General features: G+C 40.0%; 51 protein-coding genes, 3 rRNA genes and 2 riboswitches (2 of these 56 only partly in view). Of the genes, 40 read left to right on the plus strand and 14 right to left on the minus strand.

Going from position 1 to position 57671, the window contains the following annotated elements:
- Nucleotides 1–614 carry the 5' portion of a cation diffusion facilitator family transporter gene (locus LG329_RS12930; protein ID WP_404451225.1) on the minus strand. The gene continues 331 nt to the left of window position 1, outside the view, so 614 of the gene's 945 nt are visible here — the first part of the coding sequence; its start codon is at nucleotides 612–614; its stop codon lies beyond the left edge, outside the window.
- 97 nt (nucleotides 615–711) lie between these two features.
- Complete coding sequence (locus tag LG329_RS12935; protein ID WP_404451226.1) at nucleotides 712–1038, minus strand: ArsR/SmtB family transcription factor; 327 nt, start codon at nucleotides 1036–1038, stop codon at nucleotides 712–714.
- 607 nt (nucleotides 1039–1645) lie between these two features.
- Between LG329_RS12935 and LG329_RS12940 the strand changes: the two genes are divergently transcribed.
- Entirely contained in the window at nucleotides 1646–2371 is a 726-nt protein-coding gene (locus tag LG329_RS12940; RefSeq protein WP_404451227.1) for a ZIP family metal transporter, read from the plus strand.
- Between the two features lie 541 nt (nucleotides 2372–2912).
- Here the strand turns inward: LG329_RS12940 and LG329_RS12945 are convergent.
- Nucleotides 2913–3467, minus strand: coding sequence for a hypothetical protein (locus LG329_RS12945; RefSeq protein WP_404451228.1), 555 nt, complete (start codon nucleotides 3465–3467; stop codon nucleotides 2913–2915).
- 167 nt (nucleotides 3468–3634) lie between these two features.
- Between LG329_RS12945 and LG329_RS12950 the strand changes: the two genes are divergently transcribed.
- Nucleotides 3635–4657 (plus strand): hypothetical protein, encoded by a 1023-nt coding sequence (locus LG329_RS12950; protein ID WP_404451229.1) that lies wholly within the window; start codon nucleotides 3635–3637, stop codon nucleotides 4655–4657.
- Nucleotides 4658–4682: 25 nt separating this feature from the next.
- On the opposite strand, the gene LG329_RS12955 is transcribed toward LG329_RS12950, so the two are convergent.
- Nucleotides 4683–4880 carry a YdiK family protein gene (locus tag LG329_RS12955; protein ID WP_404451230.1) on the minus strand — a complete coding sequence of 66 codons (198 nt, stop codon included), beginning with the start codon at nucleotides 4878–4880 and terminating at the stop codon, nucleotides 4683–4685.
- Nucleotides 4881–4887: 7 nt separating this feature from the next.
- Nucleotides 4888–5601 (minus strand): lysostaphin resistance A-like protein, encoded by a 714-nt coding sequence (locus LG329_RS12960; RefSeq protein ID WP_404451231.1) that lies wholly within the window; start codon nucleotides 5599–5601, stop codon nucleotides 4888–4890.
- 444 nt (nucleotides 5602–6045) lie between these two features.
- Between LG329_RS12960 and groES the strand changes: the two genes are divergently transcribed.
- The 37 genes from groES to LG329_RS13145 all read left to right on the plus strand — a co-directional run bounded on the left by groES (nucleotide 6046) and on the right by LG329_RS13145 (nucleotide 46277).
- Nucleotides 6046–6330 carry a co-chaperone GroES gene (gene groES / locus LG329_RS12965; RefSeq protein WP_404451232.1) on the plus strand — a complete coding sequence of 95 codons (285 nt, stop codon included), beginning with the start codon at nucleotides 6046–6048 and terminating at the stop codon, nucleotides 6328–6330.
- A gap of 50 nt (nucleotides 6331–6380) precedes the next feature.
- A complete protein-coding gene (groL, locus tag LG329_RS12970) occupies nucleotides 6381–8021 on the plus strand; it encodes a chaperonin GroEL (protein WP_404451233.1) in 1641 nt (546 codons plus the stop codon).
- 477 nt (nucleotides 8022–8498) lie between these two features.
- Nucleotides 8499–8683: riboswitch (cobalamin riboswitch) on the plus strand.
- Nucleotides 8684–9363: 680 nt separating this feature from the next.
- Nucleotides 9364–10353: an ABC transporter substrate-binding protein gene (locus LG329_RS12975; RefSeq protein ID WP_404451234.1), complete on the plus strand. Its 990-nt coding sequence runs from the start codon at nucleotides 9364–9366 to the stop codon at nucleotides 10351–10353.
- The gene (locus LG329_RS12980) at nucleotides 10346–11371 is read left to right on the plus strand and encodes a FecCD family ABC transporter permease (RefSeq protein WP_404451235.1); all 1026 of its coding nucleotides are present in this window, start codon (nucleotides 10346–10348) and stop codon (nucleotides 11369–11371) included. Before LG329_RS12975 ends, LG329_RS12980 begins: the two co-directional genes overlap by 8 nt.
- Nucleotides 11368–12837 (plus strand): adenosylcobinamide amidohydrolase, encoded by a 1470-nt coding sequence (locus LG329_RS12985; RefSeq protein ID WP_404451236.1) that lies wholly within the window; start codon nucleotides 11368–11370, stop codon nucleotides 12835–12837. Before LG329_RS12980 ends, LG329_RS12985 begins: the two co-directional genes overlap by 4 nt.
- Nucleotides 12837–13796: an adenosylcobinamide-phosphate synthase CbiB gene (cbiB, locus tag LG329_RS12990; protein ID WP_404456660.1), complete on the plus strand. Its 960-nt coding sequence runs from the start codon at nucleotides 12837–12839 to the stop codon at nucleotides 13794–13796. Before LG329_RS12985 ends, cbiB begins: the two co-directional genes overlap by 1 nt.
- On the plus strand, nucleotides 13771–14838 hold the full coding sequence (cobD, locus tag LG329_RS12995; RefSeq protein ID WP_404451237.1) for a threonine-phosphate decarboxylase CobD: 1068 nt from the start codon (nucleotides 13771–13773) through the stop codon (nucleotides 14836–14838). The genes cbiB and cobD overlap by 26 nt, the downstream gene beginning before the upstream one ends.
- A gap of 56 nt (nucleotides 14839–14894) precedes the next feature.
- Nucleotides 14895–15368: a bifunctional adenosylcobinamide kinase/adenosylcobinamide-phosphate guanylyltransferase gene (locus LG329_RS13000; RefSeq protein ID WP_404456663.1), complete on the plus strand. Its 474-nt coding sequence runs from the start codon at nucleotides 14895–14897 to the stop codon at nucleotides 15366–15368.
- Nucleotides 15365–16834: a cobyric acid synthase gene (locus tag LG329_RS13005; RefSeq protein ID WP_404451238.1), complete on the plus strand. Its 1470-nt coding sequence runs from the start codon at nucleotides 15365–15367 to the stop codon at nucleotides 16832–16834. The genes LG329_RS13000 and LG329_RS13005 overlap by 4 nt, the downstream gene beginning before the upstream one ends.
- On the plus strand, nucleotides 16831–17607 hold the full coding sequence (gene cobS / locus LG329_RS13010; RefSeq protein WP_404451239.1) for an adenosylcobinamide-GDP ribazoletransferase: 777 nt from the start codon (nucleotides 16831–16833) through the stop codon (nucleotides 17605–17607). The genes LG329_RS13005 and cobS overlap by 4 nt, the downstream gene beginning before the upstream one ends.
- On the plus strand, nucleotides 17580–18176 hold the full coding sequence (locus LG329_RS13015) for a histidine phosphatase family protein (protein WP_404451240.1): 597 nt from the start codon (nucleotides 17580–17582) through the stop codon (nucleotides 18174–18176). Before cobS ends, LG329_RS13015 begins: the two co-directional genes overlap by 28 nt.
- Nucleotides 18137–18541 carry a bifunctional adenosylcobinamide kinase/adenosylcobinamide-phosphate guanylyltransferase gene (locus LG329_RS13020; RefSeq protein WP_404451241.1) on the plus strand — a complete coding sequence of 135 codons (405 nt, stop codon included), beginning with the start codon at nucleotides 18137–18139 and terminating at the stop codon, nucleotides 18539–18541. Before LG329_RS13015 ends, LG329_RS13020 begins: the two co-directional genes overlap by 40 nt.
- 12 nt (nucleotides 18542–18553) lie before the next feature.
- Complete coding sequence (locus LG329_RS13025) at nucleotides 18554–19138, plus strand: cob(I)yrinic acid a,c-diamide adenosyltransferase (protein WP_404451242.1); 585 nt, start codon at nucleotides 18554–18556, stop codon at nucleotides 19136–19138.
- A 3-nt stretch (nucleotides 19139–19141) separates the two neighbouring features.
- Nucleotides 19142–19630, plus strand: coding sequence for an ECF transporter S component (locus LG329_RS13030; protein ID WP_404451243.1), 489 nt, complete (start codon nucleotides 19142–19144; stop codon nucleotides 19628–19630).
- Complete coding sequence (locus LG329_RS13035; protein WP_404451245.1) at nucleotides 19627–20346, plus strand: ATP-binding protein; 720 nt, start codon at nucleotides 19627–19629, stop codon at nucleotides 20344–20346. Before LG329_RS13030 ends, LG329_RS13035 begins: the two co-directional genes overlap by 4 nt.
- Nucleotides 20347–21299: 953 nt before the next feature.
- Nucleotides 21300–22865, plus strand: a 16S ribosomal RNA gene (locus LG329_RS13040).
- A 227-nt stretch (nucleotides 22866–23092) separates the two neighbouring features.
- Nucleotides 23093–26013: ribosomal RNA gene (locus tag LG329_RS13045) — 23S ribosomal RNA — on the plus strand.
- 79 nt (nucleotides 26014–26092) lie between these two features.
- A 5S ribosomal RNA gene (gene rrf / locus LG329_RS13050) occupies nucleotides 26093–26208 on the plus strand.
- The 16S, 23S and 5S rRNA genes sit together here, the layout of an rRNA operon.
- Before the next feature lie 334 nt (nucleotides 26209–26542).
- Complete coding sequence (locus tag LG329_RS13055) at nucleotides 26543–27793, plus strand: dicarboxylate/amino acid:cation symporter (protein ID WP_404451246.1); 1251 nt, start codon at nucleotides 26543–26545, stop codon at nucleotides 27791–27793.
- Between the two features lie 330 nt (nucleotides 27794–28123).
- A riboswitch (SAM riboswitch) is annotated at nucleotides 28124–28227 on the plus strand.
- Nucleotides 28228–28431: 204 nt separating this feature from the next.
- Nucleotides 28432–29100 (plus strand): carboxymuconolactone decarboxylase family protein, encoded by a 669-nt coding sequence (locus tag LG329_RS13060; protein WP_404451247.1) that lies wholly within the window; start codon nucleotides 28432–28434, stop codon nucleotides 29098–29100.
- Between the two features lie 49 nt (nucleotides 29101–29149).
- Nucleotides 29150–30523 carry an LLM class flavin-dependent oxidoreductase gene (locus LG329_RS13065; protein ID WP_404451248.1) on the plus strand — a complete coding sequence of 458 codons (1374 nt, stop codon included), beginning with the start codon at nucleotides 29150–29152 and terminating at the stop codon, nucleotides 30521–30523.
- Between the two features lie 55 nt (nucleotides 30524–30578).
- Entirely contained in the window at nucleotides 30579–32090 is a 1512-nt protein-coding gene (locus LG329_RS13070) for a sodium:solute symporter (RefSeq protein ID WP_404451249.1), read from the plus strand.
- A 196-nt stretch (nucleotides 32091–32286) separates the two neighbouring features.
- Nucleotides 32287–33747, plus strand: coding sequence for a CoA-acylating methylmalonate-semialdehyde dehydrogenase (locus LG329_RS13075; protein ID WP_404451250.1), 1461 nt, complete (start codon nucleotides 32287–32289; stop codon nucleotides 33745–33747).
- 194 nt (nucleotides 33748–33941) lie between these two features.
- Nucleotides 33942–34667: a GntR family transcriptional regulator gene (locus tag LG329_RS13080; protein WP_404451251.1), complete on the plus strand. Its 726-nt coding sequence runs from the start codon at nucleotides 33942–33944 to the stop codon at nucleotides 34665–34667.
- Between the two features lie 151 nt (nucleotides 34668–34818).
- Nucleotides 34819–35241 (plus strand): phosphonate C-P lyase system protein PhnG, encoded by a 423-nt coding sequence (gene phnG / locus LG329_RS13085; protein WP_404451252.1) that lies wholly within the window; start codon nucleotides 34819–34821, stop codon nucleotides 35239–35241.
- Between the two features lie 33 nt (nucleotides 35242–35274).
- Nucleotides 35275–35871 carry a phosphonate C-P lyase system protein PhnH gene (gene phnH, locus LG329_RS13090; protein WP_404451254.1) on the plus strand — a complete coding sequence of 199 codons (597 nt, stop codon included), beginning with the start codon at nucleotides 35275–35277 and terminating at the stop codon, nucleotides 35869–35871.
- Nucleotides 35871–36986, plus strand: a complete 1116-nt coding sequence (locus tag LG329_RS13095) for a carbon-phosphorus lyase complex subunit PhnI (protein ID WP_404451255.1) — start codon at nucleotides 35871–35873, stop codon at nucleotides 36984–36986. Before phnH ends, LG329_RS13095 begins: the two co-directional genes overlap by 1 nt.
- Nucleotides 36976–37842: an alpha-D-ribose 1-methylphosphonate 5-phosphate C-P-lyase PhnJ gene (locus LG329_RS13100; protein ID WP_404451256.1), complete on the plus strand. Its 867-nt coding sequence runs from the start codon at nucleotides 36976–36978 to the stop codon at nucleotides 37840–37842. Before LG329_RS13095 ends, LG329_RS13100 begins: the two co-directional genes overlap by 11 nt.
- On the plus strand, nucleotides 37835–38674 hold the full coding sequence (locus LG329_RS13105) for an ATP-binding cassette domain-containing protein (RefSeq protein WP_404451257.1): 840 nt from the start codon (nucleotides 37835–37837) through the stop codon (nucleotides 38672–38674). Before LG329_RS13100 ends, LG329_RS13105 begins: the two co-directional genes overlap by 8 nt.
- Nucleotides 38675–38759: 85 nt before the next feature.
- Nucleotides 38760–39941: a phosphonate metabolism protein PhnM gene (gene phnM / locus LG329_RS13110; RefSeq protein WP_404451258.1), complete on the plus strand. Its 1182-nt coding sequence runs from the start codon at nucleotides 38760–38762 to the stop codon at nucleotides 39939–39941.
- A gap of 17 nt (nucleotides 39942–39958) precedes the next feature.
- Nucleotides 39959–40687 carry a phosphonate C-P lyase system protein PhnL gene (gene phnL, locus LG329_RS13115; RefSeq protein ID WP_404451259.1) on the plus strand — a complete coding sequence of 243 codons (729 nt, stop codon included), beginning with the start codon at nucleotides 39959–39961 and terminating at the stop codon, nucleotides 40685–40687.
- Entirely contained in the window at nucleotides 40677–41498 is an 822-nt protein-coding gene (locus LG329_RS13120; RefSeq protein WP_404451260.1) for a PHP domain-containing protein, read from the plus strand. The genes phnL and LG329_RS13120 overlap by 11 nt, the downstream gene beginning before the upstream one ends.
- A gap of 184 nt (nucleotides 41499–41682) precedes the next feature.
- Entirely contained in the window at nucleotides 41683–42723 is a 1041-nt protein-coding gene (locus tag LG329_RS13125; RefSeq protein ID WP_404451261.1) for a PhnD/SsuA/transferrin family substrate-binding protein, read from the plus strand.
- 107 nt (nucleotides 42724–42830) lie between these two features.
- A complete protein-coding gene (gene phnC, locus LG329_RS13130) occupies nucleotides 42831–43595 on the plus strand; it encodes a phosphonate ABC transporter ATP-binding protein (RefSeq protein WP_404451262.1) in 765 nt (254 codons plus the stop codon).
- A gap of 12 nt (nucleotides 43596–43607) precedes the next feature.
- Nucleotides 43608–44393 (plus strand): PhnE/PtxC family ABC transporter permease, encoded by a 786-nt coding sequence (locus tag LG329_RS13135; protein ID WP_404451263.1) that lies wholly within the window; start codon nucleotides 43608–43610, stop codon nucleotides 44391–44393.
- The gene (locus tag LG329_RS13140; protein ID WP_404451264.1) at nucleotides 44393–45238 is read left to right on the plus strand and encodes an ABC transporter permease subunit; all 846 of its coding nucleotides are present in this window, start codon (nucleotides 44393–44395) and stop codon (nucleotides 45236–45238) included. The genes LG329_RS13135 and LG329_RS13140 overlap by 1 nt, the downstream gene beginning before the upstream one ends.
- A gap of 178 nt (nucleotides 45239–45416) precedes the next feature.
- Nucleotides 45417–46277 carry a glycerophosphodiester phosphodiesterase gene (locus LG329_RS13145; RefSeq protein WP_404451265.1) on the plus strand — a complete coding sequence of 287 codons (861 nt, stop codon included), beginning with the start codon at nucleotides 45417–45419 and terminating at the stop codon, nucleotides 46275–46277.
- A 124-nt stretch (nucleotides 46278–46401) separates the two neighbouring features.
- Here the strand turns inward: LG329_RS13145 and metA are convergent, their stop codons facing one another.
- From metA to LG329_RS13190, 9 genes are all read right to left on the minus strand, one after another.
- Complete coding sequence (gene metA, locus LG329_RS13150; RefSeq protein WP_404451266.1) at nucleotides 46402–47310, minus strand: homoserine O-succinyltransferase; 909 nt, start codon at nucleotides 47308–47310, stop codon at nucleotides 46402–46404.
- 36 nt (nucleotides 47311–47346) lie between these two features.
- Nucleotides 47347–47910, minus strand: coding sequence for an HAD family acid phosphatase (locus tag LG329_RS13155; protein ID WP_404451267.1), 564 nt, complete (start codon nucleotides 47908–47910; stop codon nucleotides 47347–47349).
- A gap of 4 nt (nucleotides 47911–47914) precedes the next feature.
- A complete protein-coding gene (ribD, locus tag LG329_RS13160; RefSeq protein ID WP_404451268.1) occupies nucleotides 47915–49024 on the minus strand; it encodes a bifunctional diaminohydroxyphosphoribosylaminopyrimidine deaminase/5-amino-6-(5-phosphoribosylamino)uracil reductase RibD in 1110 nt (369 codons plus the stop codon).
- Complete coding sequence (locus tag LG329_RS13165) at nucleotides 49017–49772, minus strand: GTP cyclohydrolase II (RefSeq protein ID WP_404451269.1); 756 nt, start codon at nucleotides 49770–49772, stop codon at nucleotides 49017–49019. Before LG329_RS13165 ends, ribD begins: the two co-directional genes overlap by 8 nt.
- A gap of 200 nt (nucleotides 49773–49972) precedes the next feature.
- The gene (cydC, locus tag LG329_RS13170) at nucleotides 49973–51688 is read right to left on the minus strand and encodes a thiol reductant ABC exporter subunit CydC (protein WP_404451270.1); all 1716 of its coding nucleotides are present in this window, start codon (nucleotides 51686–51688) and stop codon (nucleotides 49973–49975) included.
- The gene (cydD, locus tag LG329_RS13175) at nucleotides 51685–53418 is read right to left on the minus strand and encodes a thiol reductant ABC exporter subunit CydD (protein ID WP_404451272.1); all 1734 of its coding nucleotides are present in this window, start codon (nucleotides 53416–53418) and stop codon (nucleotides 51685–51687) included. Before cydD ends, cydC begins: the two co-directional genes overlap by 4 nt.
- A 52-nt stretch (nucleotides 53419–53470) precedes the next feature.
- Nucleotides 53471–54484, minus strand: coding sequence for a cytochrome d ubiquinol oxidase subunit II (locus LG329_RS13180; RefSeq protein WP_404451273.1), 1014 nt, complete (start codon nucleotides 54482–54484; stop codon nucleotides 53471–53473).
- The gene (locus tag LG329_RS13185) at nucleotides 54484–55842 is read right to left on the minus strand and encodes a cytochrome ubiquinol oxidase subunit I (protein WP_404451274.1); all 1359 of its coding nucleotides are present in this window, start codon (nucleotides 55840–55842) and stop codon (nucleotides 54484–54486) included. Before LG329_RS13185 ends, LG329_RS13180 begins: the two co-directional genes overlap by 1 nt.
- Nucleotides 55843–56084: 242 nt before the next feature.
- Nucleotides 56085–57173, minus strand: a complete 1089-nt coding sequence (locus tag LG329_RS13190; RefSeq protein WP_404451275.1) for a branched-chain amino acid aminotransferase — start codon at nucleotides 57171–57173, stop codon at nucleotides 56085–56087.
- A gap of 216 nt (nucleotides 57174–57389) precedes the next feature.
- Between LG329_RS13190 and LG329_RS13195 the strand changes: the two genes are divergently transcribed.
- Nucleotides 57390–57671 carry the start of a carbon starvation protein A gene (locus LG329_RS13195; protein WP_404451276.1) on the plus strand. Its footprint extends 1164 nt past the window's final position, so 282 of the gene's 1446 nt are visible here — the first part of the coding sequence; its start codon is at nucleotides 57390–57392; its stop codon lies beyond the right edge, outside the window.

Below are 57671 nucleotides of genomic sequence, written 5' to 3' on the forward strand. Positions count from 1 at the left end.
GCATCCTTGGTAACCCTCCAACCACTGATCAATACAAGAATAGCAACAATAACACTTGCTAGTGGATCGGCCCATCCCCAGTTGAAGAACATAATGAGTAAAGCAGCGACAATAGCACCGACGGAACCGAGTAAATCACCCAGTACATGAAGAAATGCTGCACGTAGGTTTAAATTTTCCTTCGTATCACCACGCATTAAAATCCAAGCAACGGTAAGGTTAACAAGTAATCCGATAATAGCAATTATTAGCATTCCAGTAGATGCGACTTCAGGCGGATTTGCAAAACGTTGATAAGCTTCATATAAAATATATAGTGAAATGAGCGTAAGTGTTACGCCATTGAATAGAGCAGCAAGTATTTCAAAACGTTTATAGCCATACGTTTTACTGTGGCTTGCAACCCTTTCACCTAAGACAAAAGCTAATACACCAACTCCGAGTGATACAGAATCACTTAACATATGCCCAGCATCAGAAAGTAAAGCTAGACTATTCGTTACAAATCCTCCAATTGCTTCTACAATCATGAATCCAGTCGTAATGATAAAACTTATAAGTAAAGCTTTTTTATTTGCACCATGCGTATGGTCATGCCCATGATCGTGTCCCAATGTTACTCCTCCTATCCACTATTCATGACTATATTTATATATATTCATATAACAATATTGTTGCTATAAAGTATTTATTACTCATTCAAAATTAAAATTAGTTATGGCTGGCGTGATCGATTGTTTGTTTCAACATATTCATGACATGTTCATCATCATGAGAATAAAATAAGGTAGTACCTTCTCGACGGTATTTTACTAGCCGTAAATTTTTTAGAAAACGTAATTGGTGGGAAACGGTCGACTGCCTAAGGTGTAGGTTTTCTGCGATGCCATTTACAGAGTACTCTTTATGAAAAAGTAAATGAAGAATTCGAATTCTTGTAGGATCACCTAAAGCTTTGAATGTTTGAGAAACTACAAATAATGTTTCTTCATCTATATCCTTATCATTGATCTTTTCTATTTCTTTTTTTTCATCCATTATAATTCCCTCCCTTTTTATAATTAATTCACATTACAGATCGGATAATAATTATTTATGTATGTATATATTAGCATATGCTCATATTGTATGATTTATATATGGAACTGTCAACTCCAGTTTTTATAAATGGCTCTTTTCGTACGCATTGTTGCTTTTCATCTTCATATTTGAAATACAATGCGAAGTGACTGCTGTTGTTTTCCGCTGCGGGGTCTTCAGACTCGTGCTGTTCCCGCAGGAGTCAACTGTCCCCCGCTCCAAACAACTGCCATAATAGTGAATGAGCTGTAAAGTACTATTCTCAAACACCGTGATAGTGTAGGAAATCCACGTAGACTCCTGCGGGAAAGCGAAGTGATGAGACCCCGCAGAGAGCGGTCTTCGCGATCGAGGAGGCTCAGCGCAAGCCCGCGGAAAGCGTAGTGGATTTCCGGAACGGTAGCAGGGCACTGAACATGGTTTTTGGTTACGTCGCAATATATATCTATTCTCTTATAAAGCAACAATCTTTGGGAATACAGCTTTATAAATTGATCGAGGCTAGTATATTCAAACCTGATTAGCCATATAAAATAATTACAAGCTATTAATAGGGAGCGATTTAATGAGTACAGCATGGATTATTGGGACTCTCGCTTCTGCTCTAGGAATTGGAGTAGGAGGAGGTCTTGCATGGATAATGAAAGGTTTCCAACAAGGCTTTGTTTTTATTTATTCATTATGTACGGGGTTAATAATGGGATTGTTATTCCTTGAAATGATCCCAGAAAGCATTGAGTTAGGTGGATGGGCTATTCTAGCGTTTGGTGTCGCCACAGGATTAATACTTTTTCAATACATTCATCATTTTATGGATAAAATAACGATCATTACAAATAGTCATCAAAAGGATATTTTTGTTCGTTCAGGCGTTCTTTTAACGATTAGTATAGCGATTCACAACTTTCCTGTAGGTATTGCACTTGGCTCAACCATTGGTACAGATTTTGGTGGATTGATGCTAACAACTCTCGTATTACACAACATACCTGAGGGAATTATTATTTTTACACCTTTGTTTTTAGCAGGATTTGGTTTTTTTACCTGGGTTTTGTTCACAAGCCTTATTTCTTTTCCTATTTTAATCGGTTCAGTGTTGGGGCAATTTTTTGAAATTGGAATGACCCCGTTACTAGCCTTCATTATAAATCTGGCTATTACTGTGATATTTATGGTTGCAATTAAAGAAATTTTTGGAGAAGCAGTTAAAAATTCATCCCTATGGTTTTGTTCAATGATAGGAATAATTGGGTTTGGTATGATAAGTATTTATTTGTTTCTATTGAATTAAAATAACGAAAAGCCTTGAGGGCAATGTATAAATACAATAATAATAGTCAAAGTTATCTAAGAAAGTATGATAGCAAAGGAGGTCTTTAAATGGGAGTATTGTCAACGTCACCATCAAATATGGATGCGTGTATTGATGCTTGCTTTAAATGTCTAAGAGCATGTGAGGAGTGTTTGACAGCTTGCCTGAATGAACCGGACGTGGAAGCAAGAATTAAATGTATTCAAACACTGGATGATTGTGCTGATATTTGTAGTCAAGCAACACAATTAATGTCCCGAAATAGTTTGTTGTCGGTTCAATTGTGCAATGTATGTGCGACTATATGTGAGCAATGTGCAGCAGAATGTGGAAAGATGAAAGATACACATTGTCAAGAATGTGCAATAATATGTCAAAAATGTGCGGAAGAATGCCGTAAAATGACTGGATAGGATTTTGATAAAGATGAACGTATGAGTAATTTTATTTTCAGTATAAGATGCTGCCTCAGAAGCCGAACTTCCGAGACAGCATCTTATTTTTTTATCGGGTCACAACACTAATTCAATGGACGATAGAAATGTTCATCTGATATAGGTATAATCGGTCCGAGTTGATTATATACAATAATGAATAACACGAATGCGAATAAGCACAGAACGATAAACGGTTGATTTTTATTTTTGTTCAAAAATTCCTGCCTGATTAGTTGAAACAGAATCAAAATAACTGAAATAAATACCATAACCATCATTTTAATTAAGGAATCCTGAAATTCAGATGCAATCATTTGGCCGAGCATAGCGCCCATCATGCCACCCATTATGCCTGATAGTGTGCCGTCTAGAACTGCAAGTAAACTAATGGGTAAACCTGCTAGAAAACCAGCTGCGACTCCGGTTATGATACCTAAAATAGTAGAGTCATATAGATTGTCAGAAAGAAGAATACCAAAGATTAGACCAACTGTTAACCCGACAATCATTCCAAGAGACATCGCAATCATCATACCTGTCATTGCAGGTATTTTATTTCGTTGATAGATGGTGAGAATTACTACTGTTGCCGTTAAAATGAAGATGATAAATAGTGTAATAAATAAAGGGAACGTCATATAATTTATCCTCCAACTCGTCCAGATAATTCATTATATGTTTTAAATCAACGGAAATTCATCATGTGGAAATAGGCCTTTTGGCAGTTGTTTGATAAGGCAACATTCACCTATTATGACATAGTATGTAATTTGGAAATAGTTGTATAAAATATGGGAGGGCCCTTATGATGAGAAAAAATTTGTTTGCTGTGATGATGGTATTATTGCTAAGTGTTTTTACTGTAGCTTGTTCGGACGAAGCGGCTAGTGAGAAAGAAGCAAAAGATACGGAAAAACAAGAAGAAGCCAACAATAAAGAGGATACGGAAAAAGAAGAAAGTAAGGTACCGGGTGATGAAGAATTAATTGCAATACTGGAGGAAAATGTTCAAACGCTGATGGATAAAGATTTAGAAGCACATATGAAAACAATTCACAGCGAGTCACCAGGCTATGATCAAACAAAGAAAACCATTGAAATGTTGAAATCATATGAATTAGATTTGAAGCTTATGGATATGAGTGTTGAAGATAAGTCTGAAACACAGGCAAAGGTAGCCTATACACAAACAGCCATCAAATTAGAGGGTCCAGAATATCAAAATAATAAAATTGTCGGTGTCCATACCTTAAAGCCAGAAGATGGAAAATGGAAGATATACAGTTCAGAGGTAAAAGAAACAATTGCGTTAGATGCCAATGGAGAGCCTATTGATCAAGCAGCTTCTTCGAATGTAGCTGTAAAGGGTGATTATGCTCCTCTTATGAAAAAGCTGCAAATAAATTTAGATAAAGAGAAGTGGACGGTTGGCGCATATCAGGAAAAGGCTGGAGCAGCAATCTTAGAATTTTTGCCAAAAGGTGAAACGGTACAAAACTACTCTGAGTTATTTACCGTGCAATTCTATGAAGATGGTAAGAAAGAAATAGGCACGCAAGCATGGATAGAGACAATGGAGAAAAATTTAAACGATGTGATTACCGGGGAATTAGTATTCGAGGTAATCGAGCAAAAAGATAAGGAAGGGATTTACTTTTTCTCTGTTTCAGGTGATGAAACACAAAAGGATCAACAAGAATTAGCACGTGTATTTGTTGAAGATAACAACCTTTTCGTAGCACGTTATACATTGATGGAACAAACAATGGACAAAGAAACAAAAAGTAAATGGCTTGAAAAACTAAAGAATGTGAAACTAGGTAAATAAAAAACAAGGAGTAGCTTCGAAAAAGCTACTCCTTGTTTTTATTATTACGAACATGATTCCGCATGAGTCGTAACGCTATACCGAAATCCAATGTAGCAAAAATCGCTAGAAGCATCGTAGTGGAATTCCACACGGTTTCTCCCGCGCTTCGTGTGGCCATATAAACAAACAATACACCCATTATAAAATATATATTGGCCATTGCCTTCGGTGAAGTTCCCATAAAATTATTAGCCTCCAATTAAAATCATTTGCAGTGTTTCGGCCTTCTTTTGTAACCGCTCTATATCCTCAGGTGAAAGTGAAAGTTGAACAAGTACAGATATGGAGTTTAATGCCATATGAACAAAGATTGGAACAAGTATCCGTTTTGTTTTTACATATAAATACGCAAATACAAACCCCATTGAACTGTAGATAAGGATATGTTGTGGTTCTCCGTGAATAATTCCAAATACTAATGCAGAAAGTAATGCCGCTAGAAAGAAGTTCATTCTCTTATAAAAGTTTCCAAAAATAATCTTTCTAAATATAATTTCCTCTACAATGGGCGCAATTAACGCTGGGATAATCATAAATATAGGTGCAGCCCGTGTTATATCAATAATCTGCTGTGTATTAGCGGAACCAGACTCAATACCTAATAACTGTATTTCAATGGTTGCTGCTATATATTGAGCAATATACGCCATAAATACCCCAGCAACTATCCATAGCACAATAGAGCCAGGTTTTGCAGCATCGCGTGCAGTGGGTGCTTTCATGTACGGTTTCATGATTATAAGAATTACAATCATCCCAGCTGTAAAGCTAAAGATTGTCCAATAAATAACTGCCTGGAATTCACTTATCGGTAGCGTTGCAAATAAAATTGGTGCAAAGAGTATTCCAGAAAATTGCATGATAATGTAGGTTAAAATGACATACCAATAACGCTTGGTCAAAATGAAACGACTCCTTCAATAGTCAATTATATATGTTTTCTAATATATGCAGTAGTGTGTAGTGCTATTAATCAAGTTTTTAAAAACTCTATTACATCTAGCTCCAGCGCCCATTGCCTAGTGCCCTTCCGGCACCTTCTTACGATTAAGTCAACATCGAATCGCTAACGCTCTTCGTGTTTCCTTTATCTCATACGGTTCCGTCCAGGTCATACGGCAATAACCGGGCGCTTACACTTTTCTATTATATTTTATCATATTTGTTGACGTGCTTATAATAGAATGGTTTAGGTAGAGGTGCTAGAAAATTTTTTTGTAAAATATAGCTATCATTACTTGCAATTTTATCCTGTATTATTTATGATAATAATGGAATTAGCACTCAGGTGTTTAGAGTGCTAAATAATCATAATAAATGCAAAATGAATTAAGGAGGTTGTCTGCATGATTAAACCACTAGGAGATCGTGTTGTAATCGAGCTTGTTGAACAAGAGGAAAAGACTGCAAGCGGTATTGTACTACCAGACTCTGCAAAAGAAAAGCCACAAGAAGGTAAAGTACTTGCAGTAGGTACTGGTCGCGTAACAGATAACGGAGAAAAAATTGCGCTTGAGGTTTCTGAAGGAGATCGCATTATTTTTTCAAAGTTTGCTGGTACAGAAGTGAAATACGATGGTACAGAATACTTAATTCTTCGTGAAAATGACATTTTAGCTGTTGTGAGCTAATAGCAACTCTGATATTACTTAGGAAACGAATTTAAGGAGGGCATTATAAAATGGCTAAAGAAATTAAATTTAGTGAAGACGCTCGCCGTGCGATGTTACGCGGTGTAGATACATTAGCAGATGCAGTAAAAGTAACACTCGGACCAAAAGGTCGTAATGTTGTTTTAGATAAAAAATATGGTTCACCACTAATTACAAATGATGGTGTAACAATCGCAAAAGAAATTGAACTTGAAGATCAATTCGAAAATATGGGAGCACAACTTGTATCAGAAGTTGCATCAAAAACAAACGATGTAGCTGGTGATGGTACAACAACTGCAACAGTATTAGCACAAGCAATGATCCGTGAAGGACTTAAAAACGTTGCATCTGGAGCAAACCCAGTTGGTGTTCGACGCGGAATTGAAAAGGCTGTAGAACTAGCGGTAAGAGAACTACAATCTATTTCAAAACCTATCGAAAGCAAAGAATCTATTGCACAAGTAGCTGCTATTTCATCTGGTGATGATGAAGTTGGTAACTTAATCGCAGAAGCAATGGAACGCGTTGGTAATGATGGTGTTATTACAATTGAAGAATCAAAAGGATTTAACACAGAACTAGAAGTTGTAGAAGGTATGCAGTTTGATCGTGGATATTCTTCTCCATACATGGTTACTGACCAAGATAAAATGGAAGCAGTATTAGAAGATCCATATATTTTGATTACGGATAAGAAGATTAATAACATCCAAGAAGTATTACCAGTACTAGAACAGGTTGTACAACAAGGTAAACCACTTCTTTTAATTGCTGAAGATATCGAAGGAGAAGCACTTGCAACATTAGTGTTAAACAAGCTTCGCGGAACATTTAACGCTGTTGCTGTAAAAGCTCCAGGGTTCGGTGATCGTCGTAAAGCAATGCTTGAAGATATCGCAGTTTTAACTGGTGCAGATGTAATTACAGAGGATCTTGGACTAGACCTTAAGAGTGCTACAGTTGAGCAACTTGGTCGTGCATCTAAGGTTGTTGTAACAAAAGAAAATACAACAGTTGTTGAAGGTTCAGGAAACCCAGAAGCAATTTCTTCACGTGTAGCACAAATCCGTGCACAAGCTGAAGAGTCTACTTCTGAATTCGATACAGAAAAATTACAAGAACGTCTTGCTAAATTAGCAGGCGGTGTAGCAGTTATCAAAGTTGGTGCTGCAACTGAAACAGAATTAAAAGAACGTAAACTACGTATTGAAGATGCTTTAAACTCTACTCGCGCAGCAGTAGAAGAAGGTATCGTAGCTGGTGGTGGTACTGCACTAGTAAACGTATACAAACAAGTAAGTGAATTAAATCTTACTGGTGACGAAGCTACAGGTGCTAACATTGTACGCCGTGCACTTGAAGAACCAGTTCGCCAAATTGCACACAATGCTGGCCTTGAAGGTTCTATTATTGTAGAACGTCTAAAAGGAGAAGCTGCTGGTGTAGGATTCAACGCAGCATCTGGTGAATGGGTAAACATGGTTGAAGCTGGTATCGTTGATCCAACAAAAGTAACTCGTTATGCACTACAAAACGCAGCATCTGTTGCAGCAATGTTCCTAACAACAGAAGCTGTAGTAGCTGACCTACCAGAAGAAAACGCTGGTGGCGGCGGTGGAATGCCTGATATGGGTGGCATGGGCGGCGGAATGCCGGGCATGATGTAATACACCCTTCAAAACCTTGATATATCAATGGTTAATGGTCACGATGATATGTCGTGACCATTTTTATGTTTTTTATTTTAAATTCCTTCATGACAGTTTCATCAAATTACCGTACTTTTCTGAATCTCGTTTTCTAACAGCTTGTGTCGTATGCAAGTATATTTGTTTGGTGAAGGATTTTAACGTTGACGTACGAAAGTCTGCATAATGCTGTTGGTACCCTTAAGCGAGTATAAAAGATAACTGGAGTGCCTTTTTGACACTCCAGTTATCTTTTATAGTTTATATTTTGAGTAAAGAATGTAGAATAAGCCAGCCTATTGTGTTTTGCACTAGTTAAACTAGTAATACACTTATTATTCAAGAAAAGGACCCCAGGATCATTAGTCTAAATAAGTAATGCATATCCTAGAAAAAAAGTATTTTCTTTACTACTAAAAAATGGTAGCGTATACTTTTATAAGTGATAAAAATTTAATTAAAAGTTAAAAAACGGGTGTCTTTAGCAATAAAGACTTAAAAGGGAAGTTAGTTTAAATCTAACGCGGTCCCGCCACTGTAATTGCGAGCAGCCTGCATTATTTCACTGTGTGACGAACATGGGAAGGAGCAGGTAGTGATGACCATTAGCCAGGAGACCTACCTGTTTTTTCTCACCAATAACCTACGCGGATAGGGGGTGTATTGTAAAAAGGAGGCTACGGTCGCAATTGAGCGCTTAGTGAATTCCTTTTCACGTGCACATCTTCATTGCGAGATGTGTTTTTTTGTTGTTTAGGAAACTATAAAATTTTGTAACTGTGGATAACTGATCTACCTAGTCAGCCACGTCCAGCTCCAGCGCCCATTGCCTAGTGCCCTTCCGGCACCTCCTTACGATAAGTCAACATCGAATCGCTTACGGGAAGGCCGACTAAAAACGGGCTTGCCGCCCAACGTCGGCATACCCCTTTTGCAGGGGCATGTTTCCTTTTCACTTTATCACAGCATAAGATTCACTTTGACTTTCGCCTTTGTGGTCGAAAAGTCAAGTTCATCTAATCTCATACGGTTCCGTCCAGGTCATACGGCAATGACCAGGCGCTTGCGCTTTTGTTCTTATTTAGCAATATTTAAACTGAAATACTAGTGCCCTTCAGGCATCTCTTTCGATATATAAACATCGTCGATTACGCTACGTGTTTTTTATCTCAAAAGAAAGAATAAGGTTTGATTAAAATTGCACGAAGAAAAAGTGGGTGTTTTTTTTCGAGGACATGCCGGTTTTAGTCTGCCTTCCTTTAGTCGGGCGTTTTAGCATTTATTATTACTCAAATTTACTTCATTACGGGGAGAGATTAACTTGAAACATTTGTCAAAATACATATTTATGTTTGTTATGGTTGTTGGATTATTAATGGGTTGCTCTGACAATAAGAATTCAAATCAACCTGAAGAAGACACGAATAAAGAAAGTGCCAATACAGAAAAATTGCGGGTTGAGGATACTACATACCCACTGTCCGTGAAGGATTCCGCAGGGAATAAGGTCGTTCTTGAAGAAGACCCTACCAGAATTGTTACTCTTATTCCTAGTAATACGGAAATCGTTTTTGCCCTTGGTGCGGGTGAACAGGTTGTCGGGGTATCTAAACATGATAACTACCCTAAGCAGGTGAATGAGATTGATAGGATTGGCGGGCTGCAAATAAATACGGAAAAAGTCCTTTCCTTAAAGCCCGATCTCGTTCTCGCCCACGGTTCAAGTGCCCACAATTTACAAGCAGCAATTGATCAAATTAGCCAGGCAGGAATTCCGGTTTATGTTGTTAAGAACGCAACTGATTTTAAAGATGTCTATCAAACAATCTATTCGATTGGTAAATTGGTAAATGAGCAGGAGAAAGCTGACAGTATAGTGACAGGGATGAAAGACAAGCTTAAAGAGATTAAGAAAAAAGCATCTGAAATTACTGATCCCAAAAGTGTATTTGTTGAAGTATCTCCAGCGCCGGAAATTTATACGACTGGAACGGGTACATTTATGAACCAGATGTTCGAAGCGATTCATGCCAAAAACGTAGCCGCAAACTTAGAGGGATGGGTCAAGATAAATGAAGAGGCTATCATTAGTTTGCAGCCAGATGTGATTCTTACAACGTATGGCTACTATACAGAAAATGCAGTATCCGAAGTATTGAACCGAGAAGGATGGGAACAAGTACCTGCAGTAAAAAATAAACAAGTATTTGATGTTCACTCGGATATCGTCTCTAGGCCTGGTCCCCGATTAATTAAAGGTGTAGAGCAATTGGCGGAAATTATTTACCCGGAAACGTTCGGTGATGAATAAACCATTAGCCTATATAGGAAGCTTGATTATTTTAATAGGTGCATGGCTAACAGGAGTAGCTATTGGCAGTGTACCTATTCCGCTTCCTGTTATCATTTCGGCAATAGCAGAAACGATAAGTCCTTATCAATCGAATATTGATCCGATCAATATCAGTATTATTGTAGATGTTCGCATGCCTCGCGTCGTATTAGCGGGCTTAGTGGGGGCGTCACTCGCGATAGCGGGTGCTTCATTTCAAGGTCTGCTTCAAAATCCTTTAGCGGACCCTTATACACTGGGGGTGTCTTCAGGAGCATCGGTCGGGGCGGTTTTGGTTATCTTTTCGGGGGTTGTCTTACCTATTTTCACTTCCTTTACACTACCTATTGTCAGTATTGGTACAGCGATTATCACGTTGCTGTTAGTGATTGCATTTGCACGGATGCTTGATCGAACGCTTTCGATTGAAACGCTTATACTGACAGGGATCGTGATGGGGTCTTTTCTAGGTTCCGTAATTTCACTTATGATTGCGTTGACTGGGGAGGAACTTCGGCAAATTGTCGGCTGGCTGCTTGGAAGTGTTGCGATGCGGGGATGGAATTATGTGGGGCTACTCTTACCGTTTTTTATAATAGGGGTGTTGCTTCTTATGACTCAAGGACAGGAATTAAATGCCATGTCACTAGGCGAGGAGCGAGCAAGACAACTGGGTGTACCTACAGAAAAAAGACGGGCATTAATTTTACTCGCTGCTTCTATCTTAACTGGTGCAGCTGTAGCGGTGTCAGGGACCATTGGATTTGTCGGTTTAGTTGTACCACATATTTGTCGAAAGATTTTCACCACTGATCATCGGCATCTTATCCCATTGTCATTAATTAATGGTGCGACCTTCCTGATATTGGCAGACCTTGTTTCGCGAACCATCATTGCTCCTGCCGAACTGCCAATTGGTGTGATTACATCGCTTATCGGTGCACCAATTTTTGCGTTCATTCTTTATCAGCAAAGGAAAAAGGGGGCGAGTCTATGATTCAAGTAACCAACATGACTGGGGGATATGAGGAGACACCAATCGTTAATGCGATTAGTTTTCAGGTTAATCGTGGTGAGTTTTTTGGTGTAGTGGGACCTAATGGAAGCGGGAAAACAACCTTGTTTAAGTTGATGAGCAGGATCCTTCCTTTTTGGGAAGGGGAGGTGTTTATTGAACAAAAGCCTCTCCAGCATTACACGCGTAAACAGCTTGCCCGCAAAGTGGCGACCCTGCCACAGGTGCAACAGAGCTTCTTTTCTTATAATGTCTATGAAACAGTTATGATGGGACGCTATGCGTATCAAACAGGTTTTTTTAAACAACCGACAGTTCAAGATAAAGAAGTGGTTGAAGCTGTGTTAGAACAAACAGGGCTAACCGCTATGCAGAAGTTTCCTTTAGATCATTTAAGTGGAGGTGAAAGACAGCGCGTTTATTTAGCGCAAGCACTCACGCAGGAACCTGATGTTTTGCTGCTTGATGAACCAACCAATCACCTTGACTTCAGCTATCAAAAACAACTTCTGGATGACTTGAAAAAATTATCTTTGACAAATCGTTTGACGGTTGTGTCTATATTTCATGATTTAAATACAGCTAGTCTTTATTGTGATCGACTTTTGTTAATGGATCAGGGAAAGATAAGGCAGATAGGCAAGCCGGAAGAAGTGATGCAAAAGGCATTACTTGAGCGAGTCTATCAGTCTTCTATCGATGTTCATGCGAATCCTACATTATCAAGTCCACAAATGAATTTGTTGCCCGATTATCCTTTGGAAAAAGCAAAATCAATACTATCACCAGAGTTAGTGGAGGTAACAGAGGATAAGGTTTTAATCCGGACAACCCAGTTGCTTAAAACCTTTTCCTCTGCCCTTATGGGTGGAGGGTTTGGGTGGTATCGTAACTTTATCAATTACCATGTTGATAAAAACTTTAATTCCGATACTCCACATCAACTAATGATTGAAAAGTGTAGCGAGTGGGGACTTGATGCACATGACACCGTGGCAATGATGACGGCGGCACACTTACCCGACTATGCGGTGCGGTTTTCCACGGAAGAAAAGGTACCCATCCTAATTGTGGTTACAGCTGGAACAGGTAATGCGGTTGATGTGGTTCATGGGGGAAATAGAATGTTAAGCAAACAACCTGGTACTGTAAATACATGGATTTTCATCGATGGACATCTATCAGAACAGGCATTTATTCAAGGAATCATAACGGCGACGGAAGCGAAGACAAAAGCTTTTTCATTTTGTGGAATCAAAGATCCGTTGACAGGCACGTTAGCTACAGGAACTTCCACAGACAGTGTTCTAATTGCAAGTACGCAAACAGGAAAGAGGTTGGAATATGCAGGGCCGATTACTTTTCTTGGAAGTCTGATAGGCGAGATGGTTTATGCTGCCACAAAGGAAGCTATTGAACATTACATAGAGAGAATGAAACATAAATGATTGAACACCTTATTGCTATAACCGTCGCATTTTTACTAGATTTGTGGCTTGGTGATCCACGTTGGTTGCCACATCCTGTCCGCGTGATAGGAAGCCTGATTCATTTTTTTGAGAAAAGATGGAATAAAGGAAGGTTCCGCCGATTCAAAGGGATTGTCATGGTTATAATCATATGTTGTTTGGTTAGTGTGATCACTTGGTCGGTTACATTGCTCGCCTACCATGTTCATGTCGTGTTAGGTATAGTCATTGAATCCTATTTCATTTGGACGACAATTGCTTTAAAGGGTTTGAAAGAAGCTTCAATGGATGTGTATACACCACTTGTAAGATCTGACTATGCGAAGGCGCGTCAACAATTATCTATGATTGTCGGTCGAGATACCGATCATTTAGATGAATCCGGGATGGTACGGGGGACTGTTGAAACGGTTGCGGAAAATACGAGTGATGGCATCACAGCACCACTAATTTTTGCGCTTTTGGGTGGTGCACCTTTAGCGATGCTTTATCGTGCCGTCAATACGTGTGACTCGATGGTAGGGTATCGTCATGAGCAATATTATTATTTTGGCTGGGCATCTGCCCGTTTAGATGACGTATTAAATTGGTTCCCTGCAAGGCTGACGGCCATATTACTTTTATCGCTTGAACGAACGCGGTATCAAACGAAAGAAGAAGGATTTAAATTGTTATTCAGCCAGTCAAAACGTCATCCGAGTCCGAACAGTGGATGGGGGGAAGCGGCTTTTGCACTGTTACTAGGAATCCAATTAGGTGGTGAAAACCGGTATTTCGGTGAGGTATCGACCAAGCCAACAATTGGTATTCCTTACGTGAAAATGAAGGCTGACCATATAAAAGCTGCTCATCAGTTGATGATACGAGGGACGCTTTATTTTATTACTTTTTTATGGATAGGAGGTGTAGCCATTGAAATGGCCATCACACGGAGCTAATCCACACTACTTAACAGATGAATTACAACTGCCAAAAGTTACGCATGATTTTAGTGTGAATGTCAATCCGCTTGGACCACCAGCTTGGCTGCAGGCAAAATGGGGAGACTACTTTGAACTAATGAAAAAATATCCAGATCCTGATGCGGTCGATCTTCGTCATGCCATAGCGCAAAAAGAATCGATTCTAGCAGAACAGGTTCTTGTTGGGAATGGTGCGTCTGAACTACTAACATTACTAGGACGGGAGTTTGCTGGGAAGCGTGTATTGATTGTTGAACCTACTTTTTCAGAATATCGAACGATTGCTGATCGGAACAATTGCTTAGTAGAATCCGTTTTTCTATCCGAGTCGGATGGGTGGGACCTGTCTTTAGAAAAAATCACATCCAAGCTTGCTGGTATAGATCTCGTCATCGTCTGCAATCCCAACAACCCAACAGGTGTATCCTATAAACAAAACGAGCTGATGGCATTATTACATGTGCTTGAGGAGAAAAACATTACACTTGTTGTCGATGAGGCGTTTTATGATTTTGTTCACGATGAGCCTTCCTTTATTCAACAAGTAAACACTTCATCGTGTCTTATCATCTTACGTTCACTGACGAAGATGTACGCACTTCCAGGCCTAAGGATTGGTTATCTTGCCGCATCGGAAGCGATGGTTCAGAATTTAGCATTGCACCAACCGACATGGAGTGTAAATGCCCTGGCACAACAAATCGTTCCATTATGTATCAACGATCATGATTACCGACAACGGACAAGGAATTTGATTCAAGCTGAGAAAGATCGAATTTTCCCCCAGCTTTATGATCTTTCTTTTACCGTATCGAAAAGTGATGTTAACTATTATTTATTAGGGGGATTTCCCTCTATGAGTGATACGTTGCTCCCCTTTCTTTTGAAAAATCGAGTTGCTGTTCGACATACCCACAATTTCCCTGGCTTGAATGGAGACTATGTTCGCTTAGCTATCCGTACACAAGAGGAGAATGACTACTTGCTTGAACTCTTAGAGAGGTGGGTACAGTCATGATAACCTTTGTCTGTGGCGGCGTGAGAAGCGGGAAGACGAGTTATGCGGAGCGTTGTATGTTAGACAAGAAGCACCTAAACCTTCACTATGTGGCGACGGGGGTAGTGACGGATTTCGAGATGCAAGAACGGGTAAGCCGTCATAAAGACGATCGTCGACAAAGTAGCAGGTCCTGGCAAACATGGGAGTTACCGACGGCGATTGATCAGGTTTTGTTTACAGGGAATGATGCCACCCTTCTTGATTGCCTAACAACATGGGTAACAAATGAAATGATGGCCCAGGAGGGCATGCTTCCAGACGATATGATTCGCTATTTAATCAATCAATTGGAAAATCTAATAGCAAATGTCGGAGAAGTGTATATTGTTTCGAATGATCTAGGTCGTGATATCGTCTCTTCAAATCGTCTGATCCAGAACTATCTTTACATCCTAGGCTCTATCCATAGGTATGTTGTCCGTCGGTCAGATGTAGCTATCGAAATGGTATTTGGCGTACCAGTTTTTCATAAAGGAGGTAAAGCATGAGAGGAGTTATGGTTCAAGGGACAGCTTCTAATGTAGGGAAAAGTTGGATTGCTACTGGCTTATGCCGACTGCTCGCAAATCGAGGTGTTCGAGTTGCCCCATTTAAATCACAAAACATGTCCAATAACTCTTACGTGACAGTCGATGGAAAAGAAATTGGTCGCGCGCAAGGTGTTCAGGCTGAAGCTGCTCGCGTTGAGCCAACAGTTGATATGAATCCCATTTTGTTGAAACCGACAAGTGATCAGCGGTCAGAGGTGATTATCCATGGAACAAGTAACAAGGCCTGGTCAGGGTCAGCGTATCGTACCATGTGGTATGATCATGGGAAACAGGCTATTCAACAATCAATCCAATGTTTGGAGATGGCGTATGACACACTAGTGATTGAAGGAGCGGGAAGCCCGGTTGAAGTAAATTTAAACGACCGGGAGTTGGTAAATATGTCAATCGCTGATCTTATTGATGTACCGGTCATTCTAGTTGCTGATATTGATAGAGGCGGCGTGTTTGCCAGCATTATTGGAACGTTGGCATTATTGCCAGAGAGTCACCTGAAGCGTGTAAAAGGCATGATTATTAATAAGTTTCGCGGGGAACGTTCGTTATTTGAAAATGGTGTAGAATGGCTTGAAAACTATACAGGATTACCGGTTTTAGGTGTGATCCCACATTTAGAGGATCACGGTATTGAAGGGGAAGATTCCTTAACCGTCCAAGCCTCTCCTTCTAAAAGAGAGCAGTTTCTTGACATTGCCGTTATCCATTGGCCTTATTTATCAAATGAAACGGACATTTCTCCCATTGCTTTAGAAGCGGATGTATCGATTCGCTATGTTCGGTCGGTCGATCAGCTTGGTACACCCGATGCCCTCATTTTACCGGGGACAAGGAGCACATTGGATGACTTCACTGCTTGTGCTGAAATGGGTCTTACGGAAGCTATAAGGGATTATGCAGAGAATGGAGTAATCGTAGGAATTTGTGGTGGATATCAAATCCTCTCGGAAGTAATGTATCACAATGAATCTGATTGTGAAGGGACAAAGGGAATAGGCGTGTTTCCTCTCACCACAACGTTTGTGCAAAATAAACAGACGATTCGTGTACAAGGTCATATTCATGATGCAAGTGGCTATGCTCCCGTAGTAATGTCTGGTTATGAAATTCACCTTGGTCGAACGGTTGGATCTATTACGCATCCTTTCCTTCAATTTGATGATGGACCTGAAGGAATAAGCCTTGATCAAGGACGTCTGATTGGGACCTATCTTCATGATTGCTTTCACAATGATGAATGGCGCACAGAGTGGCTGAATCGTTTGCGCAGGCGGGCAGGTTTGCCTGAACATTCAATGGCTTATCCAGTGAACCGGGAGAATCGTTACGACAATTTGGCTAATCACTTAGAAGCTAATCTTGATATGGAAAAAATTTTGGAGATGATTGAGGAAAGTGGCCCATGAGAAGTTTCCAATTTGGGGCACTGTTCGCATTACAGTTTTTCTCTGTGTTTCCTATCAGAAGAAACATCGAGCCAACTACACCTACAGTAAGTTCCAGTCTTAGATGGTTACCTATTCTAGGACTTTCTATCGGAGCGTTTAATGCACTTATGTTTTATGGTCTTGATTCTCTAACCTCCCTAAGTCTGCTTAGTTTGATAGTTTTTTCGATTATCATTCCAGTTATTTGGAGTGGTGGACTACACCTTGATGGATTAATGGATACGGGAGATGCCTTTTTTTCCTATCAGGACAAGCATAAACGGTTAGAAGTAATGAAGGATCCACGTACAGGAGCCTTTGGTGTATTAATCTTACTTGTTGTGTTAATTACCCGGTTTGTTTTCATGTATGAAGCTTTTCTTCGTGACTTTTCTGTGATTTGGTTTCTAGTATTAGTCCCGTTTCTATCGAGGTGTGTAATGGTATTGATGTTAGGACACGGGGTTTCTGCAAGGGAAAGTGGGTTATGTTTTTTCTTTAAGAAACACTATAGCCGAAGCGTGACATGTTGGATAATTGGGCTATTGCTCGCGGTAAGTGCTGCGATGGCCGTCATCTCTTTGACTCATCTTTTCGTCAGCTTGGCTATGGTTCTCGCCTCTATGGTCGGAATGTGGGGAGTAAAGGTTTGGGCGAAACGATCGTTTGGGGGTATAACAGGAGATGTATGTGGCGCGTTACTTGAAGGGATGGAAACTTACTTATGGTTCATCGTTTTACTATTTATTTGATTCGTCATGGGGAGACTCCTTCCAATCTGCAAAAACGTTATTTAGGCTGGCGAAATGAGGCAATGGTTGAGCAGGGCAGAATACAAATTATGAATATGAAAAAACATCTTCCTGCACTGCAAAAAGTCTATACCAGTGACCTTGATCGCTGTAGAGAGACTGCGGCTATTCTCTCTCCAGTAGATGAACCGACAACGATGTTACGTGAATATAACTTTGGGGATTTTGATGGCTTCACATACGAAAAGTTGAAGGAGGATCTGGATTATCAGCTATGGCTAAGCAATATGGAATCAATCACGCCGCCAAACGGTGAGAGCTTTGCTAGTTTTAAAAACCGTATCCTTTGTTTTATTAATCAACTGTTTAATGATCATCGTTTATCAAATGAACCGATTGCAATCGTTACCCATGGTGGGGTGATTCGTACATTGCTCCATCATTGGTCAACCGTTTCAGAGTCTATGTGGGAGTGGCCAGTAGCACCAGGAGAGGCTTATAAGATTTTATTAGAAAAGGAGGGTGATCGATGGATTTTATCACAGGCGGTGCGTATAACGGGATGCTAGACTGGGCGATGGAGAACTATGACAGTGATTGCACAATTTTACAGGCTGGGCAAGAGTACAAGGACGTACATACAAACATTCTTATTGTAGATAAGCTTGAAGAAATTATTTATAAGTACTGGAATGATCAGGAAGATGGAACCAAGCAATGGCGAGAGTACTATCAAGCTTTAATGAAATGGGAACGAACTGCCACGTCACACCAACTAATCATGATCGGAACAGATATCACAGGTGGAATCGTCCCAGTTGAACAGAAAGATCGCCTTTGGAGAGATAGGCTAGGGTTTATTTATCAACAGCTAACAAAAGATGCTGAATGTGTATTCCGAATATGGTTTGGCATTTCTCAACAACTAAAATAGGGGGAGATTTAAATGAGATTATACACAAAAACAGGTGACAAAGGGCAGACGAGTGTTATCGGTGGTCGGGTTAATAAAGACAATGTCCGTGTAGAAGCTTACGGAACAATTGACGAAACGAACTCTTTCGTTGGAAAAGCCATTTCTGAATTGGATAAAGAAATATTCAAGGATATTCTGGAGGACCTGGAAAAAGTGCAACATGAATTATTTGATTGTGGCTCTGATTTAGCAAATATTACGAAGAAAAATACGTGTAAATTAACCGAAGAAGCAGTTACTTATTTAGAAGAAAAAATGGATGAATTGATTGATGAAGCACCGGAGTTGGAGCGATTTATTTTACCTGGTGGTGCAGATGCGTCTGCTACCATTCATATTGCCCGGACTGTCACACGACGAGCAGAAAGGTTGATCGTGTCCTTGATGAGGGATGAAGAGATTCCGGAAGTAATTTTAAAATATGTGAACCGTTTATCAGATTATTTCTTCGCAGTTGCACGGGTAATCAATGCCCGCCTGCAAGTTCCGGATGTTGAGTATGTTCGAAGCGCAAAAGTTTTCCGAGGTAGCAATAAAAAGAATAAGGAGAAATGAGCCATGTCCACTAGAAAGTTAAGTTTACTTGCCTTGTTTATTGCATTATCCGTCATAGGGGCTTCTATTAAAATCCCAGCAATTGTCGGAAGCATTGCCCTTGATGCATTCCCAGCCCTTCTTGCTTCTGTTTTACTTGGAAAATATCAGGGTGCAATTATTGCAGGATTTGGACATGTAGTATCAGCATTTTTAGCGGGCATGATGTTAGGACCTATGCATCTGATAATTGCGTTAGAAATGGCAATCATGGTGTGGTGCTTTAGCGTAATCTATCAAACTGGAAAAAAGAAGTTTGCGGGGCTATTCTTCATTTTGAGCAACAGTTTTTTGGCACCACTACCAATGATCTTTTTATTCAGTGAAGAGTTTTATTATGCTTTATTGCCACCATTATTCATTGGAGCAACCTTTAATACAGTACTTGCTCTTGTACTTATTCCAAGATTTAAAACTATTTTTAGTAGAAGAATAGTAGGTAATTTGAAATGAAAAGAGATGTAGCAGTAATTCCTTTAGGTAACGATGAGGAGATTATCATTGCCAGTGACAATAGTGGTGGAATTGGTATGAAACAATTAGATAAGGTACCAGTTGCGTATGAAACCGTTTCCTATTACAGTTTTCGAGTAGCTTTTATGGAATGTGTTGCGGTAGGCGCGCTCCCATTTTCCGTAGTGATCCAAAACTTTAATGGGGATAGGGCGTGGTCCACACTAGTAGCAGGTGTTGAACAGGGGATGAAGGAAATAGGGATAGATGATCTTTCTATTACAGGCAGTACAGAAACTAATATGACATTGATGCAATCTGCGGTTGGGATAACAGTTTTAGGAAAAAGAAAAAAGAAGCAGGAACTTATTCCTTCTTATACAAATACGGTAAATGTAGCGATTATCGGGAAACCACTTGTTGGCACCGAGGTCATTAATCAAAACGAAGCTATTGCACCACTTAATCTATTTCAATGGTGTTGTGTACAGGAATCGGTTTTAGTAGTTTTGCCAGTAGGTTCAAAAGGGATCTTACATGAACTTAAAGAGTTATTCGCATATCAATCACTAAGGTTTGCAAGTGGCTTGGATATGAAGAAATCATCAGGCCCTTCAACATGCTTTATTATTGTTTACTTGCAGACAGTAGATAAAGAAGTTCAGCAAAAAGCGGGTAAGTGGTTTCATGCAGTTAATATTGAAAATTACTGTTAGATCAGAAATAATTACCGCATAGGTTTAGTCTTGCGGTCAGATTGTCGAGAAAAAATACCTGCTTTCTGTACAAACTGAAAGCTCCCGAGGGGGAGCATTATTTACACGTAAGGTAAGCATAAATAGTTTTGGGGAAACGGCGGTATAAGGAAAACTTCGGCATTCGCTTTTAAGGACGAGGCGAATGCCGAGTTTTTCTAATAAGGAAAGAAAGTATAAAATTTTGGCGTTTATCTGTCTAGCTCCAGCGCCTAGCCCCTCGAGGTTTTAAGTCAAATCTCTTTGTGATAAAAATCATCACTAAGAGATTCGTCTTAAACTTGTCGGGTCTGACCAAGGCGCTTGCGCTTTTCTTAAGGGAAATGTAATAAATGCAAAATTGGACAATGTCTCAAAAGGATTCGTGGACAGTGAATTGTCGATAACCGTTTAATAAAGCGCGTCATTAAAGATAAGTAGGGGGAGTTTATTGCGATTGTCCGTCTATCAGGATCAGGTAAAAGCAGGTGCTTTCTACTATAGGAGCATTATTGGGGGGGATGTGTCGCAATATTTTTATGGGAAAGGGAACGGTAAATGGACAGATTACTATCATAGAGATTAATTTTTTATTATTTTTTACTAAAACAGGTTTAGCGCCAGTGCAATCAGGTTAAATAATATATAACTATTAAAATAGGTGATTGTGTTTTTCTGTATAAAAAAATGAATTTATGGTTGTGATTCTTATATGATGATGATATGATTAATTGGTTGTCGCAAAAAGCGAAACATTAATTTTAAATAATTGTTGACATCTTAACAATGATTATGGTATTCTATTAAAGTCGCTTTTTCGAAGCGGCACAATGAATTTGCTCCTTGAAAACTGAACAAAACAACCAAGTATGTCAAGTAACGAAACAAAGCTAAGACAATTGATAGAATCGATTGGTGTTGATTCTATTCAAACTTTTTTGGAGAGTTTGATCTTGGCTCAGGACGAACGCTGGCGGCGTGCCTAATACATGCAAGTCGAGCGCGGGAAGCAAGCAATCGCCCTTCGGGGCGTGAGCTTGTGGAACGAGCGGCGGATGGGTGAGTAACACGTGGGCAACCTACCTGTAAGATTGGGATAACCCCGGGAAACCGGAGCTAATACCGAATAATACTTTTTATCACATGGTAGAAAGTTGAAAGGCGGCTTTTGCTGTTACTTACAGATGGGCCCGCGGCGCATTAGCTAGTTGGTGGGGTAATGGCCTACCAAGGCGACGATGCGTAGCCGACCTGAGAGGGTGATCGGCCACACTGGGACTGAGACACGGCCCAGACTCCTACGGGAGGCAGCAGTAGGGAATCTTCCGCAATGGACGAAAGTCTGACGGAGCAACGCCGCGTGAGTGATGAAGGTTTTCGGATCGTAAAACTCTGTTGTTAGGGAAGAACAAGTACCGTTCGAATAGGGCGGTGCCTTGACGGTACCTAACCAGAAAGCCCCGGCTAACTACGTGCCAGCAGCCGCGGTAATACGTAGGGGGCAAGCGTTGTCCGGAATTATTGGGCGTAAAGCGCTCGCAGGCGGTCTTTTAAGTCTGATGTGAAAGCCCACGGCTTAACCGTGGAGGGTCATTGGAAACTGGAGGACTTGAGTACAGAAGAGGAGAGTGGAATTCCACGTGTAGCGGTGAAATGCGTAGAGATGTGGAGGAACACCAGTGGCGAAGGCGACTCTCTGGTCTGTAACTGACGCTGAGGAGCGAAAGCGTGGGGAGCGAACAGGATTAGATACCCTGGTAGTCCACGCCGTAAACGATGAGTGCTAGGTGTTAGGGGGTTTCCGCCCCTTAGTGCTGAAGTTAACGCATTAAGCACTCCGCCTGGGGAGTACGGCCGCAAGGCTGAAACTCAAAAGAATTGACGGGGGCCCGCACAAGCGGTGGAGCATGTGGTTTAATTCGAAGCAACGCGAAGAACCTTACCAGGTCTTGACATCCTCTGATAGCGATAGAGATATCGTGTTCCCTTCGGGGACAGAGTGACAGGTGGTGCATGGTTGTCGTCAGCTCGTGTCGTGAGATGTTGGGTTAAGTCCCGCAACGAGCGCAACCCTTGATCTTAGTTGCCAGCATTTAGTTGGGCACTCTAAGGTGACTGCCGGTGACAAACCGGAGGAAGGTGGGGATGACGTCAAATCATCATGCCCCTTATGACCTGGGCTACACACGTGCTACAATGGATGGAACAAAGGGAAGCGAAGCCGCGAGGTGTAGCAAATCCCATAAAACCATTCTCAGTTCGGATTGTAGGCTGCAACTCGCCTACATGAAGCCGGAATCGCTAGTAATCGCGGATCAGCATGCCGCGGTGAATACGTTCCCGGGCCTTGTACACACCGCCCGTCACACCACGAGAGTTGGCAACACCCGAAGTCGGTGAGGTAACCTTTATGGAGCCAGCCGCCGAAGGTGGGGCCAATGATTGGGGTGAAGTCGTAACAAGGTAGCCGTATCGGAAGGTGCGGCTGGATCACCTCCTTTCTAAGGAAAAACAGAAAGCAGAAGCTATTCGTAGCTGAAGCCGTACTGTTTAACGGAAGATCGGTGACGCTTGTCGTCATCGATAAGACCTGCCATTGGTAGGCCTTGACATATAAGGTTGTTTGTTCAGTTTTGAGGGATGCGAATCTCTCTTTTTGTACCTTGAAAACTAAATAAGAGCAAGATAGACAACGACATCAAAAACGTAAGTTCTTAATCATAAAGATAGTTAAGTGAAGAAGGGCGCACGGTGGATGCCTTGGCACTAGGAGCCGACGAAGGACGGGACTAACACCGATATGCCTCGGGGAGTTGTAAGTAAACTTCGATCCGAGGATTTCCGAATGGGGAAACCCACTGTTCGTAATGGAGCAGTACGCATATCTGAATACATAGGGTATGTGAGGCAGACCCGGGGAACTGAAACATCTCAGTACCCGGAGGAAGAGAAAGCAAATGCGATTTCCTGAGTAGCGGCGAGCGAAACGGAATCAGCCCAAACCAGAAAGCTTGCTTTCTGGGGTTGTAGGACACTCCTTTGGAGTTACAAAGAAATTCTTTAGACGAATCGATCTGGAACGATCAGCCATAGCGGGTAAGAGCCCTGTAATCGAAAAAGAGTTTCCTCCGGAGTGTATCCTGAGTACGGCGGGACACGAGAAATCCCGTCGGAATCCGGGAGGACCATCTCCCAAGGCTAAATACTCCCTAGTGACCGATAGTGAACCAGTACCGTGAGGGAAAGGTGAAAAGCACCCCGGAAGGGGAGTGAAATAGATCCTGAAACCGTGCGCTTACAAGTAGTCGAAGCCCGTTAATGGGTGACGGCGTACCTTTTGTAGAATGGACCGGCGAGTTACGATCGTATGCGAGGTTAAGTGGAAGACACGGAGCCGCAGCGAAAGCGAGTCTGAATAGGGCGAAATAGTATGCGGTCGTAGACCCGAAACCGTGTGATCTACCCATGTCCAGGGTGAAGGTCAGGTAACACTGACTGGAGGCCCGAACCCACGTATGTTGAAAAATGCGGGGATGAGGTGTGGGTAGGGGTGAAATGCCAATCGAACACGGAGATAGCTGGTTCTCTCCGAAATAGCTTTAGGGCTAGCCTCAACATATGCGTACTGGAGGTAGAGCACTGATTGGACTAGGGGCCCTCACCGGGTTACCGAATTCAGTCAAACTCCGAATGCCAGCTACGTTAAGTTGGGAGTCAGACTATGGGTGATAAGGTTCATAGTCGAAAGGGAAACAGCCCAGACCGCCAGCTAAGGTCCCAAAGTATACGTTAAGTGGAAAAGGATGTGGAGTTGCCCAGACAACCAGGATGTTGGCTTAGAAGCAGCCACCATTTAAAGAGTGCGTAATAGCTCACTGGTCGAGTGACTCTGCGCCGAAAATGTACCGGGGCTAAACGTATCACCGAAGCTGCGGATTGTTCTTAGAACAATGGTAGGAGAGCGTTCGAAGTGCTGTGAAGTCAGACCGTGAGGACTGGTGGAGCGCTTCGAAGTGAGAATGCCGGTATGAGTAGCGAAAAAAGAGTGAGAATCTCTTTCACCGAAAGCCTAAGGTTTCCTGAGGAAGGCTCGTCCGCTCAGGGTTAGTCGGGACCTAAGCCGAGGCCGAAAGGCGTAGGCGATGGACAACAGGTAGATATTCCTGTACCACCTCATGAATGTTTGAGCGATGGGGGGACGCAGTAGGATAAGGAATGCGCACGATTGGAAATGTGCGCCCAAGCAGCAAGGGAGTTGGATTGGCAAATCCGTCCAACAATTCTGAGCTGTGATGGGGAGGGAACTATAGTACCGAAGTTCTGGATTTCACACTGCCAAGAAAAGCCTCTAGTGAGTTCATAGGTGCCCGTACCGCAAACCGACACAGGTAGGCGAGGAGAGTATCCTAAGGTGATCGGGAGAACTCTCGTTAAGGAACTCGGCAAAATGACCCCGTAACTTCGGGAGAAGGGGTGCTCCTTTTAAGGAGGAGCCGCAGTGAATAGGCCCAAGCGACTGTTTAGCAAAAACACAGGTCTCTGCGAAGCCGAAAGGCGAAGTATAGGGGCTGACACCTGCCCGGTGCTGGAAGGTTAAGGGGAAAGGTTAGCACCTTCGGGTGCGAAGCTTAGAACCGAAGCCCCAGTAAACGGCGGCCGTAACTATAACGGTCCTAAGGTAGCGAAATTCCTTGTCGGGTAAGTTCCGACCCGCACGAAAGGTGCAACGACTTGGGCACTGTCTCAACGAGAGACCCGGTGAAATTATACTATGCGTGAAGATGCGCATTACCCGCGACAGGACGGAAAGACCCCGTGGAGCTTTACTGTAGCCTGATATTGAATGTTGGTACAGCTTGTACAGGATAGGTGGGAGCCTTAGAAACCGGAGCGCTAGCTTCGGTGGAGGCATCCGTGGGATACCACCCTGGCTGTACGGACATTCTAACCCAGGACCGTAATCCGGTTCGGAGACAGTGTCAGGCGGGCAGTTTGACTGGGGCGGTCGCCTCCCAAAGAGTAACGGAGGCGCCCAAAGGTTCCCTCAGAATGGTTGGAAATCATTCGCAGAGTGTAAAGGCATAAGGGAGCTTGACTGCGAGACCTACAAGTCGAGCAGGGACGAAAGTCGGGCTTAGTGATCCGGTGGTTCCGCATGGAAGGGCCATCGCTCAACGGATAAAAGCTACCCCGGGGATAACAGGCTTATCTCCCCCAAGAGTTCACATCGACGGGGAGGTTTGGCACCTCGATGTCGGCTCATCGCATCCTGGGGCTGTAGTCGGTCCCAAGGGTTGGGCTGTTCGCCCATTAAAGCGGTACGCGAGCTGGGTTCAGAACGTCGTGAGACAGTTCGGTCCCTATCCGTCGTGGGCGTTGGAAGTTTGAGAGGAGCTGTCCTTAGTACGAGAGGACCGGGATGGACACACCGCTGGTGTACCAGTTGTTCCGCCAGGAGCATAGCTGGGTAGCTACGTGTGGAAAGGATAAGTGCTGAAAGCATCTAAGCATGAAGCCCCCCTCAAGATGAGACTTCCCATCACTTCGAGTGAGTAAGATCCCTCAGAGACGATGAGGTTGATAGGTTCGAGGTGGAAGCGTGGTGACACGTGGAGCTGACGAATACTAATCGATCGAGGACTTAACTAACAAATTATGATGTACGTGTCTATAGCGCTCTTATTTAGTTTTTAGGGTATAAATTATACCTTTTTCTTACATGAAATTGTCTGGTAGTAATAGCGGAGAAGTCACACCTGTTCCCATGCCGAACACAGTAGTTAAGCTCTCCAGCGCCGATGGTAGTTGGGACTTTGTCCCTGCAAGAGTAGGACGCGGCCAGGCAATCTAGGCGAAGATACGTTCAATCGTATCTTCGCTTTTTTAAGAGCAAGTAAAGTATAAACGAAAGTCTCTGTCTAGCACTAGTGCCCTGCGCCTATTGGACTTCCTTCACCTTCGTACGATAAGTCAATACCGGTTGTTAAATGGAAGGCCGACTAAAAGCGGGCTTGCGCTCAGGCGTCGGCACACCCCTATAAAGGGGCGTGTTTCCTTTTCACTTCATCACAGCATAAGAATTCACTTAGACTTTCGCCATTAAAAGCTTGGGGATAAGCCAAGTTTTCTAATTATGATATTTTTATAGACAACAAGAAAATACACAGGAGGTAGATTTATGAAACTAACAGCAAAAATATTGATAGGACTTGCTCTCGGAGCTATCGTAGGTTTAGCTTTGCATTTCTTAGCCCCGGACTTATTTGATACTTTGGATGCCTACGTTTTTGGTCCACTTGGAACAATCTTTCTAAATTTAATTAAAATGTTAGTTGTTCCAATCGTGTTTTTCTCTATTACTTTAGGTGTAGCTGCACTGGGTGATCCGAAGAAATTAGGACGTATAGGTACGAAAACGATTGGCTTTTTCTTAGTAACTACAACGATCGCCCTCGTAATAGCAATCGGTTTAGCTTATCTTTTCGAGCCTGGAAACACAGGGATTGATACATCTGGGGCAGAATACGAAAGTCAAGAAGCTCCAGCAGTAGTTGAAACGTTTACAAATATCATTCCTACGAACCCTATCCAGTCGATGGCTGAAGGGAATATGCTGCAAATTATTGCGTTTTCTATTTTTATCGGATTTGCACTGACGATGCTTGGTAAAAAGGTAGAGGGAGTAACGAGGATAATTGAACAGGGAAATGAAATTATGATGTTCCTTGTTAATTTAATTATGCGATTTGCTCCATATGGTGCCTTTGGATTATTAGCTTCTGCTATCGGCCAAATGGGACTTGACGGTGCAAAAGCGATGGCAGCCTACATGCTTGTCGTCTTACTCGCATTATTTATACACGCTTTTGTCGTCTATGGAAGCGCTGTTTTCATACTTGGTAAGATGAATCCGATCCGCTTTTTTAAAGGCTTCTTTCCTGCAGCAACAGTTGGATTTAGTACATCCAGCAGTAGTTCAACACTGCCGGTTTCAATGAAAGTAGCTCAGGAAAACTTGGGGGTACCTAAATCGATCAGTGGTTTTGTCCAGCCATTAGGCGCCACCATTAATATGGATGGTACAGCTATCATGCAGGGTGTAGCAACGATTTTCATTGCCCAAGTTTACGGCACTGATTTAGCATTCACACAATTAATTATGGTTGTCGTTACAGCTGTGTTAGCTAGTATTGGTACGGCAGGTGTTCCAGGTGTAGGACTTATCATGCTTGCGATGGTTCTTAACCAAGTATCCCTGCCAGTTGAAGGGATTGCACTCATTATTGGGATAGACCGTTTACTGGACATGACACGTACAGCTATCAATATCACAGGTGACGCTGCGTGTGCTGTCTATGTCACAGAGTCCGAGAAAAAACATGGCTTACCTGAAGAGATGCCTGAAACGGATATTAGTCACCTTAAATAAATATGGATAGCAGGTTCGATTAGCTTTGATCCCAGGGTATGACTTAGTTAAATAGGTAATAACTAATAGAACTTGATACTACAGTATTCCATATGTGGGTACATTATAGAGTAATGAAGATAATTTTAAAGATGAATTTATGAAGAGGTCTTTCATCAAGTCACTAACTTGATGGAAGCCTTTTTTTATATTCATATGTACGTATAGCCAGTATTCCATCAGTTAAACTTGTTTAGTTTTGCAAACTATTTTTATAAATATAAAATTCCTACTTGACAGTTTTTTCTGTATTCGATATGATATGTACAATCTTTTAATTGAATAGATATTTCCTTATCAAGAGTCGGGGGAGGAGTCTGGTCCTATAATCCCGCAGCAACCGTTATTTTTAACAAGGTGCTAATTCCAGCAAGCATTTGCTTGAAAGATGAGATGGTGTGTGTAATGAAATTAAAACCTCTTCCTCATCGGGAGAGGTTTTTTTGATTTCAATGAGGCTGTGGATAAACGTTGGCACCTACTTATCTTTTTATAACCAAGTAATCACGTAGGAAAAGTGAGTAATGGTAGGAGGTGGAAATATAATTCAGTCCCATTTATTCATTTAAAATTTAACAAAAAAAGAAGGAGAGATTACATTGACTATCACAAAAACAGACAGTTTATATAAGAAATCTTATTTCGGGCGGATTACTGAATTGAAAGAGTATGCACCAGAATCATTTAAAGCTTTTTTTGCATTTAACGACCGAGCATTAGCCGAGGGAAAGTTGTCAATCAAATTGAAGGAATTGATTGCCGTTGCGGTTGCGCATATAACCGGATGCCCGTATTGCATCGAACTGCATGTGGGAAATGTGAAGAAAAATGAGGCTACAAAAGAGGAAGTGGCAGAAGCAATCTTTGTGGCAACTGCATTGAAGGCGGGTTCGGCAGCTGCTCACAGTGTTAATGCGTTGAATGCTTTTGATGGGAAAGGCGATGAGGAGTTATATAAAGCTTCCTATTTTGATCGACTCAAAGAATTTTCCAAACTGAATGGCTATACCTTTCAAGCTTTTCTTGATTTTGATAAAAAGGCCATCAAAGCTGAGAAGCTAACGGAAAAAGAAAAAGAATTAATTGCAGTAGCGTCTGCTCATGCAACAGGATGCGCCTATTGTATCGACCTGCATACAAAAAACGCCAAGAAAACAGGGGCGAGTCTAGAAGAGATCTCAGAAGCAATTTTCGTTGCAGTCGCATTAAAAGCAGGATCTGCAATTGCTCATAGTGTGAATGCATTAAATGCTTATGATGCTGAATAAAGAATCCACGTAAATTATTCAAAAATATTTTATATAGGAGTGTTGATGTATGGCAAAACAAATTCATTTAAATGGATTTATCCAAAGTTCACCTTCCCCGCACTCAACGGGATTATGGAAACATGACAAGGATCAGGGTACAAACCATAACAGTTTATCCTATTGGGTAGAAGCGGCACTAACGCTGGAACGTGGGAAATTTGATGCGTTATTTATTGCTGATGTACTTGGAACATACAGCGTATATGAAAATAGCCATCAAGCTGCTGTAAAAAATGCTGTACAGCTTCCAGCCCACGATCCGCTGATTCCAATTTCAGCCATGGCAGCCGTGACTGAAAATCTGGGTTTTGCGCCAACAATATCTGCTACATATGCACAGCCTTACGCATTGGCACGTCAGTTGTCGACGCTTGACCATTTAACAAGAGGGAGGGTCGCATGGAATGTGGTGACATCGTACCTGGAAAGTGAAGCGGTTAATCTTGGGCTTTCTGAGCGGCTACCAAAGGAACTTAGATATGACCGCGCGGATGAATTTCTGGAAGTCGTCTATAAGCTATGGGAGCACAGCTGGGAAAACGATGCCGTTATTACTGACAAAGAAAGTGATACATTTGCTAATCCCGATAAGGTTCATTTGATCAATCATGTAGGTGAGTTTTTCAATGTACCAGGTCCCCATTTGGTTGAACCATCACCCCAGCGTACACCAGTTTTGTTTCAAGCAGGGGCTTCTCCAAAAGGAAGAGATTTCGCTGCCAAACATGCGGAAGCTGTTTTTACAAAAAATCACTCCCTGGATGCATTAAAGCAATATACCGCAGATATACGCAAACGGACGAAGCTGCAGGGTAGAAATCCGGATGATATACGCATCTTCCCAATGATTCTGCCGATTATCGGATCAACCGAGGAAGAAGCGTATGCAAACTACGAGGATCTGACTAATCATGTTAGCTATGAAGGAACGGCATCACTCTTATCCGGCCATACGGGTATTGACTTCTCCAAATATGATCCGGATCAATACATTGAGGATATGGAGACAGAAGCGGTTCAGGGGAATCTGGATATGTATGCAAAAGATCCGAATAAAAAATGGACATTGCGAGAAGCCATTAAAAATCATGGTCTTGGCAATGGAACCGTGAAGTTTATCGGCACACCAGAACAAATTGCGGACAAGATTGAAGAATGGGCGAGTGAGGGCGATGCGGATGGCTTCAATATTGCCCAGACTTATTCGCCAGGTACTTTTCAGGAGTTTGTTGATTACGTCGTACCTGAACTGCAGGACCGTGGGATTTATCGGAGGGAATATGAAGGAAAAACATTAAGGGAGAATATGTTTGGAAAAGGACATGTTCACTTACCTGATAATCATCCCGCAAAAAAACTTGGCATCATTCAAACTCAATAGGGTTAGGAGACCAATTCCTATTAGCTCAAATAAATGAACGTGAAAGGAGAGAAAAATGAGTACTTTAACACTATATACATGGATAGGTTTTGTTATATTTCTGGTTGTTATGTTCGTCCTCGGTTATGTGAGTGCCAAAAAAACAAAAAGTGTAAGTGATTTTGCTACTGGCGGTGCAAGTTTAGGTCCATATGTACTTGGCCTGTCTTTTGCAGCAACTTATTTAAGCGCCGCTACATTTCTCGGATACCCAGGTTGGTCCCATGACTGGGGGCTATCAAACCTTTGGCTGTTTTTGGCAATCATTGGTGGAGGGCCAATTGGGGTATTAATGGTAGCCAAAAGGGTTAGAAAACTGAATACAGGGCAAAAATCCCTTTCATTGCCAGACTGGTTAGGTGACTTTTATAAAAGTGATATCTTGCGGGTTGGAACAGGCATAATTTTGCTCTTTAATATTTTTTATATAGCGGCACAATTTGTTGCAGGTGCACGTATTTTTCAATACTTGCTTGGTATGTCCTATACGGGTGGATTGATTTTTATTGCAGCAATCGTCGTTCTTTATGTTTTCGCTGGTGGGGCATTTGCCGATATTTACACAGATGCTGTCCAAGCTATCATGATGGGTATAGGTGGTACGTTTGTGTTTGTTTCCGGTATCATCATTTTCTGGGAAGGGAGCATTGCTTCAACATTCAATGGCATTACCCAAAAGTTAGCCGCCCAGGATGTTAATTTAGTAAAGGTATTTAATCCAGACTCGACCCACTTTTATTCTATCGGTGTCATATTCGGTGCAATTATTATCCAGTGGGCGTTTGCCTCGGCTCCCCACTTGTTCAACAAGGTTCTTGGATTGAAAAATGAAAAGGATCTCGGGAAAATGATTCTGACTTATGTTATCGCCGCTACATTCTCTCTTGTTGTTCTCTTCGGGGGATTGTACAGCAGGGCAGCACTTGGCGATAATGTTGTTGCTGCTGACCTAGCACTAATGGAATATGCAGTTTGGGCTTTTCCAGCCATTATCGTAGCGCTTTTTGGAGTTGTTATTCTAGCTGCTGCTATGTCAACAACAGATGGTTTATTTGTTTCTATTTCGACCGTGTTCGCCAATGATATTTTTCTTAAAGTTCTAGTTAAAAGAGGAATTATCAATGTTAGTGATCAAAAAGCGCAGAAGATTGCGCTTCAAATCAGTCGCATGACAGTCCCCCTAATTGGTTTAGCTGCATTTCTGATCGTGCTAAATCCACCTGTTTATATGGGATCTGTCATGTGGATTGGAATTTCCGGTGTAGCTGCGGGAACAATGGGGCCAATACTGTATGCGGTCTATGGAAAGAAAAAAGCCCCAGCAAGAGCTGCAGAACTTTCGATGGTTGTTGGTTTGCTGTCTTATCTTGTAATCTACTTTGGAGGTATCATCCCAAGTACGATGACAGCAGGAGCAGTCGCAACATTAATAGGTATCGCTACGATTATTGTACTGGCACGTGTGTTGAAAGAACCGCAATCAGCTGAAGTGGAAAAAGTTAAAGAAAAACACTTAAAAGCAAATTAGGGAAAGGATGAGTTGCGATTTTTGTTAATCCGATGCTTTCTATATGGCTGTATGGATTTATCACATTTCTAGTGATTATAGGTTTCTCGCTATGGAAATGGTACTTTACGAAATAGAAGGGTGAACAGTTTCTATTAAAACTTGTTTGCAAGGAATGCTAGAGTAATAAACGATTTTAAAGTTTGGAGGATTTACGATGACACAAACAAAAATAAAAGCACTGAAAAACTATGTAGGCGGAGAATGGGTGGAGGCAAACGCTGATAAAACCGAAGAAGTATATAATCCGGCAACAGGAGAAGTAATTGCCCATGTACCTATTTCTTCCCAGGAAGATGTGAACAATGCCGTGAATGTAGCGCACAGAGCATTCCAAGAGTGGAAGGAAGTTTCTGTTCCGAAACGTGCACGTATTTTATTTAAATATCAGCAACTACTCGTCGATCAATGGGATGAACTGGCAAAAATTATAACCATTGAAAATGGAAAAAGCTTTAAAGAAGCACAAGGTGAGGTTCAACGCGGGATTGAAAATGTTGAATTTGCCACAGGTGCACCGTCCTTAATGATGGGTGATAATTTACCATCGATTGCAGCAGGACTTGAATCCGGTACGTATCGTTATCCAATTGGAGTAATTGGAGGTATTACACCATTCAACTTCCCGATGATGGTACCAGCATGGATGTTTCCAATGGCAATTGTAACGGGAAATACATTCGTGCTAAAACCATCTGAACGTACACCACTACTTGCAAATCGTTTAGCAGAATTGCTTGAAGAAGCGGGTCTACCAAAAGGTGTATTCAATATCGTTCATGGCGCACATGATGTGGTAAACGGATTGTTGGATCACAAAGATGTAGCAGCTATTTCATTTGTAGGTTCGCAACCGGTTGCTGAATACGTCTACAAAAGAGGGACAGACAATTTAAAACGTGTTCAGGCACTTTCTGGAGCTAAAAATCATTCTATCGTTTTACGGGATGCCAACTTAGACAATGCAACAACACAAATTATTAGTGCTGCGTTCGGATCTGCGGGAGAACGCTGTATGGCAGCTTCCGTAGTAGCGGTTGAAGATTCCGTTGCAGATGAATTTATTGGTTTACTTAATCAAAAAGCAAATGAACTGAGAATAGGAAACGGATTGGATGAAGGTGTATTTCTTGGACCGGTTATCCGTGACAATCATAAAGAACGTACACTTAACTATATCAAATCTGGTGAACAAGAAGGAGCAAATCTAGTTCGTGACGGCCGTAACGATATTGATGCTCAACGTAAAGGATATTTTATAGGTCCGACTATTTTCGATCATGTAACGACTGAAATGAAAATCTGGCAGGATGAAATCTTTGCCCCTATTCTGTCAGTCGTAAGGGTAAAAGACCTTGATTCAGCTGTTGAATTAACAAACCAGTCACGTTTTGCAAACGGTGCATGTATTTTTACGGGAGATGGTGGAGCTGTACGGCAATTTCGTGAAACGATTGATGCGGGTATGCTTGGTGTAAACATTGGTGTACCAGCCCCGATGGCATTTTTTCCATTCTCTGGCTGGAAAGATTCCTTCTATGGTGATCTGCATGCTAATGGCAAAGATGGATTAGCTTTCTATACACGTCAGAAAGTAGTTACTACTCGCTGGGTATAGTGGAAGGAACGTAATATGAAAATTTATAAGACAGGTATACAAAATAAAATTAACTGGAAAGCATCAATAAGAAGCTATCTTATTGATGCTTCTTTTGTTCTTAAAGGAGCTTCAATTTTTAAGTTATAATTGATAGAGTAAAAGAATAGTAACGACCAAAGACAACATTAATATCCTTAGAATTAGGAAGTGAGATGGTTTTTATATCAGCAAATAAAGAAACCCAAATTATTGACGATATCATGCATCACATTGTTACAAAGACGTTAAAACCCGGGCAAAGGCTACCGTCGGAAAATGAGCTTGTAGAAAAATACAAGGTACCACGAATGACAGTAAGGAATGCACTAATAATATTGGAAGAACGCGGCTATATTTATTCTAAACAAGGGAAAGGTCGTTACTTAAAAGATGAATCTATTCAAATTCAGTTGCATCTAACGGGGAAAACTAGTTTTACAGATAAAATGACACAATTAGGTTATGACCTAACAACACGAAACATTTTTTGTGAAAAAATCAACTATGACGCTAAGATTTATCATATATTAAATGCAAATGAAGAAGAGAGCGTATATAAAATTGGGAGAATACGCTATATTAATGACGCACCAATTGCCATACATAACTCATTTGTCAGTAAAACGAGATTTTCCAGTATTGTGGAAGACGGTCCAGAAATCCAATCGATGTTTGCTTACTATCGGCAGCTAGGTTATAAAAATTTCACTAGTAATAAGAGCTTATTAAGTGTTACGTTTCCAACTTCCTACGAGCAGCAACTTCTATCATGTGGTAGTATGGTGCCGCTCATCGTTGTCGAAAGTGATTGTATCGATGTGAATTCAAACAATGTGTTGGAACATACAAAGATTTTATATCGAAGTGACAAGTTTAAATATGATATTACGATGGATTAATTAAAACAGGTTTGAAGCCTTCTCTGGTTTCTTGCCTGTTTTTTAATTTCCTTAAATGTTAAGACACTTTTACAAATACTTTACGATATCTTAAAACACAACAACTTGGCGACAAGTTAAGATGAATTTGTAAAGGAGGCTGCATCTTATAATGAAAAGGCGTAGAAGAACAGAAATTTTAGTTCAGGGAGATACCAGTTTAGCTCAAATGTTTGCAGAAACGATCACTCATAACTATGAATGTCAGGAAATTGTTGCCCCGCAATATGGGTTAACCATGATCAAGATGCAGGAATCCGCAAAGAACTCATTATTCTATATTGGAGAGGTTCTTGTTACGGAAGCGAAAGTGGAGATTAATCAAAACATCGGTATTGGCATTGTTAAAGGTATGCATGAAGAACTTGCTAGATATCTAGCAATTATTGATGCGGCCTATAAAGCTAACCTTCAAGAGACGAAAGAATGGAGCACGCAACTAATTGAAGCCGAGAAGCACTTTACAAAAAAGAAAGCGAAAGAACAAGCAGAGCTGTTCAAAACGAAAGTTAATTTCGAAACGATGGATGTGTAATTAAGACAAATTTACAAGGTCAGGAGAGATAGTATGGCGATTGATCAGGTACATGATTTGCAGGAAGTATATCGAAAATTATTACACAGCATGTCCAGACCGGGTACGATTTCATCGATTCAGGAAGTGGCTGTGCATACAGACTACAAGCTTCCTTGTTACGACGCAACTCTAGTTAGTGCACTGACACTACTGGATGCAGAAGTGACATTTCATATTCTTTCAGTAAACCACCAGGATTTAATTGAAAAAATTTCAGAATATACGCTTGCAAGATTTGCACCGATTAACAAGGCTGACTATATCATTGTTTTACATGATGATACCGAACAATCAATAGTACGTGCTATGAAAGAATGTAAAAATGGCAATTTAATAGATCCTCAAGCTTCAGCTACCTGGATAATAGAGAGTTCTCCCTTATCAAATAATGGTGAACTAGTATTAGCCGGTGCAGGTATCAAACATACATCACAGCTCCATGTTAGCTTTACACCATCGATATGGCAAACAAGAAATGAACGTATAAAGGAATATCCATTGGGTATTGATTTAATTTTTACAGATGAAAAGTCACAAATCGCCTGTGTACCCAGGACAACTTCTGTAGAACTGATGGGGGTGAAATAATGGGTTATGTTGCAGTGAAAGGTGGAACGATAGCCATTGATGCTTCTATTAATCGGTTAAAGTATGACCGTTTAAAGGGCGAGGAAATCATAGAAATCAATACGATTTTGTCCACAATGGGTGCGATGGTGGATCAGGTGATGTCTGAAAGCAGCTTGTATGCACCATACTTAGCTGCATTGTCTATTAAGCAGGCGGAAGGAAGCATGGAAGAGGCAGTTTTCTTAATGCGCGCACATCGTTCTACATTACCTCGTCTCTATTACAGTCAGACGGTTAAATCTGAATCGATGTTAACTGAACGCCGGATCTCAGCAAGTTTTAAAGATATTCCGGGGGGACAATTGTTGGGCACTACAAATGATTATACGCATCGGTTACTGGATTTTAACTTAATAGAAGAGAACGCAAAAGCGAACAAGCAGTGGTTACAGGATTATAAAAATGGACTGAAAAATATCGCTGTATTCGATGATGTGCAGTATTTTCCAAAAGTAGTAGATTATTTACGTGAGGAAGGACTATTTGAAAAATATGAAGCAGACAACACTTCACCAGTGGATGTTACAAAGGACAGTTTGCAGTTTCCTGCACCCCGAAGTGCTAGATTACAAGTGTTGACACGTGGTCAGACAGGCGCAGTTACATCTTTAGGTTACGCTTCATTGCGCGGATATGGGCAAGTTCATCCAACCGTTGGAGAAGTACGCATCGGATCATTGCCTATTTATGTCGAGCATCCAAACGAAATGGAAAAAGGTTCCGAAGAGGACTTTTATATTGGAGACATTAAAGTGACTGAAGTAGAATCGTTTGTCCCTGTAACGGTGAAAAATGAGAACAATGAAGATGATCTGGACTTTGAAATAGGTTATGGGGTTTGCTATGGACAAAATGAAACGAAAGCTATTGCAATGAGTATATTAGATCAGTGTCTTGAGCATCCGGAATTTGATTTTCCAACACATGATGAAGAATTTGTTTTATTACACATTGATTCAGTTGAATCAACAGGCTTTATTTCACATTTAAAATTACCACACTATGTTACATTCCAATCAAAGCTGGACAGTATCCGTCAAGTAAAGAAGGGGGTGCAGAAAAATGAAAATTAAAAATCACTTTGCATTTTTCGATGAAGGATCCAAAAAGGAAATCCGTCGTGCCATTTTAAAAGCTGTCGCTATACCAGGTTATCAGGTGCCATTTGCATCAAGGGAGATGCCAATTGCTCGCGGTTGGGGAACGGGTGGTCTGCAAATTACCTTGTCTATCATTGGAAAACAGGATGTGCTGAAGGTCATTGACCAGGGTGCAGACGAATCAGTAAATGCGGTAAGTATCAAGAAGTTAGTAAAGGAAACAACGAAGGTAGAGTTAACAGATCGTACGCAGGAGGCATCCTTAATTCAGTCAAGACATCGTATTCCAGAAGTGTCTTTAACAAAAGATCAAATTCTCATTTTGCAGGTCCCAACCCCGGAACCGCTTCGTAATGTAGAAGCTAGCGAATATATGACAAAAAGACTCCATTCAGAAGATGAGTATAGCGGAGCATGGCTTACGTTATTCGAACAAATTATGAAATATGGGAAAACAGCTACGGATGCAGATCATCCTGTATATGTTAACCATCGCTATGTCATGGCGCCTAGTCCGATTCCGAGGTTTGATAATCAAAAGATGCATCAATCAGAAGCTCTAATTCTACTTGGTGCGGGGAGGGAGAAGAAAATATATGCCGTACCACCCTATACGGACGTTGAATCTCTTGCTTTTGAAGACTATCCATTTACGATTGAATCTTTTGAAGGGCAGCACTGTCACTTATGTGGAGCAACGGATGTTTTTATGGACGAATTAGTTGACCCAGATTCGGGCGAAGCGATTTATCAATGCAACGATACAAGCTACTGTACGGAGCGACTAAATAAGAAGTGGAAAGATGAGGTGGAAAACAGTTATGCATGAAGAACCGCTATTACGTGTTCGGAATTTGCACAAGCAATTCGGTCAGGGGTGCCAGTACTGTGAACAAGCAGAATCTAGAAAGCTAGAAAAAAACTACTGTCCAAATTGTGGCACTGTATATGCTTGTCAGGGTATTTCATTTGATTTATTTTCAGGAGAAATTCTCGGTATAGTTGGTGAAAGCGGAAGCGGAAAATCAACGATGATGCAATGCTTGTACTTTGATGCAGACGTGACATCAGGCGAAGTATATATCAAAGATCCTGGACTAGATGGTGAGAATGTTTTTGAGTTATCTAATCAAAAAAAACGTTATGTTCGGAATCATAAATACGGGATGGTTTATCAAAATCCTGTTCACGGGTTGAAAATGAATTTCTCGTCAGTTGGTAATATCGCAGAGAAATTAATTGCGGCTGGCAAACGCAATGTATCGGAAATGGAAGCAACAAGTAAAACTTTATTGGAAAGTGTCCACATTTCACACTTTCGCATGAAAGAAGAACCCCGTAATTTTTCAGGTGGTATGCAGCAACGTGTTCAAATTGCCAAAGCATTATCCAATAATCCACCTGTTCTGTTTTTAGATGAGGTAACAACAGGTCTTGATTTGTCCGTACAGGCAAGTGTGTTGGATTTAATTAAAAAAATTCAACGAGAATTAGGAATCAGTATGATTGTTGTCTCCCATGATTTGGCAGTTATACGAATGCTGGCAGATCGTACGGTTGTCATGCTTAATGGTGCCATTATTGAAGACGGATTGACAGACCAAATTCTAGAAGATCCACAGCATGCGTATACGCAGCAATTAGTTTATTCATTACTATAGAGGTTGTTCAAAAATCATTGACGGTGAATCTTTTTGTCCCGATCTTTAGCAGCTTTTGAACACACATTAACAGGAGGTGGCAACTATGTACATTATTCATAATGGGAAAGTTATTACAGAAGAAGAAATTATAGATGGATATGCTGTCGTTGTTGAAGGTGAAATTATCCAAGAACTAATTCCTGAAGAGGAAGTTGTAAATTATCAGAATGTGGAACGGATAGATGCAAAGGGAGGATACATATCCCCGGGTTTTATTGACATTCATTCTGATTATATTGAGACCATCGCATCCCCTAGGCCGACAAGTATGATGGATTTCAATATTAGTTTAAGAGAAGCAGAAAAGATATTAATCAGCCATGGGATTACGACGATGTTTCATTCTCTTTCTTTTTATCGTGAAGATGTTTTCACACATAAACCGATGCGCTATCCGGAAAATGTTCAACGGTTGGTGGATGCCATTGATGCAACACATAATGAGCTGCATCTTATTCGCCACCGTTTGCATGCTCGTTTTGAGATTGACAATATCGACGGGGTGGATCGTTTAGTTAGAAATATAGAAGACAACAAAGTACATTTATTATCATTTATGGATCATACTCCGGGGCAAGGACAGTATCGTAACTTAGAAATATACAGTAAAACATTGCAGGGCTATCGTGATTTGACAGATGAAGATGTGCAAACCATCATTGCTGAACGGCAAAATAGTGAATTTATGACGATTGAAGAAATCAAAGAGATAGTAGACATCGCTATAGCTAAAGGTATTGCAGTAGCTTCACATGATGACGATGATAGTAAGAAATTAGAATTAGTAAAAGCCTTTGGAACTACTATAAGTGAATTTCCAATTACATTAGATGTTGCGAAAAAGGCAAAAGAAATGGGCTTACAAACAATTGTTGGAGCTCCAAATGTGTTGCTCGGCGGTTCCCACTCTGGAAATTTATCAGCTACTGAAGCGATTGATCATAATTGTGTCAGTATACTATGCAGTGATTATTATCCAGCAGCTTTACTGCATGCGATATTTGATTTAAGTGAGAAGCATGGAAATGATTTGCACCAAATGTTTATGATGGTCACACTTAATCCAGCAAAAGCAGTACGAATCGATGACGAACTGGGTTCGATTAGAGCTGGCAAAAGGGCTGATATCCTCATAATCGAAAGAATGGATGATGGTTATCCGATGCTAACGAATACGATGGTCAACGGGGCTTTAATAACTACCACAAATTATCGCATTAAATAAGGTGAGGAGGGAATTTCATGTCTATGCTCGAAGTTAAGAATTTTAGCAAGCGATTTACCATTCATCATTTAGGTGAAACAATGCATGCCGTGGAACAAATCGATTTTTCACTGGAAAGAGGAGAGTTCATTGGCATTGTGGGTAAAAGCGGTAGTGGAAAATCCACAATTCTTAAGAGTATTTATCGTTCGTATTTACCAGACAAAGGTAGTATTCTATACGATTCGGAACGCTTTGACAAAATCGATCTATCCAAAGCAACAGAAAGACAAGTACTAAATTTACGTCAGTACGAAATTGGTTATGTATCACAATTTCTTAACGTTATGCCTAGAACGACCTCTAGACAGCTTGTTGAGAAGGCATTATTGGAAATGGGGGAGCAAAAGGAAGTCGCTCGGAAGGAAGCACAAAGGGCATTAAAGCATTTTGAACTTGATCGGAAATTGTGGGATACCTATCCGAATACATTCTCTGGTGGTGAGAAGCTACGTTTAAATATTGCGATGGCAACTGTGAAAAAGCCAAGGTTGCTATTGTTGGATGAACCAACAGCAAGTTTAGATCAACAATCCAAAATGAAAGTTCGTGAAATCATTGAAAAATTAAAAGCAAATGGTACAACTTTGGTTGGCATTTTCCATGACATCGAATTTATGGAAGGGTTGTGTGATAAGGTTTTCGATATGAAAACGAGAGAGTTAATTACTACTAAAATGAAAGCTGGTGTTGCTGGTGAGAGCTGATTTGCATGTCCATAGTCACTATTCTGATGGTTCAAATTCAGTTGAGGAGGTGATGAAAAGGGCAGTTTTTAATGGTATAACGCAAATTAGCTTTGTTGACCATGACACGATCAAGGGTTTGCCTGAAATTCTCTCACTTGGCGAAAAGTATGGGATTGATGTTATCACCGGTATCGAAATTTCAGCCTATGATTTTAAGAGAAAGCGCAAGGTACATGTGCTTGGATATAACTATGATTTAAAAGCAATACATATAGAATCGATTTGTCAAAAGGTACGTGAGCGACGGCAGACACATTCCCTTTGGCAGATCGATCAGATTAAAGCAGCTGGTTATAATCTGGATAACCAAGCTATTATGGAGACTGCCAAACCGAGTAATACAATTTATAAGCAGCATATTATGAAGCATTTGACGGAAGCACCCTATACATCACTGCAATATAAGCAACTGTATAGAAAGTTGTTTAAAGGAGATGGCGTAGCATCGGGTTACATTGAATATCTAGATGCATTTGAGGCAGTAAGTGCGATTGTGGCGGATGGAGGAATTGCCGTTGTTGCACATCCCGGTCAGTTGAATTCCTATGACCTAATACCAGAGCTTGTAGAGGTAGGTTTAGGCGGGATTGAACGGAACCATCCAGACCATAGAATGGAAGATCATCGAAAGGTGAAGGGTCTAGCCAATAATTATGACCTAATAATGACGGGGGGGACAGATTATCACGGTGTTTTCGGTGAGTCTATTGAAGTCGGGGATATTTTAAGTCCTATAAATCTATTAAATAAATCATGTAAACATTTGTAAAGAATAGGTTAAAAAACTGTAAATATACGTTTTCTTGAAGCGTTTTATGTTTCAATGAAACGAGTTAAATAGGGTTAGATGAAAAGGGGTGTTACTACTTAAAGGCTTGAATCACAACTACCAGTCGCGTTTTCGAGAGTTTATTTTGCAATACCACTAAATGATGAGAAGAGGAGAATCAATTATGAAAAAGAATTGGTCTTTGTTAACAATGCTTTTGTTATTCATTCTAATGTTAACTGCATGCTCGGAAGGAAGTGCCGGAACAGAAAATCCAGAAGTTGATGATGTTATCGACATTGTTTGGTACCCTAACGAATCCGGTAAGGATATGAAATCTTCGCGTGATGAAATTGGTGGGGTAATTGAAAAAGCTACAGGTAAAACAGTAGAACATCATTTGACTACTGACTATGCAATTGCTATTGAAACATTAGTTAATAACAATGCAGATCTTGCATTTATGGGTGCTCAAGGTTATATCGAGGCAAATAAAAGAAATGAAGCTATTCAACCTTTAGTAGTTCCGACCGGCCCATCAGGTACCCTTGATGATGCTGTATACCATAGCTGGTTGGCTGTAAATGTGGATGATCAGGAGAACTTTAAAATAGACGGTGAATTTTCACTTGACACGATAGAAGGAAAAAGTATGTCATTCGTATCAACCAGTTCAACATCAGGATTTAAAGTACCATCATCTAGCATTATTAAACACTTCTCAAAAAAAGATAATTATGCTGATTTAGCTGAAGTAGATTTATTGGAAGGTGGTCAACTTTTTTCTCAGGTATTATTCGGGAATTCCCACCAAGGATCCGCAGTAAATCTATTAAAGGGTAATGCAGAAGTTGCGGCATTTTGTGATACATGTGTTGAAAATTACGTAGAAGTTGCTGGAGGAGAAGAGAACACGGTAGGAGCTATTTATCGAGTTAAAGACGATGCTGCTGAGCCTTTTAATAAGCTGGCAGGCAGTGAATTTACTTTAATGAGTGTTACACCAGTATTAAACGCACCATTTGTAGCAAATTTGGATGTTTTGGGTGAAGAAGATTTTAGTAAATTGCAAGAATTATTGACTTCAGATGAAATTGCAAACAATAAAAAAATCTTTGTTCCAGAAGATTCAGGAAAGCCAGGCTTATTCTTTAAGTCAGATAAGGAAAGATTTACTACAGTCGAAGATTCATGGTTTGATCCAATCCGCAAGCTTTCGGAATAATAGATTTTGTTAAATTAACTGTAACATCTCAGGAAGCTAGAGTATGCATTATTACATTGCATACTCTAATTTCCTACCTATGTTAAATGAAAAAGGAGCTAATTAACATGTCATTGTTACAAGTTGAAAGACTCGGTAAATCATATAACACAGAAACGAAAGTATTAAAGGATATTAATTTTCAGGTGGAAGCTGGAGAGTTTGTTTCAATCATTGGACCATCTGGTGCGGGGAAATCTACACTTTTACGTTGTATTAATCGAATGGTTGGAATAAATGAAGGTAAGGTTATTTTTGATGACCTCGATGTTGGGAGTATGAAGAAAAAAGAATTGCGTAAATTGCGTACGAACATAGGAATGGTCTTTCAACATTATAATCTGGTACCACGGTTAACCGTTATTGAAAATGTTCTACATGGACGCTTTGGATATAAAACAATAATGCAGGGGGTACTTGGCAGATTTACGGAAGACGAGAAGGAGCGGGCATTTTTTTTACTTAGGAAGCTGGGCATTGAAGAACATGCATATAAACGTTGTGATCAGTTAAGTGGTGGGCAGCAGCAACGTGTAGGTATTGCTCGTGCCCTCATCCAAGATCCTAAACTCGTTCTTTGCGATGAACCGATCGCTTCACTTGATCCAAACTCCTCCAAGGTAATTATGGATCATTTAAAATCGATTACTTCTGAGTTAAATATTACATGCTTAGTAAACTTACATCAGGTTGAAGTTGCGCAAAGCTATTCAGATAGGGTTATCGGATTAAATGAAGGTGGAATTGTTTTTGATGGACCAATCCACAAACTTACCAATGAACGCATTCATGGCATATATGGAACTGAAACCAGAGAGTTAATTACGGTGTGAGGAGCAAATAAAGTGAATGAAAAAATAATGCAAAAACGTAAATGGCAGGCAACTATATTTCTCGTCACCATGATAATGCTGACATATTTGTCCTCAACTATAACGAGTTTTAATATCATACATGGAATTGCAACACTGCCCACAGCACTAAGCTGGATAATATCAAACTTATATATTTCAGAGGAAGCACTTGAAAGATTGCCAGACATTCTAGAGAAATTAAACGAAACAATCTTTATTTCTATTGCTGCTACAACAACAGGTGCAGTAGTCTCCATTTTTTTAGGAGTAATGGGATCAAAAACAACAAGAGTCAATGGTGTGTTAAGTTCGCTTGCCCGTTTTATTGCATCTGTTTCAAGAAATATTCCAGTTGTTGCATGGGCATTAATCCTGCTGCTTTCTTTTGGTCAAAATTCAATGACAGGATATTTAGCACTATTTGTTGGAACGGTAGGGTTTTTAACAAGGGCGTTTATTGAATCCATTGATGAGGCTAGCCAAAGTTCAGTTGAAGCATTGAGAGCAACGGGTGCAACTTATATTCACATTGTACATAAAGCGGTTATCCCACAATGTTTACCTCAGATTATTAGTTGGATATTATTTATGATTGAAACAAACATTAGAAGCGCGACTTTAGTTGGTATATTAACTGGTACAGGAATTGGTTTCATATTTGATTTATATTATAAGACTATGGACTATAATACTGTAGCTCTTATTACATTTAGTATCGTCATTGCCGTTATTTTTATAGAGCTTATCTCAAATTATATTCGGAAGGTGATTCTATAATGGAAGCAACATACATCAAACGAAAAATAGATGGCCGAATTAATATTAAATCTAGTAGTAAAGAAGAACAAGTTACAAGGTGTACAATTATCCTTTTAACTGTATTAACAGTAATGGCTTTTATGTTCTTCGATTATTCGGGATTGGATTTAAGCACAGCATTTGCTGAGACGGTATATAACTTGAAAATAATGTTTCTGGAACCTGCCTTAAATCATTTTAGTTTAGCTGAAGCATTTCATCAAGTAGGTATTACGCTTGGTTTAGCTTTTTTAGCAACATTTATTGGTGCGGTAATTGCACTCTTTTTAGCCTTGTTGGCTGCAAATAATTTATCAAATAAATGGATATCTAAAACGGTTCGAATTTTTGTAGCATTTATTCGGGCAGTTCCCACTGTATTATGGGTTTTGATTTTTGCGATTGCAGCTGGATTAGGAAGTGAAGCAGCAATACTCGGTATGTTATTTCACTCTATTGCTTATTTAGTTAAGGCATTTTCAGAGGCTTTTGAGGAAGTAGATAAGGGTATTATAGAAGCATTACGTGCAACTGGTTCCGGCTGGTGGCATATAGTTACTCGCGCTATTCTACCTTCGACATTCACTTATTTATTGTCATGGACCTTCTTAAGGTTTGAAATTAACTTCTCGGTAGCTGTTGCGATGGGTGCCGCGGCGGGGGCAGGTGGTATTGGATTTGAACTCTTTATGTCATCAGGATTTTACTTCGATCTACGTGAAGTAGGTTTTATCACTTATGCAATATTATTGATAGCAATAGTTTTAGAGGTACTTTCAACTCAATTAAAAAATCGTTATTTTCCATCATCGACGAGCAATTAAGAATTATTAATTGGAGAAATGGAATTATAAATTATCAAACGCAAATAACCATTGCAAGCAAGGACTTTAGGATGACTACTAATCTACTGTTTTTATTTACATTTCTTTACGCTCCGTTCACTTTCATTTAATAGTCTTTCTTTATACTAAACTTAAATACTTATAAAGGAGAGATTAAATGAGAGTACGTACATTTTCAATTTTTCTAATGGCACTAATTTTTATGTCTTTGTCAATCGTTCCTGCTTTAGCGTCTAGTGGGGAAACAATCTCGACCAAACAGCAGCAACAAATGGTGAATGTTGCACATCGCGGTGCTTCAGGTCATGCGCCTGAAAATACTATGGATGCATTTCAAAAAGCTTTTGAAATGAAAGCTGATTACATTGAAATCGATGTACAAATGAGTAAAGATGGAGAGCTAGTCATCATCCATGATACAACTGTTGACCGTACGACAAATGGAACTGGCTTTGTTGGAGATCTTACGCTTGAAGAACTTCAACAGTTGGACGCTGGAAGTTGGTTTAGCGAAGAATTTGCCGATGAGGAGATACCTACTTTTGAAGAAGTACTGGATACTTACCGTGGAAAGATTGGTATATTAATCGAACTTAAATCACCAGCACTGTATCCAGGTATTGAAGAAAAAGTTGCTGAAGCCTTAGTTGAACGCAATATGCATAAACCAAATAATAATAAAATTATTATTCAATCATTTAATTACGAATCGATGCAAACATCTAAGGCACTGTTGCCAAGTATTCCTCATGGCGTACTTGCTGGGCTTTCTTGGGCAGATGTGACAGATGAACAATTAGCGCAATTTGCAACGTATGCTGATTTCTTTAATCCAAATATGAATATAGTTACACATGATTTAGTAGACCGTGTTCACGCTAAAGGAATGGAAATTTATCCGTATACTGTTCGCACACAGGAACAGGCAAATAAATTATTTGAACTTGAAGTAGATGGTATTATCACCGACTTTCCGGAATATGTTGATCAACACCCTGGGGAAATAGAAAACAGTTAATGGTAGCGATAAAAGGATAATTGAGAAAATACCAAGAGAGGATTCCATCGAGTCACCGGACTTGATGAAATCCTCTCTTTAAAATCATAGTGTAAGCGAGTATATCCTTTTCACTCACGATAAATTAATCCCATTCAAAAGGCGTTTGTTGGTATACGTAGTAATTCAGCCAATTAGAGAAAAGTAAATGGGTGTGCGATCGCCACGTGTTCGGTGGTTTTGAATGTGCATCATCATTCGGAAAGTAATTCTTTGGAATATCTATGTCCATACCTTTATGTAGGTCGCGTGCGTATTCTTCGGCAAGTGTTGTTGAATCATACTCTAGATGACCAGTAATCATAATATGTTTTTCATCATTAGACATAATTATAAACGGTGCTTCCTCTTCTGTAGAAGAAAGCAATGATAAGCGCTGATCACGCTCAATTTTTTCTTTTGATACTGTAGTATGTCTTGAATGTGGGGCGTTGAATATTTCATCAAATCCACGTACAAGCTTAATTGTTGGATCTGATAAACGATGCTTATAAATACCAAAACTTTTCTTTGACAACTCATATTTTTCAATACCATAATGGTAATATAATGCAGCCTGGGCACCCCAGCAGATGTGCAAAACAGAGGTGACATTCTGTTTTGTCCATTCCATAATTTCGGTTAACTCTTCCCAATAGTTTACGTCTTCAAATGCTAAATGCTCAATGGGAGCCCCCGTAATAATCATTCCATCAAATCGACGATCCTTTACGTTTTCAAAGGTCGTATAGAACGAGTTCAAATGGGATTTGCTTACATTTTTAGATTGATGTGTCACGACTCTTAGGAAAGTAATATTGACCTGTAACGGTGTATTACCTAACAATCTTAGGAGTTGTAACTCCGTTTTTTGCTTCTCTGGCATTAAATTCAGAATTAGTATATTTAGTGGACGGATGTCTTGGGTCTTTGCACGAATCTCATCCATCACAAATATTTTTTCCTTTTTTAAATTTTCCCTTACAGGCAATGCTTTTGGTATATTTATTGGCAACTGAATATCTCCTTTCAATCCATACTACAAGCCTAATTATTTAATGAAACTAGTAAAATCAGACCAATCTACAAGACGATGCATGTCTTCCACATGCCGATTATAAGATTGATCCTTAAGCAATAATAGTGCAGACTCATCAGCTAGTGTATCAAGAATGGCAGGTTTATCATCAACATAATAATCAAGTTCGAGGTTTTTAATGATGTGTACCTTTTCATCATCCTGCATCCCGTAGAAAAATCTGTCATCCCGGACAGGGAATCCCTGCTCTTTCATCCAGGTTATCGTTCTTTCTCCATGCTCTTTTGGTCTGGCGGTAATATAGTATATTTCATGCCCTTGCTTTTCCAGTTCCAGTAAGGTTTCAACAGCTCCCGGAAAAGGGGGGCAGGTAGTATAATAGATTTCTTCCAATGAATTCTTCCACATATTTTTGCCCTGTTCGTCTGTTAAGCCAAACGGCTCGTGTATCTCCACTCTTTTTAATGCATGAAAAACTTCACGTGAAATACTTTTCTTTAATTTCTGATTATATAAAATAAATGCATGTTCCCGTAAGTTGATCAATGTATCATCAATGTCAAAGCCAAATCTCATATGTTTATCCCTCAATACTTTCATTACTGTAAGTTGGATACCCTGTGAATTTAAAATCTTTTCCAATTTTAATAATAGCTGTATCCGTCAGATCAATAGCATCTTTCATCAGGTCAATTCCTGTTCCTTCTAAAAAGGTTGGTGCATTTTGTCCGCCAATTAGTTTTGGTGCAAAATACAGGATTACTTTATCGATTAATTTATTTTCCAGAAAAGAGGCATTGATGTTGCCGCCACCTTCAACTATTACAGAAGACACGCCTTTTTCTCCTAATAGATTAACGACTTCGTTTGGATCTACAGATGTTGAATCGGTCGTTACGAATACAGTTATTCCCAGACCCTCTAATGCTTTTCGTTTTTCTGTATCATGGTTTTGGCTTGTAAAAATCCATGTTTCCGCTTGTTTATCAGTAATAAGCTGATAATCTAGGGGGACTTTTAAAGTAGAATCCATTACAACACGGATGGGATTACGGCCATTTGGAATTCGTGCAGTCAATGCCGGATCGTCTTTCAAAACGGTGTTAATGCCTGCAAGAATTGCCATGTTCTCATTTCTTAGGTAATGTACGTCTAATCTAGCCTCTTCTGAAGTTATCCATTTGCTGTTAAAGGAATGCGTAGCGACTTTTCCATCCAGTGTAATTCCTGCTTTTAACGTAACAAATGGTTTCTTTTGAACAATAAATTTATTAAATACTTCATTCATCTTTCGTGATGCTTCTTCCCGAACTCCGACAACAACTTCAATTCCGGCATCTTCTAATATTTTCACCCCATTGCCGGCAACAATCGGGTTTGGATCAAGTGTGGCAATAATGACTTTCTTTATACCTGCTTTAACGATTGCTTCTGCACAGGGACCTGTTCTGCCGTGATGGGAGCATGGTTCAAGCGTCACATAAATCGTGCCGTCTTTGGCATTTTCCCCGGCCATACGAAGTGCATGAATTTCTGCATGCGGTTCCCCGGCCTTTAGATGCGTCCCCACTCCAACGATTCGGTTGTCATTAACAATGACAGATCCAACAAGCGGATTTGGATCTGTCTGGCCTTTCATGGATTGCGCATTGTTTAAAGCGAGATCCATATAAAATTCATGATTAGTCATTTGGACAGGTTCCTTCCATTTCCAGATGACCAGACTTATTGATTTTCGTCTCCAAATATTTCTTGTTGTATTCGGAAACATCGCCCCACAAAGGTGATCTCCCTGCAACCTGTAGACCAGCGCTTTTCAATGCTTCAAGTTTTTCAGGGTTATTTGTGATAAGTGTTACAGGTTTTGATCGTAACGTTTTAAGTACTTGAATGGCATCATCATAGTTTCTGGAATCATTTACGAATCCAAGACTTTCATTTGCTTCAACTGTATCATAGCCATTTTCCTGCAGTACATAGGCCATCGCTTTGCTGAACAGTCCGATACCTCTTCCCTCATGGTTGGCTAGATAAAATAAAGCCCCAGATCCATGATCCTTAATTTTTTTCATTGACTCTTTAAGCTGGAAGCCGCAGTCACAACGCTTACTTCCAAAAATATCACCAGTATGACAGATGGAGTGCATTCTGATTAGCGCATCTTCCGTGTTTTCAAAATCTCCATAGACAAGTACACTGGACTGCTGAAATTCAGCTAGGTTTGAAGAGGAAAGTTTGTCGATAATCTTTTCGTAATCCTCTGTTACCTCGTCATAGTTAAGCCAGCAATACCACTGGAATACAACTGTTTCTCCATATAAGTTAACAGGGAGCTGAATAGGCCCCACTAAATATATCGCACTTTCATTTTTTTTGATTAATTGGATCTTATCTTTTAAAACAGAAAAAACGTTTGATTCAAGCTTCATTTGTTCCATCATTTAAACTCCTTTCACTTTGTCCTTAGTATAATTAATAATCCGCATATCATCAATTTATCTTTCTCGTAATAATGCCAGTATAAGAAAAACTTCGTCATTCGCTATTAAAGACGAGGCGAATGGCGAGTTTTTAATAGTATATGAATATAACTGTAAAACAACCGGGCATTGGCTATGTCCCGGTTGCTCTTGAAAGACTATAGTAAACTTTTTTCAATCTGTTTCATTTCGTAAAAATAGCCTTTCGCTTGTATCAATTCTTCAAATGTACCAGATTCAATAATTGTACCATGTTCCATAACAATAATTTGATCCATTCTTTCTAACCCTGTTAAGCGGTGACTAACGAGTACAAGTGTATCGTCTTTAGCTTGTTTGAAAAGATAATCATAAATGGAATGTTCCGTAAGAGCATCTACAGACGACGTTGGCTCATCCAGTAGCCAGAGTCGTCCATCTTTCAACATAGCCCGAGCGATAGCCAGCCTTTGCTTTTCTCCTCCAGAAAGATTTTCGCCTTTCTCAAATACAGGGTCTGTTAAAGAAAAATGTTCGAGCTTAACTTTTGCTAACATGATATCCATTTGTTCATCGGTTAAATCATCTTTAGCAAGAAGAAGATTATCCCGTATCGTACCAAAGAAAAAGTGGTTCTCCTGTAAAACAACTTTAGATTCTTCCCAAATATTCTCTTGATTTATTTTATCTATCGAAAAACCATCTAAATGTATTTTCCCCTGATCAATAGGATTAACTTTTAATAATAGCTGCAGCAAAGTTGACTTACCGGACCCACTTGGACCAACAATTGCTGTCTTTGAACCTGCTGGAAGCTTCATATTAATATTTTTCAAAGCCATTCGCCATTCGTCTGCAAAAGCAAAAGTAACATTATCCATTTCAATGGAAAGCAACTTATTATGCTGAAGCTGTTCCATTTTCTCACTTTTTTCTGCGACACCTTGTTCTCGAACAACGGAGAAAAGGCGATTCGCTGCTCGTTTGCTGTCTTGTATATGGAGTGGAAAGACAGCCATTGGAGAAGCATCTTCAAAAACCGTTAATGAAATCATCAGGAGCATCGCCAGGAAAATCCCATCTAATTGGCCATCCACTACTAAATAAGTTCCCATTGCCAGGACAGACCAGGAAACAAGAAGCGATACAAATGTATTCACAGATTGACTATATATTGTATTAACATTTTCGATTTCCTGCTCTTTAATGTATGCATCAGATGATTGAATTAGTTTCTGTTCTTTTCCTTCAAGTTTCTGATATATTTTTAAATCACGAAAACCATGAAGAAATTCAGTTACTTCTGTTGATAATTCTCCTCTTTCTTCTCGTACTTGACTGTCAATTTTTGCTTGTCTCACAGCAAATAAAGCTGGAACGACAAAGACTGTCAGGAAGAGGCCTGCAAGTAAAATAAGTGCCACATAAACAGAATAGAAAGTGGTGAACAGAATCGTACTTAAAAAAACGGTAATTAAAACAATTGGTGGATAAAAAACCCTTAAAAAGAAGTTCTGTAAGCTTTCGACATCCCCAACAATTCGTGATAGTAAGTCACCGCTACGATATTTTTGAAAAATCCCCGGGGCCAGGGGTTCAAGTTTTTCAAAAAACGAAACACGCAAGTTACTCAAAATCGTGAATGTCGCCCGGTGGGAAAAATATCTTTCTGCATATCGGCTTATTGCCTTCGTGATCCCCAGCAGTTTAACGGTAGATGTTAAAACAATTAATGCATATAAAGGAGGTGCAAGAGCTGCTTTTGAAATCAAGTATCCACTGGCAGCAAATAGACCGACAGCGGCAATACCAGCAACAAATGCAAAGAAAATTGAATAGAGAATATCTTTTTTTTCAACCATCATTAACTTAATGACGACCACTAAATCTCTCATTCTCCAATCCCTCCTTGCTGAATAGAAACCATATCACGATATTCCGCTACCTTATTGATCAGTTCATCATGCGTTCCTGCAGCAATTAGACTTCCATTTTCCAGGAATAGAATTTTATCAGCATTCTTAATCGTATGAAGGCGATGTGCAACGGTAATCACGGTTGAATTCTGTGCTAATTGATGTATCGACCTTTGCAGGATTCGTTCTGTTTGAAGGTCAAGGCCAATCGTTGGTTCATCAAAAAGAATAACTGATGGCTTTTTCAGAAAAGCTCTAGCAATGGCAACGCGTTGTTTTTCTCCTCCTGATAGACCTCGGCCCGCTTCACCAACGGGTGTGTCATAGCCATTGTCAAGCGCTTGTATCATCCCAGAGATTCCTGCTTGTTCTGCAGCTTGTTCCACTTCGTTGCGGGAAGCATCAAATTTACCGCCAATTGCGATATTCTCCGCAATTGTCCCCGAGAAGATATACGGATGTTGGGAAATATAACTTAACTGATCAAACCAATCTTTTTCTATGTAATCAGCTAACAACTTACCATTGATGGCTATTTTTCCTTCTGAAGGAGCAATAAGACCAGATATCAGATGTAAAAGTGTTGTTTTCCCAGAACCGCTTCGACCTACAATGGCAATTTGTTCGTATGGAGAAATCGCTGCACTAATATTTTTTAACGTAAACTGATTTTCTCCGTAAGTATAGCCTGCACCTTGCAATTCGATGTTCGGTGGTGTTGCTTCTTTTGGCAAGCTTGCATTTCCCCATTGAATTGTTTGATCTGTTTCCGCTAACTCATCTGCTACTTTTTGCGCTGCACCCATACTACCGCGCCCGTTATGAAAGGCGCTTCCTAGTTCTTTCAATGATGAATAGAATTCAGGTGCCAGTACTAACACAAAGAAAGCAGTGAAAAAGGAAATACTTTCGTAAATAATCAGCTGAATTGCCACCTCAAGTGCGATTAGTCCAATACTGAGCATGGAAATCAGCTCTAACATAAAGGAAGAAGTAAAGGCAACCTTTAATATTTCCATTGTAGCTTCACGGAAACCAAGACTACTTTTATTAATTACTTCTTTTTGCTGTTTAGCCCGTCCAAATAATTTTAGCGTCGTAAGTCCTTGTAACGTATCAAGGAAACGCCCTGAAAATGCAGAAAGCTTTTCTAACTGCTCTTCTGATTTTTTTTTCGTCTTCATTCCGATAATGATCATAAAAATGGGGATGAATGGTGCTGTAACCAGCATAATTAGTCCTGTATTTAAATGTTGTGTGAAAATCACAACAAGAATCAAGAGGGGGATAAAGGATGTTCGAATCACTTGCGGAATGTACTGACTAAAATAGCTGTCAATTTCATCAACAGCATCCATCATGACACTAACCTTTTGTCCAGATTGCCCTCGTAATGAAACTTGTATAGGATTTCTTGAATATTTATGTAAGAGGGATTTTCGAAAATGCCCTTTAACTTTAGCAGCCATTTTGACACCAGTACGTCCACTTAAATAGGTGAACAGTGTTCTGATCATAAGAATGACCAGCAATCCTCCCAACATGGGAAGGATTGCTGAAAAAGATTGTTCTTTTAAAAAGACGCCATCAACAATCATTACAATGAGATAAGATTGTCCGACAATTGCTACGCCTGTTATCACAGCTGAGATAAGCAGAAACAACATGCTTTTTTTCTGTTTGTATGCTATTTCTTTTAGGTTACTCATATACGCTCCAGTCTCCTAACATAAGGTTTCGCCAGTTGAAATCACACATCAGCTATTTTTTTCCTTTAACATAGTCCGCATTGAATAAAAATAGTTTCATTAATAAAATTAAGGAAGGTACGAGTAATAATAGCCCTCCAATAAATGCAGCTATCAAAGCAATGGCCATGGTTTCATTAGTCGCCCCTTCATTAATGGTAATGTAAGGATCGAGTATATATGGTAAATGGCCTCTTCCATAACCAAAGAAGGCAAAGAAGAACTGCAGCATGACACTAATAAATGCCAGACCATAATATTTTCCTATATAAATTAACCACATTGCGATCATAAAAAATGCTACAGACAACCCAAACATCCACCATAGGTCAAGCATCGCTTCAAAATGTCTTTCATTATGCTGACTCAAAGCAATAAATGTTGTTAGACTGGCAATAATCGTTGGGACGCTCCAAAACAAAGCATATTTTCGCACTAATTGTAAGGCAGGTTTGTCATTTGCGCGCGCCGCATAAAAGGTTAAGAATGCGGCACTGATATAAAGCACCGAAACAATCGCCAGAAATACAACGCTCCATGCATATGGACTTGTAAATAGTGCTAAATACTGCAGTGAAACTATTCCATTTTCCTCAACAATAAATCCACCTTCTGATAACGTTAAAGCAATAGATAACGAAGCTGGAATTAATAACCCGGTTGCACCGTATAAGAACATGTACACGTTGCTCTGCTTCGATCCGTAATTTTCAAATGCATAGAATGATCCTCGTATAGCGAGTAATATAATCGCTATGCTTGCTGGAACCAACAATGCAGTTCCATAATAATAAGCAGTTTCCGGGAAGAATCCAATGATACCTACAAAGAAAAATACGAAAAATACATTGGTTACCTCCCAAACTGGCGATAAATATCTAGAAATTAACTGATTTATAATATGGTCTTTCTTTGTAGTTTTCGCATAATAGGCGAAAAAGCCTGCACCAAAGTCAACAGAAGCTACGATTAAGTAACCATACAGAAAGATCCATAACACACTAATACCTATTATTTCATAGCTCATTATTCATCACCCTTTTCGATGGTTGGGTACTGTTTCTCTAGCTCTTCCTCAGCTGGATTATTACGAAACATTTTTCGTAGTGTAACAAGACATAATGTCCCCAGTACGATATACAATCCTAAAAACAGGAAGAACATCAGGCCGATATATGGGGAAGATGTTGCTGCTTCTTCTACCGTCATATATCCACGTATGATCCACGGCTGCCGTCCTTCTTCGGCGAAAATCCAGCCGAATTCTATCGCAAGGAATGCTAATGGTCCGCTTATAGCAATAATAAATAGCATCCATTTATTGTGCTGGTTCCACTTTTTGATTTTACTAACGATAAAATAAAGTAAAGGAACTCCTATGAGAAACATTCCTATGACAACCATCAAATCAAACATATAATGTATCCAAAGTGGGGGGCGCACGTCTTCAGGGAATTCTTCTAACCCAGTTACTTCACTATTAAAATCGCTATGTGCCAAAAAACTTAATGCCCCAGGGATGCGTATTTCTCCTACTGGCTCATTATCCTCATTTAACCACCCAAACAAAATAAGGTCTGCAGCTTTTTCTGTTTCAAAATGCCATTCAGCAGCAGCTAGTTTTTCCGCTTGATGCTCAGCAAGGAACTTGGCAGAAGTATCTCCCGTTACTAGGTTAACAGTTGCGAAAATAAACGTAACAGTTAGCATAAGTTTTAATGCTTTTTTATGATAAGCAGTCCCCTGATCAGCCGCTTTTTTTCTCAACATCATAAAAGCTGCAATTGCAGCAAGTAAAACTGCACAGGTTAAATATGCCGAACTCAATACATGAAACACCTTTGAAGGCGTAGCAGGGTTTAGCATTGCTGCAATAGGATCAACGGCTGTAAACGTCCCATTTTCCATTTTAAATCCATCTGGGGTATTCATAAATGCGTTTACGGTTGTAATAAATACCGCTGAAAATCCGCCGCCTATTATAATCGGTAAGGATAACAGCCAATGAGTAAACGGTTTTTTAAATCGATCCCATGTGTATAAATAAATGCCTAAGAAAATAGCTTCGAAAAAGAATGCAAAAACTTCCATAAATAATGGTAAGCTAATAACATTTCCTGCAACCTGCATAAAATTAGGCCATACGAGAGACAATTGCAATCCAATAGCAGTACCAGTTACAACACCAACTGCTACGCTGATAACAAATCCACGGGCCCATCGTCTGGCTAGCATTAGGTAGTGGGGGTCCTTCTTTTTAACTCCAATAAACTCTGCTATCGAAATCATTAAAGGAACACCAACACCGATAGTTGCAAAAATGATATGAAAACCTAGTGTCATAGCTGTAATTAGTCTACTAATCAAGACTGTATCCATTTCCATCGTGATAAAACCTCCCTATAAAGTAATGCGATATCATTAGTTCAGTACTGAGCAAGTGTTTATCTGTGCAGAAATTAAGCTTAACGAACTTTAGTTTGTACTATACCCTCAGTATAAATCATTTAGACATAAATAACATTTACGACAATGACAGATAAATGACATTTTGCTAGTAGGCGTGTGGGTTAACTAAAAACACCCTTGGCTTTAGTCCAGCCAAGGGTGCTTTTATAAAAATGAAGTTATCTTACTTTTTCTTTATCTACTTTTTCAATCCAGTCGAATGGGTCTTTCTCTGTGCCATATTGAATCCCAGTCAACGTATCATATAAACTTTTTGCAACTTTACCTGTTTTTCCATTATTAATAAATAGATGTTCAAGCTTCCAGGTTAGTTGGCCAATTGGTGAGATAACCGCAGCTGTTCCTGCGCCAAAGGCTTCTTCCAATAATCCATCCTTGTATGCCTGATAAACTTCATCCATTGAAACTTTCCGCTCGATAACTGGAATGTTCCAATGCTTTAACAATCGGATTACGGAGTTTCTGGTTACTCCCTCCAGAATACTTCCATTTAATGCAGGTGTAATTACTTCACCATTAATCTTGAAAAATACGTTCATGCTGCCGACTTCCTCAATGTACTTTCTTTCGATTCCATCCAGCCACAAAACCTGTGCATATCCACTATTTGAAACCAGTTCTTGTGCTTTAAGACTGGCGGCATAGTTTCCACCTGTCTTCGCTTCACCGGTTCCTCCTGTTACTGTACGAACAAAGTTATCTTCTACAGCAATTTTCACAGGATTAATTCCTTCTTTGTAATACGCACCAACAGGCGATAGGATTACAATGAATTTATAATTTCGAGATGGTGCAACCCCAAGATAGGCCTCAGTGGAAATAATAAATGGGCGTATATACAGAGAGGTTCCTTCAGATTCTGGAATCCAATCTTTTTCCAAAGCAACCAGTTGTTTGATTGCCTTTAGTGCAAAATCTTCATCAATCGGCGGAATACAAAGCCGATCATTCGACCGGTTTAAACGCTCAAGATTTTTTTCGGGCCGAAATAATTGGGCGTCTCCGTCTGGTGAAAGATATGCTTTCAATCCTTCGAAAACGGATTGACCATAATGAAACACCATGGCAGAGGGATCTATTGTAATTTGTTGATATGGAACAATACGAGCATCATGCCACCCTGTAGGTTCTGAATAATCCATGATAAACATGTGGTCTGTGAAGACCCTTCCAAATTGCAATTGATCTGATTTGGGCTTTTCCTTCCCAGATGAACAAAGATTGACTTGAACTGAATAATCTTTCATGACGCTAGCCCCCTTGGTGAAAATTTTAATACTAATAATAAGATATATTCCAGATTAAAGCAAGGCATAAATGCAATAAATTATTAAAATTTATTAAAAATTCAGATGTAAGCGTTTTATTAAAATTATTTGAAATATTTTGTCGAAAACTCTTGCTTTTTCAAATTATTCGGTTTAGTATTTTCTGTAAATTTGATTTTGAAGGGAGGCTCAGCGATGGTTACTTTTGTTGCATCCATCATATTTTTAGTAGTAGGTTATTTAGTTTACGGGAAGGTGGTCGAACGAATTTTCGGTGTAGACGATCAAAGAGAAACACCAGCATATTCGAAAAAAGACGGATTTGACTATATGCCAATGAGTTGGTGGAGAGCTAGTTTAATTCAGTTATTGAATATCGCTGGGCTAGGTCCAATTTTCGGTGCCTTATTAGGTGCTTTGTATGGTCCTGTTGCATTCATATGGATTGTAATAGGCACGATTTTTGGTGGTGCTGTA

This window comes from Virgibacillus necropolis (assembly GCF_044793635.1).
Taxonomy (GTDB): Bacteria; Bacillota; Bacilli; order Bacillales; family Amphibacillaceae; genus Virgibacillus_F; species Virgibacillus_F necropolis_A.

Bases quoted from the DNA above. Each gene is read 5' to 3' on its own strand.
- phnM (WP_404451258.1), top strand. From the start codon at position 38,760: ATGTACATTATTCATAATGGGAAAGTTATTACAGAAGAAGAAATTATA.
- LG329_RS12940 (WP_404451227.1), top strand. From the start codon at position 1,646: ATGAGTACAGCATGGATTATTGGGACTCTCGCTTCTGCTCTAGGAATT.
- LG329_RS13005 (WP_404451238.1), top strand. From the start codon at position 15,365: ATGAGAGGAGTTATGGTTCAAGGGACAGCTTCTAATGTAGGGAAAAGT.
- LG329_RS13140 (WP_404451264.1), top strand. From the start codon at position 44,393: ATGGAAGCAACATACATCAAACGAAAAATAGATGGCCGAATTAATATT.
- LG329_RS13100 (WP_404451256.1), top strand. From the start codon at position 36,976: ATGAAAATTAAAAATCACTTTGCATTTTTCGATGAAGGATCCAAAAAG.
- LG329_RS13180 (WP_404451273.1), bottom strand. From the start codon at position 54,484: ATGAGCTATGAAATAATAGGTATTAGTGTGTTATGGATCTTTCTGTAT.
- LG329_RS13080 (WP_404451251.1), top strand. From the start codon at position 33,942: ATGGTTTTTATATCAGCAAATAAAGAAACCCAAATTATTGACGATATC.
- LG329_RS13185 (WP_404451274.1), bottom strand. From the start codon at position 55,842: ATGGAAATGGATACAGTCTTGATTAGTAGACTAATTACAGCTATGACA.
- LG329_RS12955 (WP_404451230.1), bottom strand. From the start codon at position 4,880: ATGGGAACTTCACCGAAGGCAATGGCCAATATATATTTTATAATGGGT.
- LG329_RS13030 (WP_404451243.1), top strand. From the start codon at position 19,142: ATGTCCACTAGAAAGTTAAGTTTACTTGCCTTGTTTATTGCATTATCC.
- LG329_RS13020 (WP_404451241.1), top strand. From the start codon at position 18,137: ATGGATTTTATCACAGGCGGTGCGTATAACGGGATGCTAGACTGGGCG.
- phnC (WP_404451262.1), top strand. From the start codon at position 42,831: ATGTCATTGTTACAAGTTGAAAGACTCGGTAAATCATATAACACAGAA.
- LG329_RS13075 (WP_404451250.1), top strand. From the start codon at position 32,287: ATGACACAAACAAAAATAAAAGCACTGAAAAACTATGTAGGCGGAGAA.
- LG329_RS13035 (WP_404451245.1), top strand. From the start codon at position 19,627: ATGAAAAGAGATGTAGCAGTAATTCCTTTAGGTAACGATGAGGAGATT.
- phnH (WP_404451254.1), top strand. From the start codon at position 35,275: ATGGCGATTGATCAGGTACATGATTTGCAGGAAGTATATCGAAAATTA.
- ribD (WP_404451268.1), bottom strand. From the start codon at position 49,024: ATGACTAATCATGAATTTTATATGGATCTCGCTTTAAACAATGCGCAA.
- LG329_RS13125 (WP_404451261.1), top strand. From the start codon at position 41,683: ATGAAAAAGAATTGGTCTTTGTTAACAATGCTTTTGTTATTCATTCTA.
- LG329_RS12985 (WP_404451236.1), top strand. From the start codon at position 11,368: ATGATTCAAGTAACCAACATGACTGGGGGATATGAGGAGACACCAATC.
- phnG (WP_404451252.1), top strand. From the start codon at position 34,819: ATGAAAAGGCGTAGAAGAACAGAAATTTTAGTTCAGGGAGATACCAGT.
- phnL (WP_404451259.1), top strand. From the start codon at position 39,959: ATGTCTATGCTCGAAGTTAAGAATTTTAGCAAGCGATTTACCATTCAT.
- LG329_RS12950 (WP_404451229.1), top strand. From the start codon at position 3,635: ATGATGAGAAAAAATTTGTTTGCTGTGATGATGGTATTATTGCTAAGT.
- LG329_RS13095 (WP_404451255.1), top strand. From the start codon at position 35,871: ATGGGTTATGTTGCAGTGAAAGGTGGAACGATAGCCATTGATGCTTCT.
- groES (WP_404451232.1), top strand. From the start codon at position 6,046: ATGATTAAACCACTAGGAGATCGTGTTGTAATCGAGCTTGTTGAACAA.
- cydC (WP_404451270.1), bottom strand. From the start codon at position 51,688: ATGAGAGATTTAGTGGTCGTCATTAAGTTAATGATGGTTGAAAAAAAA.
- LG329_RS13155 (WP_404451267.1), bottom strand. From the start codon at position 47,910: ATGAGATTTGGCTTTGACATTGATGATACATTGATCAACTTACGGGAA.
- LG329_RS13190 (WP_404451275.1), bottom strand. From the start codon at position 57,173: ATGAAAGATTATTCAGTTCAAGTCAATCTTTGTTCATCTGGGAAGGAA.
- LG329_RS13145 (WP_404451265.1), top strand. From the start codon at position 45,417: ATGAGAGTACGTACATTTTCAATTTTTCTAATGGCACTAATTTTTATG.
- LG329_RS12980 (WP_404451235.1), top strand. From the start codon at position 10,346: ATGAATAAACCATTAGCCTATATAGGAAGCTTGATTATTTTAATAGGT.
- cobS (WP_404451239.1), top strand. From the start codon at position 16,831: ATGAGAAGTTTCCAATTTGGGGCACTGTTCGCATTACAGTTTTTCTCT.
- LG329_RS13055 (WP_404451246.1), top strand. From the start codon at position 26,543: ATGAAACTAACAGCAAAAATATTGATAGGACTTGCTCTCGGAGCTATC.
- LG329_RS13065 (WP_404451248.1), top strand. From the start codon at position 29,150: ATGGCAAAACAAATTCATTTAAATGGATTTATCCAAAGTTCACCTTCC.
- LG329_RS13000 (WP_404456663.1), top strand. From the start codon at position 14,895: ATGTTAGACAAGAAGCACCTAAACCTTCACTATGTGGCGACGGGGGTA.
- LG329_RS13015 (WP_404451240.1), top strand. From the start codon at position 17,580: ATGGTTCATCGTTTTACTATTTATTTGATTCGTCATGGGGAGACTCCT.
- cydD (WP_404451272.1), bottom strand. From the start codon at position 53,418: ATGAGTAACCTAAAAGAAATAGCATACAAACAGAAAAAAAGCATGTTG.
- LG329_RS13165 (WP_404451269.1), bottom strand. From the start codon at position 49,772: ATGGAACAAATGAAGCTTGAATCAAACGTTTTTTCTGTTTTAAAAGAT.
- LG329_RS13105 (WP_404451257.1), top strand. From the start codon at position 37,835: ATGCATGAAGAACCGCTATTACGTGTTCGGAATTTGCACAAGCAATTC.
- LG329_RS13025 (WP_404451242.1), top strand. From the start codon at position 18,554: ATGAGATTATACACAAAAACAGGTGACAAAGGGCAGACGAGTGTTATC.
- LG329_RS12935 (WP_404451226.1), bottom strand. From the start codon at position 1,038: ATGGATGAAAAAAAAGAAATAGAAAAGATCAATGATAAGGATATAGAT.
- groL (WP_404451233.1), top strand. From the start codon at position 6,381: ATGGCTAAAGAAATTAAATTTAGTGAAGACGCTCGCCGTGCGATGTTA.
- LG329_RS13070 (WP_404451249.1), top strand. From the start codon at position 30,579: ATGAGTACTTTAACACTATATACATGGATAGGTTTTGTTATATTTCTG.
- LG329_RS12945 (WP_404451228.1), bottom strand. From the start codon at position 3,467: ATGACGTTCCCTTTATTTATTACACTATTTATCATCTTCATTTTAACG.